This is a genomic window from Cyanobium sp. ATX 6E8 (assembly GCF_024346335.1).
Classification (GTDB): Bacteria; Cyanobacteriota; Cyanobacteriia; order PCC-6307; family Cyanobiaceae; genus Cyanobium_A.
The window spans coordinates 1-54,349 of the sequence record NZ_JAGQCT010000009.1 but is presented as its reverse complement, the minus strand read 5'-3'; the positions used below and the strand labels follow the sequence as shown (position 1 = coordinate 54,349).

Sequence of the window (54,349 nt, the reverse complement as noted above, 5' to 3'; positions counted from 1 at the left end):
AGTTCACCAGGCTGGCCTTCCAGCAGGGCGGTGTTGAGGGCGATGCGACCGCGGCCTGGATCGAGCTCGGTGATCAGGGCCTTGAGCCGATCGCCTTGGCCGAACACCTCGCGCAGCTCGCGCAGTTGACCGCCGGTGATGGCCGACTGGTGCAGCAGGCCGCTCACGCCCCCCAGGTCCACAAACAGGCCGTAGGGCTTGATCGAGACCACCTGCCCTTCCACCAATTGACCCACCTCCAGGTTCTGGAACAGGGCGGCGGTAGCGGCTCTCTTCTCCGACAGCACCAACTTGCGGGTTTCGGGGTTGACCTCCAGGAACGCCGCCCCGAGGGTTTTGCCCACCAGGGCTTCATGGTTTTCACCCTCCTGCAGCTGGGAGCGGGGAATGAAGCCGCGCAGGCCTTCGAGATCGCAGGTGACACCGCCGCGATTGAAGCCGTTCACCTTCACCTGCACCACCTTTCCCTCCTTTTCCAGGGCGCGCACCTTTTCCCAGCTCTGGCGCAGGGCGAGGGCCCGGGCGCTGATGGTCACCATCCCGTCAGCGTTCTGCTCGCGGGTAACCAGCACCTCCACTTCGAGTCCCTTGGGAAAGCGCTCCTTGAGGTTGGTGATCACACCAAGACCGCATTCCGTTTTCGGCATGAACCCCGGTGCTTTGCCACCGATGTCCACGTACACCCCATCACTCTCCAGGCCAATCACCGTGCCGCGCACCACTTCCCCTGTGGTGCCGTGGGGTTCGTGCTCGTCGAGGGCGGCCAGGAACGCCTCCTCGTCAAAATCGAAATCGTCGACGCTGCGGGCCGATGCGCTGCCAGCCTGATCGGCGCTGCCAGCCTGTTTGGCGCTCGAGGAGCGACGCGACTGCTGCTGCTGGCTGGAGTCTGGACCCAGCAGATCGGCCATGGTGAGGCCTTCCATGCCCCCCAGGTCGAAGAGGTCGTCGTCGTTGCGGGCTGGGGTCCGCACCGGGCTGGGGGCCGGAGCGGCGGCGGCCGGAGGTTCCGGAGTTCGGACGGATTCCGGCTCGGCCGACGCCACGACGGACTCGGGTGCTGCCACGGCGGGCTGATCCTTGCGGATCATCAACACCTGGGGCGGCTTGCGCAGCGGGGCCACGGGCTGCGGCCGGGCGGCTCCAGGGGGCACCGGGCGCGATGAACCCGGTGCTGGCGCTGGAGATGACGCAGACGAGGGCGGTTGGTTGCCGGTACCGGCCATCTCCACTGGGGGCTGAGAGCCTCACACTGTAGAGATCAGTTCTGAAGCAATGGAGTCTCGGCGCCACCTGCAACAACTGGCCTGGCCCCAGGTCGAGCAGCTTGCTGCCCGGTGGGGAAGCACGGTGGTGTGGCCCTGGGGTGCGGTGGAGCAACACGGGCCCCATCTCCCCTTGGGCACCGATGGCCTGTTTGCCGAACGGGTGCTGGATGCGGCGCTCGCTGCCCTGGATGCAGACCTGCCGATCCTGCGGCTGCCGCTGCAGTCCATCGGCTTTTCCCCAGAGCATCGGGGCTTCTGCGGCACCCTCAGCCTCCCGCCCGGTCTGGTGATCGACCATGTGGTGGCCGTTGGCCGTGAACTGGCTGCCACCGGGTTTCGGCGGTTGGTGCTGTTCAACGCCCATGGTGGCCAGATCGCCTTGTTGCAAACGGCCGCGCGCCAGCTCCGGGCGGAGTGCCCCGAGCTCGTGGTGTTGCCTTGCTTTCTGTGGAGTGGTCCAGAGGGAATCGCCGAGCTGATCCCGGAGCCGGAGCGCTCCGTCGGATTGCATGCCGGCCTGGTGGAAACCAGTCTGATGCTGCATCTGGCTCCTGAGCTGGTGGGCGAGGAGCGCCCCTGCGATGGCCGCAAGGCTGGCCCCAGCCCGGCGGGATGGAGCTTGGAGGGCGCTGCCCCGCTGGCCTGGCTCACCCAAGACCTGAGCGATTCCGGCGTGATCGGCGATGCGCGGGGTGCTTCGGCGGCGCTGGGGGGCCAGTTGTTTGAACGCCTGGTGGAGGGATGGCGGCAACGCTTCGACGTCCTGTTACGCAGCGCTTGGCCCACGACGGAGACCCCGCCCCCAAGCCCGACAGGTGCCCGGTAAAGCCGGACAGGTGCCCGGTAAGGGTGGCTACAGTTGCTGGATCAGTTCTAAGTGCACGGCCGCCATGGCAACCCTCGCCTCCCCTGCAGTTTCCGAGGCGACTTCCGCCCAGCAACTGCCCGATCAACTGCCCGACTTCAGCACCGACGCCTACAAAGACGCCTACAGCCGCATCAACGCCATCGTGATCGAGGGTGAGCAGGAAGCTCACGACAACTACATCGCCATCGGCACGTTGATCCCCGACCAGGCTGAGGAGCTTGCCCGGCTGGCCCGCATGGAGCTCAAGCACATGAAAGGGTTCACGGCCTGCGCCAACAACCTGGGCGTCACCGCCGACATGCCTTTTGCCAAGGAGTTCTTCGCACCGCTTCACGGCAATTTCCAGAAGGCCCTGGCTGAGGGCAAGGTGACCACCTGCCTGCTGATCCAGGCGATTTTGATTGAGGCCTTCGCCATTTCGGCCTACCACATCTATATCCCCGTTGCTGATCCCTTCGCCCGCAAGATCACCGAGGGGGTTGTCAAAGATGAGTACACCCACCTCAACTACGGACAGGAGTGGCTGAAGGCCAACCTCGAGACCTGCCGTGAGGAGCTTGAGCAGGCCAACCGCGACAACCTTCCTCTGGTGCGCAAGATGCTCGAGCAGGTGGCTGGTGATGCTTCCGTGCTGCACATGGACCAGGAAGATCTGATGGCGGATTTCCTCACGTCGTACCAGGAAGCGCTGATGGACGTGGGTCTCACCTCCCGTGAGATCGCCAAGATGGCAGCGGCGGCCTTGATCGGCTAACCCGCGTCGGCTATCCGTCTCGCCAGGCCGGTCCTGGCGGGATGTAGCGTCGGCGACATCCCTGGGGATTGCCCATGTTCGGCCTCATCGGTCACTCCACAAGCTTTGAGGAGGCCCGTGCCAAGGCCCGCAGCCTCGGCTTTGAGGAGTTTGCCGAGGGCGACTTGGATGTGTGGTGCAGCGCCCCTCCCCAATTGGTCGAGCGGCTCGAGGTGACGAGTGCCACCAGGAAAACGATTGAAGGGGCCTACATCGACTCCTGTTTCGTTCCCGAAATGTTGAGCCGGTTCAAAACGGCTCGGCGCAAGGTGCTCAGTGCCATGGAGCTGGCCCAGAAAAATGGCCTTGACATCACGGCTCTCGGCGGCTTCACCTCGATCATTTTCGAGAATTTCAATCTGCTCAAGGAGCAGCAGATCCGCTCCACAACCCTGGAGTGGGAACGCTTCACCACCGGCAACACCCACACCGCCTGGGTGATCTGCCGCCAGGTGGAAACCAATGCCCCGTTGCTGGGAATTGATCTACGCCAGGCCCGGGTGGCCGTGGTGGGCGCCACCGGTGACATTGGCAGCGCGGTGTGTCGCTGGCTCAGCCAGCGCACCGGTGTCAAGGAGCTGCTGCTGGTGGCCCGTCAGCCGCAACCTCTGCTTGATCTACAGCAGGAGCTGGGCGGCGGGCGGATTCTCAGCCTCGAGGAAGCCCTGTCGGAAGCGGATGTGGTGGTGTGGGTGGCCAGCCTGCCCCAGACCCTCAGCATCGATGCGGCCAACCTCAAGTCGCCCTGCCTGATGATCGACGGGGGCTATCCAAAAAATCTCGACACCAAGGCCAGCGGTGCTGGCATCCATGTGCTGAAAGGGGGCATCGTTGAATTTTTCAGCGACATCACCTGGCAGATGATGGAAATGGCCGAAATGGACAATCCCAAGCGTCAGATGTTTGCTTGTTTCGCTGAAGCGATTCTGTTGGAGTTTGAAGGGATTCACACCAATTTCAGTTGGGGGCGCAACAACATCACCCTCGACAAAATGGATCTGATTGGAGCCGCCTCCGAGCGCCACGGTTTTCAGGCCCTGGGTCTGGCCCTGCAGTCCGATCCCAGCCCAGCGCTAACCACGGCCTAGTTCGTTCCTCCTCCTCTTCCCTCCCAACATCCCCGCCATGGCTCGCCGCGCCCTGCTGGAGTTTGAAAAACCGCTGGTTGAGCTCGAGGAACAGATCGAGCAGATCCGCCAACTGGCCCGTGATTCGGAAGTGGATGTGAGCCAGCAGCTGCTGCAGCTCGAAACCCTCGCCACCCGCCGTCGCAAGGACATTTTTGATGCCCTGACGCCCTCTCAGAAAATCCAGGTGGCTCGCCACCCCCAGCGCCCCAGCACCCTGGACTACATCCAGGTGATTACCGATGAGTGGCTGGAGCTGCACGGCGATCGCCGTGGCAGCGACGACCAGGCGCTGGTGGGTGGCGTGGGCCGTATCGGTGATCAGGGCGTGGTGCTGCTGGGCCACCAGAAGGGGCGCGACACCAAGGAAAATGTGGCCCGTAACTTCGGGATGGCCTCACCCGGGGGCTACCGCAAGGCGATGCGGCTGATGGAGCATGCCGACCGCTTCCGTCTGCCGATCCTGAGCTTCATTGACACCCCAGGCGCCTATGCGGGGGTGCTGGCGGAGGAACAGGGTCAGGGCGAAGCCATTGCGGTGAACCTGCGCGAGATGTTCCGGCTGCGGGTGCCGATCCTGGCCACCGTGATCGGCGAGGGCGGTTCCGGTGGGGCCCTCGGCATCGGCGTGGCCGACCGGCTCCTGATGTTCGAGCACAGCGTTTACACCGTGGCCAGCCCGGAAGCCTGTGCCTCGATCCTCTGGCGGGATGCAGGCAAGGCCTCAACGGCAGCTGAAGCCTTGAAGATCACCGGTCCCGATCTGCTTCAACTGGGCATTGTGGATCTGGTGCTGCCGGAGCCCTCCGGCGGCAACCACTGGGCTCCCTTGCAGGCCGCCGAAACCCTCAAGACCGCCCTGCTGGAGCAACTCGCCGAGCTGCAAACCCTCAGCGAGACCCAATTGATTGAGCAGCGCTACGCCAAGTTCCGGCGCATGGGGCGCGTCCTGGAGAGCGAGACCCCAGATCCCTCCCGCAGCTCTTAAGGTTTCCTTCGGTTCCATCGACGCCCTGGCGTTTGCTCTTGTCTGATCCAACGCCTAAGGCGCCTGTGGCCCTGATCTCCGGAGCCTCCCGGGGAATCGGTGCCACGGCGGCACGGCTGTTCGCCGCAGCCGGCTACGACCTGCTGTTGCTGGCCCGCCCATCTCAGGAGTTCGATGCCCTGGCTGGCGAGCTGGGCCAGAGCGGTCGCCGCGTTGAGACCATCGGCCTCGATTTGGGCGATCCCGCAGCCGTGGGACCCGGTCTCGACGACCTCTGCGGCCGTGGCCTCATCCCTTCCGTGGTGATCAACAACGCCGGCATGGCCTACACGGGCCCCCTGGCGGAGATGCCCCTGGAGCAGTGGCAGCGGGTGATGCAGCTCAACCTCACGGCGGTCTTTCAGCTGTGTCAGGCGCTGGTGCCGCGCCTGCGGGCGGCTGGTGGTGGTCACATCATCAATGTGAGCAGCCATGCCGCCCACAACGCCTTTCCCGACTGGGGTGCCTACTGCATCAGCAAGGCCGCCTTGGTCTCCTTGAGCCGCTGCCTGGCTGCTGAAGAACGCTCCCACGGGATACGGGTCAGCACCCTCACCCTGGGTGCGGTGAATACGCCCCTCTGGGAGAGCGAAACCGTCCACAGCTCCTTCGATCGCCGTGCCATGCTTGATGTTGAGCGGGCGGCCGAAGCCCTGCTGTATCTGGCCCAACGGCCCGCCACTCTGGTGGTGGAAGACCTCACCCTCATGCCGGCCGCCGGCGCGTTTTGAGCCCCTCCATGACCTCGACCCTGCCCTCCAGTCTTTCCTCCCGCGCGAGTGCCCCGGAGGCGGGTCCGTTGCCGGTGAGCCTGCGGATCCGTGAGCGCTTGGATGCGGCAGGTGTGGCCTATCTCGCCAACGACAACATCGCCGAGCATCTCAAGGAGGGCGAGCTCGATCAGCTGGAAATTGAAGTGGCCGGCAAGGTGCGCGAGCTGCTGCGCAGCTTGGTGATCGATATCGACAAGGATCACAACACCGACGAGACGGCCGAGCGGGTTGCCCGGATGTACCTCCACGAAGTGTTCAAGGGCCGTTATCACCACCAGCCCAAGATCGCCAGCTTCCCCAACGTCAAGAAGCTCGACGAGATCTACACCGTAGGCCCCATTTCAGTGCGATCGGCCTGTTCTCACCACCTGGTGCCGATTCTCGGCAATTGCTGGATCGGCATCAAGCCTGGCGAGCGGGTGATCGGGCTGTCGAAATTCTCACGGGTGGCTGATTGGGTGTTTTCCCGCCCCCACATCCAGGAAGAGGCGGTAATGATCCTGGCCGATGAGATTGAACGCCTCTGTGAGCCCCAGGGCCTGGCGATCCTGGTGAAAGCCCAGCACTACTGCATGAAGTGGCGGGGCGTCAAAGAACCCCAAACCAGCATGGTTAATTCGGTGGTGCGGGGCGATTTTCGTTTGGATCCCAGCCTCAAGGCTGAATTCTTCGAGTTGGTCAAGCAGCAGGAAGCGGTGCTGTCCACCTGAGTCTCTGGGCTCTCGCCGTTAAGGAGTCGGCCGCACCGGGCCAAGAGCCGGTGAGGCCTGGCGGTTGGCGCCTCCCTCTGGTGTTGCCACCGTCACGACCACCATCACTTCTGCCGAGACATCCTGGGGTTGGAGCACATAAGTGGGGCCGCTGGCCAGGCTGATCAGTAGCCACTGGCTAGCCCCAGGAGTGCGGCGGTACCAGTGGAAGGCCTGCGGCGGCAAGGCGGCCAACACGTCGGCAACGGCGGTGGCCTGGAGCACCTGGCCCTGCACCGCCTCTCCCTGCAGCACCAGCTGCTGCAAGCCATCGATCTGCTGCTGCACCGCGCTTTCCTGGGCCAGGTCGGCGCTGATCTGCTGGCGCAGCGCGCTGATCTGGGCCTGGGGATCGGCGCTCACCCCCGGCACGCAGGAGAGCTGACCATCTACCAGCTGGCAACCCACCAGGTCCTGGGCCTGCAGGGGCAGCATCAGGGCGGGCGTCGCTGCACCGGCCAGAGCGAGCAGCAGGGGCAGGGGAGCGAAACCAGAGAGGCAACCCATCATCGCGGCGTGAACACAGCCTGATCTTGGCCGCAAAGGCCGACCTCAGCCAAGTTCGCCCCGTACGGCAGCCACCAGCGCCTGCACCAACGCCAGATCCTTGTCGCCAGGAGCCCGCTCCACACCGCTGGACGCATCCAGCCCCGTGGGCGTCAGCTGGGCCAGCAGCGGCGCCACCCGATCGGCCCGGATGCCCCCCGCCAGCCACCAGGGCAGGGGCGGAGTGAAACCCGCCAGCCACTCGCTGGGAATGCGGTGGCCCGTCCCCCCCAGCTGGTCGGGCACCCAGGCATCCAGGAGCAGGGCATCCACGGCGTGGGCGTAGTCCCACGCCTGTTTCAGGTCGTGGGGGCTGCGGATCCGCAGGGCCTTCCAAACCGTGCAGCCCAGGCTCGCCCGCAGCTGGTGGCAGCGCTCCGGCGTTTCCGAGCCGTGTAGCTGCACCACCCCATGGCCTTGGCCGCCGGCCAGCTCCGCCAGCTGCCGGTCGTCGGGATCGGCCACCACCAACACCCTCTGGCAGAGGGGGGCGGCCGCCTGAACGGCGGCAAACAGGGGTGGCCGTTGGCCTGGCTCCAGGTAGCGCGGCGATCCGGGCACGCCGATCACGCCGATCGCATCGACCCCCAGGCAGGCCACCGCCGCCGCCTGCTCGGGATCCCGCAGGCCGCAAATCTTCAGCAGGGGGGACGTCATGGCTTGGGCGCGTGCCGTTGGGCCTTTCTAGGATTCATGCTCTGACGCTTCGGGCCTGGCCTGGGCAGACACTCGGGTGGAGGGGCCGTGGGAGAGGGCTGGCAGCTGTTCAAGATCAGGGGAATTCCCCTGCGCATTCATCCCAGCTGGTTTGTGATCCTGGCGTTGGCCACTGCCGCCTTCCAGCAGCACTACAGCCTCAGCCTTAAGGATCCGGTTGGCGCGGCAGCGCTCTGGGGCCTGGGCCTGGCGACGGCGGTGCTGTTGTTTGTGTCCGTGCTGCTGCACGAGCTGGGCCATTCCCTGGTGGCCCTGGCCCAGGGGGTGCAGGTGCGCAGCATCACGCTCTTTTTGCTGGGCGGTGTCGCCAGCGTCGAGCGGGAATGCAGCACGGCCATGGGTGCCCTGCTGGTGGCCGCGGCAGGGCCCGCGGTGAGCTTGCTGCTGGGCGGGGCTCTGTTGGCTGGCACCCACACGGCGGACCACGTCTCGCCCTTGCTGGGGGCGATGGTGGCTCAGCTGGGCTCCCTCAACCTGGTGCTGGGCCTGTTCAACCTGCTGCCGGGTCTGCCCCTCGATGGCGGGCTGATCGTCAAGGCTCTGGTGTGGCAGGCCAGCGGCAGCCAGCGGCGGGGTGTGGAGGTTGCCAACAGCTGCGGTCGCCTGCTGTCGCTGCTTGCGATCGGTTTGGGCACGGTGGTGCTGTTGCGGGGCGGCGGCCTCAGTGGCGCCTGGTTGATGCTGCTGGGCTGGTTCGGTTTAGGGGCGTCCCGCAACCAGCGGCAGATGCTGGCCCTGCAGCAAACCCTCAATGCCTTGAAAGTGCGGGATGCGGCGGGGCGACGGTTTCGGGTGCTGGAGGCGGCTGGTCGGCTGCGGGAGCTCAGCCAGATTCGACTCTCCCAGGCCACCGAGGCCGACCAGGGCGACTGGCTGCTGGTGTGCGACCGCGGCCGTTGGCAGGGGGTCATCGACGACACGCCACTGCAGCAGCTGCCGGTGCAGCGCTGGGACAGCGACCGCATTGGTGATCACATGCAGCCCCTTTCCAGCCTGCCGGCCATCCGCGAGTCGGCGCCCCTGTGGCAGGCGGTGCAGCAGCTTGAAGACAGCGGTGCCAACCGATTGCTCGTGCTCAGCCCGGCCGGATTGCCCTGCGGCACGATCGAGCGCCCTGAGCTGGGAGAGGCCGTGCTCGCCAAACTGGGCCTGCGCCTTCCGGCACCGCTGCTGGCCACGGCTCGGCGCCACGGCACCTATCCCCTGGGCCTGGCTCTGCCTCAGGTGGTGCGCTCGATGCTGGCCTCCGGCGAGGCCAAGGGTGGCGTCGACCCGTTGACCCAATAGGGGGCGCGGCCCGCGGCGATGCGGGCCCACTCCGCGGCGCTCAGCGGCAGCGGCACAACCCCAGCGGTGGCCGTGGGCAGAGCTGCCGCTGCGCATTGCTGCAGCAGTGCCTCCAGCTCCCTGGGGTCCAGCGGCAGGTCGGGCAAGGCGGGCGGGTTGGCGCCGAACACCAGCTGCCAGAGCTCGGCGGGTGGCTCCACCAGGATCGAGCCATGCTGCAGCAGGCACCCCTGGCGCCACAGCTGGGCGCTGCCGATGCGCTTGGCTCCTCCGGCATGCACCAGATCGGCGGCGGTGCTGCTGGCGAAGCAGTTGCTGCGTTGCAGGCTGGCGGCCTGACGACCCGGCTCCAGGGGTAGCCCCAGGCTGGCAAAGGCGTCGAGGAGCCAGCCGCAGGCCAGGGCGTAGGCCCGCTGGCGTTGCCGGGGCGCATCGGGCCAGACCAGTGCATAGGTGATCTCCCCGGCATGAAGCACCGCCCGGCCCCCACTCGGTCGGCGCACCAGCTCGATCAGCCCGCCAGCCGCCAGCTCGCCCCAGTGGGGCTCGAGGTGGTGCTGGTGAAATCCAAGCGACAGCGTTGGCCGCTGCCAGCGGTAGAGGCGAAACGCGGGTGCCCGTTGCTCCAGCAGCCACCCATCGATGGCCATCTGCCAGTCGCCCGCCAGGCAGCTGCTGGGCAGGGTGCGCAGGTGGGGCATGGGGGATGCTGAGGGAACCTCCATCGCCCCAGATTGCCCGGATGCTGTGGAGTCTGTTGCCCTATCTGCCCTTGGGCCTGCTGGCGGGGCTGCTCTCGGGGTTGCTGGGCATCGGTGGCGGGTTGGTGTTTGCGCCCCTGTTGTTGCTGGCGGGACTCGATCCGCACCAGGCCCTCGCCACCAGCACCCTGGCGATCGTGCCCACCACCCTGGGCGGCACCTGGACCCACCTGCGCAGCCGCAGTCTCCCGGTCCGGGGCAGCCTGGCGATCGGGCTGGGGGCCTGCCTCGGAGCCGGCCTGTTCAGCCAGATGGGCCTCGGCCTGCAGGGCTGGCACCTGCTCGCCCTGCAGGCCCTGATGTACGGCGTGCTTACGTTCACGATCCGCCCCCAGTCCGCTCTGGCGGCCGTGGAGACGCCAAACCTCAATCAGCTCGGACTCACCACGGTGGGCTGGGTGGCGGGCTTGGCCACCGGTCTGCTGGGGCTGGGCGGTGGGCTGGTGATGGTGCCCCTGATGGTTCAGGTGCTGCGGGTGCCGATCCACCTGGCGATCCGCTTCAGCACCTTGGCGGTGCTGGTTTCGGCTGCGGTGGCCTCCAGCACGTTTCTGTTCGATGGCCGAGGGGTTCTACCGGTGGGCCTGGCCCTGGGTGCCACCGCCGCCATCGCAGCCCGCTGGTCGGCAGCGCGGCTCGATCGCGTCAGCGATGCCCAGCTGGTGTGGTTGCTGCGGGGTCTCACCCTGCTGCTGGCTGTGGATAGCGGCCGTCGCGCCCTGTTGCTGCTGTTGGGGTCGCCCAGCTGATGTCAGCTCGGGGGCAGCGGCGCCCAAAACTCGGCATCCAGCTCAAAGCCGAGCACGGCCGCCATTTGACCCAATCCCTGGCGGCACTGCAGCCCATGGCTGCGGGCCCAGGCATCCAGGCCGAACAGGCGGTGGGTAATCCACAGCTCCAGGGCTTCGGGGGCAAAGCGAATCCCCTCGGTGCGGCTGAAGTGATGGGGCACCAGCATCGCGACATGGCGGGTGAGTTGACCGCTGCTGCGCTCCAGCACCAGCGGCAGCCAGGGAAGTTCGGCATCGGCCCGCAGCGACCAGAGGCGCAGCTCGGGAATCTCCGAGAGCTCCCGGGGGTCATCGTCGGCCCGCGGCCAGTCGACGTTGAGCGTGAGGCTGCCGGCCTGCTGCACCAGGACGGCAGGGTTGAGTCGGGCCCAGGGCTGCAGGCCGCCCAGATCCAGATTGCGGATTTGCGACGCGGTGATCTCCACGGAATCCATCAAGACAGCAGCCATCAAGAGCTGTGACAGCAGGGCGGGTGAGGCTGGACCGTAGCCACCGCAGGGCAAAGAATGGGGCGCACCCTGTTGCGTTCACAGCCCGATGGTTTCTGCACTCAGCCAGGCCGAAATTCTGATTGCCCTGGTGGTGGCCGCCCATGCGGGCGTGCTGGCCGTTCGTCTGTGCTTCAGTCTTTACAAGGCTTGAGGCATCGCATCCATCCCCTTGGCAAGCGGGGGCTGGGCCGCTAGAAGCGTGCAAGACCTGCCGGGCCCTGCCCCATCGGTGCCAGCATGCCCTCTCCGCCCCCCTCTGCATTCAGGCCGGCTACATCCAGGCCGGCTGCGGTCAAGCACGCTGCAGACATGTCCGCTCGGGGAGCTGTTTCACGTGATTCCGCACGAGCAAGCTCCGTGCCACGTGTCTCCAAATCGACGGGATTGGATCGCTCGGCCCCCCCTTTCGCTTCGGGGGGCGAAACGGCTGCATTGCAAGCCCTCTCCACCGAGCGCCAGGAGCTGCTCTGCAGCTTGATTGGCCTTGCCGTGAAGGTGGGATTGGTGGTGGTGGCGGGCGTGAGCCTGGCCCGCCTGGCTTCGGCTTACCAGGAGCGCATGGAGCGGCAGGGTGAGCTCTCCGCCGTGCTCGATCTGGAGCAGGCCAAGTTGTCCAAGGCCCGTGACCGGTTTGATCATTTGTTCATGGTGGAGGGGGAGCAGCGTCTGATCCGCGAGCAAAACCAGTGGATCGCTCCCAACCGCCTGCGGGTGGTGTGGCAAACCCCTGAAGCCAGCCAGCCCACCCCGTAAGTTGGGGCCCGCTGTTTAGACGGGTTTGATGGCGGACGCTGCTGGCGCCGGAACGGTTCTGATCACCGGCACCACCTCAGGGGTTGGGCTGAATGCGGCCAAAGCCTTGGCGGATCGGGGCTGGTTTGTGGTGACGGCCAACCGTGATCCGGTGCGGGCCGCCGCCGCCGCCGAATCCCTAGGCATTCCTTCGTCGCAGCTCAGCCACCTGCGCATCGACCTCGGCGACCTCGACAGTGTGCGCGTGGGGGTGGAAACCCTGGTGGCGTCCCTGGGACGTCCGCTCGATGCCCTGGTGATCAATGCCGCTGTCTACAAGCCTCGGCTCAAGCAACCTGAGCGGTCTCCCCAGGGCTACGAGATTTCGATGGCCACCAACCACCTGGGTCATTTCCTGCTGATTCAGCTGCTGCTGCCGGATCTGCAGCGCTCCAGCCACCCCTCGCGGCGGCTGGTGGTGCTCGGCACCGTCACCGCCAACTCCAAGGAACTGGGCGGCAAGATCCCGATCCCTGCCCCGGCGGACCTCGGCGATCTGGCGGGCTTCAAGGCCGGCTTCAAGGCGCCGATCGCCATGGCCAATGGCAAGCCCTTCAAGCCCGGCAAGGCCTACAAGGACAGCAAGCTCTGCAACATGATCACCACCCAGGAGCTGCACCGCCGGCTGCATGCCTCCACCGGCCTTGTGTTCAGCTCCCTCTATCCGGGCTGCGTGGCCGACACGCCCCTGTTCCGCAATGCCCCCAAGGCCTTCCAGAAGATCTTCCCCTGGTTCCAGAAGAACATCACCGGCGGTTACGTGAGCCAGGCCCTGGCGGGTGAGCGGGTGGCCCAGGTGGTGGCCGACCCTGCCTTCGCCACGTCTGGGGTGCACTGGAGCTGGGGCAACCGCCAGAAGCAGGGCGGCAAGCAATTCAGCCAGGAGCTTTCGGACAAAGCCAGCAACCCCGACACCGCCCAGGGGGTGTGGGCCGAATCGATGAAGTTGGTGGGGCTGGCCTGATCCAGCCCCTGATCGGCGCGGCTTAGAAGCGGCGACGGAACGCGTCGTCGCTGCGGTTGTCCGTGTCGTCGAGCCGGCTCAGCTTCCACACATTGCGGCTCAGCCGGCGGGCCTTGAGGCCACCGCGCTCCACGGCCTCACTGGTGGGCCGCACCCCCAGCAACTGGCTCACGTCCGCCGTTGTCAGGGGGGCGCCGGTTTGCAGGGCCAGCTGGGTGAGCTCGAGGCGCTGCCGCAGGGCGGCCAGATCAGCTTGGCCGCCGTCTTCGGCCTCCGACCAGATCCAGGGCAAGTCCTGCCCCGAGCCGGCCATCTTCTGCATCAGCCCCAAACCAATGAACGCCAGGGCCTGTTCAGGCTTCACCCCCTGGGCGGCCGCCTGGGCCATCCACTCGGGGATCGCGGCGTCGCCAGTGGTGTCGGCGGGGGGCATGGGTTCGGCCTGGGCGGCTTTGGCCCGGCTGCTGGGGCTTGAGTCAGGGGAGTTGGAGGTGGTGCGTCTGGTGGCCATGAACCCGTCCCATCAACGTTGGCTGGACGGTACCGGCTCCATCCCGATGGGCAAGGGGCGGGGGCATCAGGGTTAAGATCCTGCCGCAGCTGAGCCGATGAACGGGCAGTTGCCTGAAGGACACTCCCTTGCCAGCCCGCCAGCCATCGCGTGAAGACCTGGCGACCCGTCGGAGACGGGAGAGTTTGTCGGGCCCTTCATCCGGCATGGGATCAGCGAGGCCGGCTGGTGGATCCCCGCGATCAGGATCCTTGATCACCGGCACCCAGGTCGACTTCGACAGCGATGGGGCCAGCTGCGTGATCACCACCGACAGCGAAGGCTCCCGTCTGGCACGCCAGACCAGCCAGGTGCAGTCGATTGAACTGCGCACCTACGTCTTTCTCGACTCCCTGCAGCCCCAGCTGGCGGCCTACATGGGCACGGTGAGCCAGGGCTTCCTGCCGATCCCTGGCGATGCCTGCCTGTGGCTGGAGGTGTCCCCAGGTATGGCCGTGCACCGGGTCACCGATATCGCCCTCAAGGCCAGCACGGTGCGGCTCGGCCAGATGATTGTGGAGCGGGCTTTCGGCTCGCTGGCGCTCTACCACCGCGACCAGAGCAATGTGCTCCACTCCGGCGATGTGGTGCTGGAAGCCATCGGCAACCGCAAGGAGGACCGCAGCCGCGCCGAGGTGAGCTGGACGGAGATCATCCGGGCGATCACCCCCGACCATGCCGTGCTGATCAACCGCCAGAACCGTCGCGGCTCGATGATTCAGGCGGGTATGAGCATGTTCATTCTCGAAACGGAGCCCGCCGGCTACGTGTTGATTGCTGCCAACGAGGCGGAAAAGGCCTCCAACATCACTGTGGTGGATGTCAAGGCCGTCGGAGCCTTCGGACGTCTCACTCTGGCTGGGAAGGAAGGGGATGTGGAGGAGGCCGCCGCTGCTGCGATGCGGGCTATCTCACACATCAACAGCAGCGCTCGCTGATCCTGCCCTCAGCCGGGAAGCTCCAGCCAGCGGCGCAACTGGGGGGCCAGCTGGCGGGCTGCTTTGCCGCGACTACCAAGCTTGGCCTTGAGGTGGGGCCCCATCTGGGCATAGGAGCTGCCCGCCTCCCGCACATAGAAGATGCTGTCGTAGCCAGGCCCATGCCCCTGGGCTGCGCGCAGGATCTGGCCTCGGCAGATGCCCTCAGCCTCGGCCCGGGTGATGCCGGAGGGGTCGGCCAGCACCATCGCCGAGCGGAAGCTGGCGCCCCGGTAGAGCGAATCGTCCAGTTCCTTCAGCAGCCGGTGGATGCGTTCATGGTCGGTGGGGGCGTAGCGGGCGGAGTAAATGCCAGGGGCGCCGCCCAGGGCATCCACCTCGATGCCGGAATCGTCGGCCAGGCCCCAATGGCCCGTGAGCTGGGCCACGGCTTCAGCTTTGAGCCGCGCATTTTCGAGGTAGGTCGACCCGGTTTCCTCGATCTCAAGCCCCGGTGGCTGGGGCAGCACCTCCAGCTCAACCAGCTCGAGCATGGCGCTGATTTCGGCCACCTTGTGGGGATTGCCGCTGGCGATCACCAAGGTCGGCATCCACAAGGGAGCAGGGACTCCCATTGTGCTGCAAGGGGCGGCGGCGGGCAGGACGCCTACGGTTGCTCCGGGCCTCTCGGAGCCCATCAACGCGCTTGAAGACGGGAGTGTCGGCGGATGGAGTCAAGCCTGATCCTTCAGAACCTGCTCACCCCTCCGGTGCTGTTCTTTTTTCTCGGGGTTGCAGCGGTGTTGGTGGGCTCCGACCTCGAAATCCCAGCACCACTGCCAAAGCTCTTTTCGCTCTATCTCCTGCTTTCGATCGGCTTCAAAGGCGGCTTGGAGCTGCAGCACAGCGGTCTGGGCGGCCAGGTGCTCCCCACGATTGGTGCCGCCGTGGCCATGTCGCTGCTGGTGCCGATCGTCAGCTTTCTGGTGCTGCAGCTGCAGTTTGATGCTTTTAATGCCGCGGCAATTGCCGCCACCTACGGTTCAATCAGTGCGGTCACGTTCATCACCGCCGAAAGCTTTCTGGAAACCCAGAATCAACCTTTTGATGGCTTCATGGTGGCGGCCTTGGCATTGATGGAGTCCCCGGCCATCATCGTTGGCCTGATTCTGGTGAAGCTGGCGGCTCCCCAGAATCGGCCTGGCGCCCAGCCGATGCGCTGGGGTTCGGTGTTGCGCGAAGCCTTCCTGAACAGCTCGGTGTTTCTGCTGGTGGGAAGCCTGGTGATCGGCCTGCTGGTGGCGGCGTATAGCCCAGCCGGCATTGGCAAGATGGAGCCCTTCAGCGACAAGCTCTTCTATGGAGCCCTGACCTTCTTTCTGCTCGACATGGGCATCGTGGCGGCTCAGCGGATCCGGGAACTCCGCGAGGCAGGGGCTTTCCTGATCGCCTTTTCGGTGCTGATGCCCCTGTTCAATGCCCTCCTAGGGGCCTTGATCGTTTGGGGCCTGCAGCTGAGCCCCGGCAATGGCCTGCTGTTTGTGGTGTTGTGTGCCAGCGCCTCTTATATCGCTGTGCCCGCGGCGATGCGGATGACGGTGCCTGAAGCGAATCCCAGTCTCTACATCTCGGCGGCGTTGGGGATCACCTTCCCCTTCAACATCATTTTGGGGATTCCGTTGTACATGCTGCTGGTTAACACCATTCTCTCCGCTTCTGGCTGAATCGATGAAACGTGTGGATCTGATTTTCAGTGAGCGGGAACTCGACGGGGTGCTCAAAGCCATCGACGCTGCCGGGGCGGCGGGCTATTCCGTGATCAAACACGTGAGCGGTCGGGGGCCCCATGGCGCCGTGTCCGATGGGTTGGAGTTCAGCGGACTGGGGGCCAACGCCCACGTGATCGTCTTCTGTGAGGACGCCCTTCTGCCCAAACTGCGCCAAGGCTTGCAACCGCTGCTCAATTACTACGGCGGAGTGGCCTACGTGACCGCCGCCGATCCTCTCTGAGGCGCGTCCCCCAAAACCCTTGCCAGCACTGCACTGGCAAGCATTGCCTAACGTTTTGTGATGCACTGATCAGGTTGCCTTATCTGAAGGCGAGGTAACGGTGATGGGCAGACGGGCCGAAATGGCTTGACGGGAGGTTTGGCTGGCGACCATGGTTGCGAGCGAACATTCCACCCCCCTCCTCCAGGAGCAGGTAATGGCAACTGAAACCATGGGCATCGCCCTCGGCATGATCGAAACCCGGGGTCTGGTCCCCGCGATCGAAGCGGCTGACGCCATGACCAAGGCCGCCGAAGTGCGCCTCATCGGTCGTGAATTCGTCGGCGGCGGTTACGTCACCGTCATGGTGCGTGGCGAAACCGGTGCTGTGAACGCAGCTGTGCGCGCCGGCGCTGATGCATGTGAGCGCGTGGGCGACGGCCTCGTGGCTGCCCACATCATTGCTCGCCCCCACCGCGAAGTTGAGCCTGCTCTGGGCAACGGCAACTACGCCGGTCAAAAGGACTGAGCCGATCGGCGTCTGACGCCCTGATCGATCTCACCCCCTTACCCGCCCCAACCGGAGAAACTCCATGAGCAAGAAGTACGACGCCGGGGTCAAGGAGTACCGCGACACCTATTGGACTCCTGATTACGTTCCCCTCGACACCGACCTGCTGGCCTGCTTCAAATGCACCGGCCAGGAAGGTGTTCCCAAAGAAGAAGTGGCCGCTGCTGTGGCTGCTGAATCCTCCACCGGCACCTGGTCCACCGTGTGGTCCGAGCTCCTCACCGATCTCGACTTCTACAAAGGCCGCTGCTACCGCATCGAAGACGTTCCTGGCGACAAGGACGCCTTCTACGCCTTCATCGCCTATCCCCTCGACCTGTTCGAGGAAGGCTCGATCACCAACGTGCTGACCTCCCTGGTCGGCAACGTGTTCGGCTTTAAGGCCCTGCGCAACCTGCGTCTGGAAGATATCCGCTTCCCGATGGCGTTCATCAAGACCTGCATGGGTCCCCCGAACGGCATCGTGGTCGAGCGCGACCGGATGAACAAGTACGGCCGTCCGCTGCTGGGTTGCACCATCAAGCCGAAGCTCGGCCTGAGCGGTAAGAACTACGGCCGGGTTGTGTACGAGTGCCTCCGCGGTGGTCTTGACTTCACCAAGGACGACGAGAACATCAACTCGCAGCCCTTCCAGCGCTGGCAGAACCGTTTCGAGTTCGTTGCTGAAGCCACCAACCTGGCCCAGCAGGAAACCGGCGAAAAGAAAGGGCACTACCTCAACTGCACCGCCGCAACTCCTGAGGAGATGTATGAGCGCGCTGAGTTCGCCAAGGAACTGGGCCAGCCCATCATCATGCACGACTACATCACCGGGGGCTTCACCGCGAATACCGGTCTGGCCAAGTGGTGCCGTAAGAACGGCATGCTGCTGCACATTCACCGCGCCATGCACGCGGTGATCGACCGTCACCCCAAGCACGGCATCCACTTCCGTGTGCTGGCCAAGTGCCTGCGCCTCTCGGGTGGTGACCAGCTGCACACCGGCACCGTGGTCGGCAAGCTCGAAGGCGACCGTCAGTCGACCCTCGGCTACATCGACCAGCTGCGTGAATCCTTCGTTCCCGAAGATCGCAGCCGCGGCAACTTCTTCGACCAAGACTGGGGTTCCATGGGCGGCGTGTTCGCCGTGGCCTCCGGTGGTATCCACGTCTGGCACATGCCTGCCCTCGTGGCCATCTTTGGCGACGACTCGGTGCTGCAGTTCGGTGGTGGTACCCACGGCCACCCCTGGGGCTCCGCTGCTGGTGCTGCTGCCAACCGTGTGGCTCTTGAGGCCTGCGTCAAGGCCCGTAACGCCGGTCGTGAGATCGAGCGCGAAGGTCGCGACATCCTTCTGGAAGCTGCGAAGCACAGTCCTGAGCTGGCCATCGCCCTGGAGACCTGGAAGGAAATCAAGTTCGAGTTCGACACCGTCGACAAGCTCGACGTCAACTGAAGTCCATCGGTGCAGAAAGGAGGCGTGGTGATTGCCACTCCCCCTTTCTCTCCCGGAACGCTTCAGTGAACGCGATCCGAGCCCTTGCCTTCAGGGTTCAACCATTCCATCCACAACAGGATCCCCATGCCTTTCAAGAGCACCGTGGGTGACTACCAAACAGTCGCCACCCTGGAGACCTTCGGCTTCCTCCCGCCGATGACCCAGGACGAGATCTACGACCAAATTGCTTACATCATTGCCCAGGGTTGGAGCCCGCTCGTTGAGCACGTCCATCCCAGCAACTCCATGGCGACCTACTGGTCGTTCTGGAAGCTGCCCTTCTTTGGTGAGAAGGATCTGGGTGTGATCGTGAGCGAGCTGGAGGCTTGCCACCGCGCCTATCCCGACCACCACGTGCGTCTGGTGGGTTACGACGCCTACACCCAAAGTCAGGGTGCTTGCTTCGTGGTGTTTGAAGGCCGCTGATCATCAGCCCTTCAGGGGTTCTCGCTGAAGGCGGAACCCCAACTCCTTTTCTTGGCTGATCTGTCCGCGTTGCGGGTGGATCAGCACTTTTTCAGATATTCCATTCGACGGGCGGACATGGCCAGCACATCCAGCCGGGAAGCAGCTCTGGAGCGCCGCAGGGCCCTCACCAACGGCGGCAAGAAGGCCGCCAGCCGGTTCACCTCCGGGCCGAGCCGTGTGCGCTCGCTCGAAGATGCCCGGCCCACCCGCACGGCAGCTGCTGCGGCGGAATCCGCGCCTGCGATCTCTTCTGCACCGGCAGCCGTGAACCGGGCTCCTGCCCCCACCCCAAGCCGAACCCTTTCGGCTCCTTCGGGCGCTGGCCATCGCAGCCAGGCCCGCCCGATCGCCAACCCCAGCCGCGATCTCGTGCTGGCCCGGCGCGAAGCTCTCTCGAAGCGTGGCAAGAGGGCCGACAATTCCAGCGATCGCACCCGCACCGATCTGGCCAAGGCCACACCCAAGGCTCAGGTTGCCGCCCCTGCCCAGTCCCCAGCGCCAAAGCCTGAGATCGTTGCCACTCCTGCTCCGGCTCTGTCGAGCCTCAGCAGCCGAGGCGCTCAGGGCGCCGAGCGGCGTTCCACCCCCAAGCGTTCTGCTCAACGCGATCCCAGCCGTGCTTTGGTGCTGGCCCGCCGCGAAGTGCTCTCCAAGCGCGGCAAGGCGGCCAATGCACCCAAGAGCACCACGGCGGCTTCAGTGTCCCGTCAGGGCAACCCCGATATGAGTGCGCGCGAGCTCTCTCAGAAAGTGCGTGAGCTGCGAGCCAAGGTTGGTAGTGCTGGCTCCAGCCGCAGCGGCGGCACTCGCCCCTCCGGCCCCAACCGCCACGGCGCCAAGCAGGCCGCTGCCACTGTTGATGCCCATTGGAAGGTGGGTGTGAGTGAAACCAGCACCGGCCAGGTGGTCACCGGCACCCAGGCCAACCGCTCCCCCAAGACCACCGGCAATGAAGCTGCCACCTGCCGCGCCATCACCGGCACCGAATATCTCGGTGCCGAAGTGTTCCAGACCTTCTGCCAGAGCGGCCCGGTGGCCACCCAGCCCGCCAAGGTGCGCGTGAGCGCCACCAGCCACGGCAACCGTGTCACCGGCAATGAGGTGGGGCGGTCTGAAAAGGTGACCGGCGATGAGCCCGGCACCTGCAAGAACGTCACCGGCACGGAATATGTGTCGGCTAACCAGTCCGCCGCCTATTGCGGTGGCAGCAAGCCCAGCCCCCGCAAGGTGGGCCGCAGTCAGACCCAGGGCGGCCAGCCCGTTTCCGGTGTGATGGTGGGTCGCTCTGACAAGGTGACCGGTGATGAGCCCGGTTCCGGCAAGCAGCTCACCGGCACCCAATACGTGGCCGACCAGAGCCAGGTGACCGGTCGAGCCCCCACCAAGGTGGCCAGCCTGCACACCCTGCGGGGCACCGGGATCACCGGCACCCATGTGGGCCGCAGTGAGCACGTCACCGGTGACGAACCCGGTAGCTGCCGCCTGGTGACCGGCGATGAATACGTTGGCTCCCAGCAATATGCTGATTTCTGCGGTAGCAAGCCCGCTCCTGAGGCTCCCAAGGTGGGCTTCAGCGTTACCAACAAGGCCCAAGTGGTGAGCGGTACCCGCACCGGCCGCTCCTCCAACGTGACCGGCGATGAGCCCGGCACTTGCAAGGTCGTGACCGGCACCCCCTACGCCGGGCTCGAGCAGGCCGGCGATTTCTGCACCGGTAAGGCCGTTGTCGACATCCGCCAGCGCACACCCATGCGCGGTGCCAACCGCATGAGCGGCATCCAGCCGGGTATTGGAGGTGTGATGACCGGGGCCGAGCGCGGCGCCTGTGAGGCCGTGACGGGCACCCCTTACATCGGCAACGACCAGCTGGTTGAAGCCTGCGGTTCTGCCGCAGGTCACGATCCTGATTTCCCCCAACCCCTGGCTGGTAGCCAGCCCTGGCAGCAGTTCAGCATCCAATCCCCGGCTCGCGTCGCCCAGGTGGGTCGGGAGCGTACGGGGGCCGTCACTGGCACCAGCTACGAACAAGGCAGCAGGATTACCGGCCCTTTTGACTTGGCCGGTGACAAAGTCACCGGCACCGAGCAATTCCGCTTTGACCGCCGCGGTACCCAGCTGTCTCGCGGTCCGATTGAGCGTGCTCCGATTCACCCCAGCCCGATCGCTGCTCCCGTGAGCGTCGATGAGGATGCACGTCCTACATCTCGGGTCACCGGTGAAGGCATCTCGGCCGGTTTGAAGATCACCGGCGACGACTGGGACCGCGGCGAACGTGTCACCGGCACGGAGGGCGTTTCGGCTCGCCGCCGCAATCCGACCCGTCCGGGTGCGATGGCTGCCATGCCCGTTTTCCAGTCCAAGCGCAACGAGGAGCGCCCCGAACCCGTGAGCCGTGTCACGGGCTCCAGTGGCAACACCACGGCCGGCTCCCTGATCACCGTTTCCGGCGGGGCCCGCGGCTGAATCCCTGATGCCCCGACGCCCGCTCGCTACTCCCTATCGCCCTCTGGCTCCGACGGCTCCTCGCCGCCGGCCCGGTGTGGCTACCTCGAGCGAGACTCCATTCACCCCGAACGCTGGCTCGGCGGGAGGTCGCAGATTCGCTGGCGGCTCTCGCTCCGCCGCATCGGTGGGCCTACACCCCCTCAGCGATCGCCAGGGCAATGCGGCGCTGCAGGCCTACGACGAGCAGGTGAAGGGCGCCTTTGATCGGATCGTGCCGGTGCTCAAGCGCCTGTCGGCCCTGCAACACGAGGCCGACTTTATCGAGCAGGCTCAACGCCTGGCCAAGGCTGAGCTCGGTTTTGAGCTGCCCTTGCCGATTCTGGAGACGGCATGGGTGAGCCAACTCGACATGCGCACCCTGTTTGCCTGGTGCGTGTTCGAGACCTACGAGCAGACCAGCGACGGCTTCTTTCAGCACGATCCGCTGGAGGGCCAACCCGGCAGTCGTTCCGCGGAAGCCTTCAACGATTTTGTGCTCTCCTGCGGCTTCCACCTGCTCGACATCACCCCCTGCGCCGACGGACGCTTGGCCCACGCGGTGGCCTATGCCTTGCGCGTGCCCTTCAGTTCGGTGCGGCGTCGCCCCCACGCCGGCGCCCTGTTTGATGTGGAAAACACGGTGAATCGCTGGGTCAAAACGGAGCACCGCCGCTACCGCGAAGGGCTGCCCAATCCCGCCCATGCCGACACGCGCTACCTCAAGGTGGTGCTGTATCACTTCAGTTCTCAGGATCCTCAGCACGAAGGCTGCGCGGCTCACGGCAGCGACGATGGCTTGGCTGCCAGCTGCGGCCTCTCGCGCCTCAAGGACTTTCAGCAGGCGGTGGAGAACAGCTTCTGCTGCGGGGCCTCGGTGGATTTGCTGTTGATGGGCATCGACACCGACACCGATGCCATCCGCGTGCATGTGCCTGGCCTCGATGGCAGCACCAACCTCGAACGTTGGTTGGATGCCCAGGCGGTTTATGACGCGACCCGTCACCTCAACCCCGAGGAGGGCCGCGCCCGCATCCAGGCGATGGTGGAGCAATCAGCTGCCAGCAGCCCTGATCCCGGCATGGTGCGCCTGGTGAGTCGCTTCTTAGAGCACAACTTGTCCCAGATCGACTACGTGCGTCAGGTGCACGGCGGCCACTATGCCGACGCTGGCCATGCGGAGCGGTTCATCGGTGTGGGCATCGGCTTCAAGGAGATCCACTTGCGCAACCTCACCTACTTCGCCTACATGGACACAGTGGAGGAGGGGGCTCCCGATCTCGACGTGGGTGTCAAGATCTTCAAGGGTCTGAATGTGTCGCGCGGTCTACCGGTGCCTGTGGTGGTCCGCTTCGACTACAACGGCCAGGTGCCCGGCGCGCGGGAACGGGCGATCCGCCACTGCCAGCGGGTCCAGGCCGCCATGGAAAACCGCTACCCCGACCTGTTCCAGCAGGGCCTGCTCCATGCTCTCCTGACCGTTCGGGACCAGGATCGGTACATCCCTGCCGAAGCGGTAGGTTCCACCATCACATTCGCGAGCGGAGGAGGCCACTGACATGTTGATCTGCAAAGTGGTCAAGCCACTGGTCTCCACCAACCGAATCCCTGACTTCGAGCACAAGCACCTGCAGGTGGTGCTCGATGGCAGCACCCAGAAAGTGGCGGTCGATGCCGTCGGCTGCATCCCCGGTGACTGGGTGATCTGCGTCGGCAGCTCGGCAGCTCGCGAAGCCGCTGGCAGCAAGTCCTATCCGAGCGACCTGACCATCGTCGGCATCATTGACCACTGGGATCCTGATGCCGGCAAAGCCCCAGCCCCAGCGGGAGGGCCCAAGTAATGGAGATCATGCAGGTCACGGGCTCTTTGGTGTGCACCCAGCGTGTGCCTGGTCTCGACCACTCCAACCTGCGCGTGTTGCGTACGACCAAGGGCAAGCTCAGCGTGGCTGTTGATCCGGTGGGTGCCTCCCCGGGCAATTGGGTGTTCACCGCTAGCGGTTCAGCAGCCCGTTTCGCCTGCGGTAACCCTGAGGTGCAGACCGATCTGACGATCGGCGGAATCATCGACTTCTGGGAGCCCGACGGTTAGGGCGGCTCGGATTGTTCGCGATCCACCCGTTCTGTCCTCTCACCAGCTCCTACACCCCTGAGCCATGGCCACCCCCACTCCCCGACCCACCCCCAGCACAGCGTCCGCTGCCAAACCCGCCCCTCCGGCGGCAACGGCAGTCAGCGCCCCGCCGGCGACGGGAGCGGCGGCCGGCTCAGCCGTACCAGCAGTTGCCCCCAAGGCGCTGCCGGCGGCAGCGGCCAAGCCCGTCGCGGCGAAAGCCGTGGCCAAGCCGGCCGCCAAGGCGACGCCCCGTGCCTCCAGCACCACCCGCCGCTCCACTGCCACCTCCGCTAGCTCCCGTTCTGGAAGCGGCGGCCGCGGTGCCGGCACCAAACCCCCCACCACCCCTTCGCGCAGCAACGCCATGGCTCCTTCCATTCAGGGCATCGCCCTCGGCATGATCGAAACCCGTGGCCTGGTGCCGGCGATTGAAGCCGCCGACGCCATGACCAAGGCAGCTGAGGTGACCCTGATCGCCCGCGAATTCGTTGGTGGTGGCTACGTCACCGTGATGGTGCGCGGTGAAACCGGTGCTGTGAACGCGGCCGTGCGCGCTGGTGCCGATGCCTGTGAGCGCGTGGGTGATGGCCTGGTTGCCGCCCACATCATTGCCCGCCCCCACAGCGAAGTGGAGCCTGCCCTGATCGCCACCGCCACCACCCGCCGTCTCTGATCGCCATGGGCGCCGTTCATCCGCGCGTCCTGGGATACCTCGGTCGCGCACTGAGCCTTGAGTTTTCTGCTGTCCAGCAGTACATGACCCATGCCTCCCTTGCGGAGCTCTGGGGGCTGGAGGAAGCCGCCACCCGTTTCCGCCGCGAAACCGTGGAGGAGATGCAGCACGCTGAGCGAATTGTTCAGCGCATGCTGGCCCTGGGGGTGGCACCGGCCGCCTCCCAGCTTCGTCCCGTCGGCCATGCCCCCGATCTTGTGGGGCTGCTCCGGCTCAACCTCAGCCTCGAGGCCGACCTGATCAATCTCTACGCCGAAGCGGTTCGTTTCTGCGTGCTGGTGGGTGACGGCGACAGCCAGGCCTTCTTCCAGGACCTCTGGACAGACGAACAACATCACGGAGACGAACTGGGCGACTGGTTGCGCAGCCTTGGCCCCAACCACGATCCGTCGATGGAGCGGGCCACCTTCTAGTTCCAGGATTCCGCGGCTGATGCCTAGAGTCCGGCGGCCGATCTGTTCATCTCGAACACTGCCGATCGACACCCTCTCCCCTTGTTCGCCCCCTCCTTGCCACTCCCGATCCAGCTGGCCTGGATGCTCCCCTTGTATGGGTTCAGCGGCATGGTCTTGTCTTTGCCGTGGGCAGCGGGCTGGTTCAAGCGCAACGGTCCGCGGCCGGCGGCCTACCTCAATCTGCTGGTCACCCTGCTGGCCGTGGGGCACAGCTCAGTCATCCTGAAGCAAGTTTGGACCCTCGGTCCCCAGCACTTCGAGTTTCCCTGGTTCCAGGCGGCCGATCTCAACCTCCGCATCGGTTTCGATCTCTCCCTGACCAACCTGGCGGCGTTGGAGCTGGTGACCACCATGAGCCTGGTCTGCCAGGTGTTCGCCCTGGGCTACATGGACAAGGAGTGGTCTCTCGCCCGTTTCTATGCCCTGGTTGGTTTCTTCGAAGGGGCGATGAGCGGGGTTGTGCTGAGCAGCAACCTGTTCATGAGCTATTTCCTGCTGGAGATGCTCACCCTCTCCACCTATCTGCTGGTGGGGTTCTGGTATGCCCAGCCCCTGGTGGTCACCGCTGCCCGCGATGCCTTTCTCACCAAACGGGTGGGGGATGTGCTGCTGCTGATGGGGGTGGTGGCGCTGTCGGCCTGGGCGGGCTCGATGGAATTCAACGACCTCTATGCCTGGGCCGGCAACGCCCGTGAGCAGCACCTGATCACCCCCCTGGCCGGCACCCTGCTGGGGCTGGGGCTGATCGCAGGGCCGATGGGCAAGTGCGCTCAGTTCCCCATGCACCTCTGGCTGGATGAGGCGATGGAGGGTCCGAACCCCGCCTCGATTCTGCGCAACTCAGTGGTGGTGACCTGCGGTGCCATCGTGCTGATGAAGCTGATGCCGATCGTGGCCCTTTCTCCCCTGGCCACGGATGTGTTGCTGGCGGTTGGCACGATCAGCGCCGTGGGTGGTGCCCTGGTGGCGCTGGCCCAAGTGGACATCAAGCGCGCGTTCAGTTACTCCACCACCTCCTCTCTGGGCCTGGTGTTCATCGCCATCGCCCTGCAACTCCCCGGCATCGCCCTGCTGCTGCTGTTTGCCCATGGTCTGGCCAGGGCACTGCAGTTCATGGGCGTGGGCAGCATCATCGCCACCAGCAACTGCCAGGACCTGACCGAGCTGGGAGGGCTGGGCACCCGCATGCCCGCCACCACCATGGCCTTCCTGCTGGGCAGTGCCGGCCTGTTGGGGCTGGTGCCCCTGGGCAGCTTCTGGTGCATGGGGCTGATGGTGGAAAATCTGCGCTCCGATGAGCCGCTGTTTGCCCTGGTTTTCCTGCTCACCAATCTGCTGGCTACCGCCAATGTCACCCGGGTGTTCCGCTCGGTGTTTCTTGGACCCGTGCTGCCCAAAACCAAGCGGGCACCTGAGGCCAACTGGTTGATGGCCCTGCCCATGGTGAGCCTTTCGGTGCTGGTGGTGCTGCTGCCCTGGATCATGCAGCGCATCGATACGGTGCCCGGCATTGCCGCCTTCCCGCTGCCCGTGGGTCTGGCGGTGGCTGGCAGCGGCCTGGTGGGCCTGCTGATCGGCTCTGTGGTGCACCTTGATGAGTTCTGGTCGCGCTCCACCAAGTCCAGCCTGCGCGTGCTGCAGGACCTGCTCGCCTACGACTTCTATACCCCTGAGATCTACCAGCGCACCGTTGTCTTGTTGGTGGCTTCCCTGGCCCGCCTCACCCGCTGGTTTGACGTCACCGTGATCAAGGGGTTGGCGGATGGGGTCGGCCGGTTGTCGCTGACCACGGCGGAAGGGCTCAAGCTCAGCATCAGTGGTCAACTGCAGAGCTACGTGCTCACGGTGATCGTGGCGATCGTGCTGCTGCTGGGTTCGCTCCAGCTGTTGCCAGGAGCGGGCTGATCATGCTGCTCACCAGCCTTCTGCTGATTCCCTTCGCCGGGACCCTGGCTTTGTTGCTCTGGCCGGGCGGCCCCAGCCCCTCGCGGCTCCGGCTGATCACCATCGCCATCCTGGTGCTGCAACTGGGGATGAGCGTGGCGGTGGCCCTGGCCTTTGATACGGCCCAGGCCGGCATGCAGCTGCAGGAGCGGCACGCCTGGCTGCCGGGGATCGGCCTCGACTATGCCCTGGGCGTGGATGGGCTGTCGCTGCCGTTGGTGCTGATCAACGGCGCCCTCACCCTGGTGTCAGCGGTGATCACCCGCGACATCGAGAAGCGACCGCGCATCTACTTCGCCATGCTGCTGCTGATCAGCGGCGCGGTGAACGGGGCCTTTCTGTCGGAAAACCTGCTGCTGTTCTTCCTCTTCTACGAGCTGGAGCTGATTCCGCTCTGGTTGCTGGTTTCGGTGTGGGGTGGGGTGAACCGGGCCTATGCGGCCACCAAATTTCTGATCTTCACCGCTGCCTCGGGCATGTTGATCCTGGGGGCCTTCCTGGGGCTGGCCCTGCTCACCGGCAGTGTGGATTTCAGCCTCACGCCGGTGCTCAGCGACCGACTGGCCATGGGCGGCCAGCTGTGGCTGCTGGGGGCCTTGCTGATCGGGTTCGGCATCAAGATTCCGCTGGTGCCGCTGCACAACTGGTTGCCCGACACCCACACCCAGGCCTCCACGCCGGTGTCGGTGCTGCTGGCGGGCGTCTTGCTCAAGCTGGGCACCTACGGCATGTTGCGCTTCGGCCTGCAACTGTTCCCCGAGGCCTGGGCGAAGCTGGCGCCGGTGCTGGCGATCTGGGCCGCGATTTCGGTGCTGTACGGCTCCCTGGCCGCCATCGCCCAGACCGACATGAAACGAATGGTGGCCTACAGCTCCGTGGGCCACATGGGCTATGTGCTGCTGGCAGCTGCATCTGACACGCCCGTGAGCCTGCTGGGCGCGGTGTTCCAGATGGTGAGCCACGGCCTGATCTCGGCTCTGCTGTTCCTGCTGGTGGGGATTGTGTATCGCAAGACGGGCACCCGTGATCTGGCGGTGTTGCGCGGCCTGCTCAATCTTGAGAGGGGTCTGCCGTTCACCGGCTCGCTGATGATCGTGGCGGTGATGGCCAGTGCCGGTTTGCCTGGCATGGCCGGCTTCATTTCGGAATTTCTGGTGTTCCGCGGCAGCATTGCCGAATACCCGGTAGCCACCTTGCTGTCGATGGTGGGCTCCGGTCTGACGGCGGTCTATTTCCTGCTGCTGGTGAACCGCGCCTTCTTCGGTCGCTTGGCGATCACCCCCCCCAGTACGGATGCGGTGGCTGATGCTCGCCTGGATGTGCAGCTAGCGCCGGTGGCGCCACGGGAAACCGTCCCCGCCGTGGCCCTGGCGGCCGCGGTGGTGGTGCTGGGCCTGGTGCCCAGCAGCCTCGGCCGGCTGAGCGAGGTGGCCACCACCGCTCTGGCCAGCATCACGGCGATACCGGGAGGGCTGGGCTGAGATGCCGATCGTTCCCGCCGAGCTGGTGCATGCCAACCTCTCGATCGACCGAGAGGAGGTGCAGCGCCGCCTGCTGTCCGGTGAAACCCTTCTGGGTGAGAGCGCCGATCACCTGGTGGAGGTGGTGGATGTGCTCAAGAGCTATGGCGAGGTGCTGGATGCCTACAGCATCAACCTGATCTACCAGGCCGAGCATCAATTTCTCAACCCTTTTCCGATCTTCAAATACCTCGATGGGGATCTGAACCCTGCCAAGATCTGGCGCCATCTCAACCACGACCGCATCAACTTCGAATATGCGGAGTATTGCCAGAAGGCAATGTTCTGGCATGCCACCGGTGGCATGGATGCCTACTTTGATTCCGAGGCTTTTGCAACCAATTGCCGCCGCATCATTGCGGCCAAGAGCCGGCGTGATCCGCTGCTGGCCGTCCTCAACCCGCTGTTCCCCGGCTTCCTGCCCGAATTGATCCGTTCGGCCGCCACCACCCATGCCCTGGGCCAGTTCTGGCAGGTGATGAGCGATCTGTTCCTGGATCTGGCCGCAGCTGAAGCCGACGGACGGGTGTGCACCATTGCCGATGTCGTGGAGTTCATCAAGAACGGCCTGGTGGCCGCAGCCGCCAACCCGATTCACTACGGAGTGGAGGTCGGCGGCCAGAGCTACTGGGTGCTGCCGCCGGAAGCGGAACTCACCTTCCTGGTGGATGTGGCGGTGCCCTATGTGGAAGCGGTGTTTCTGCGAGGCATGCCCTTCCTGGGCACGGTGAGCTTCAACGCCCAGGCTCAGCAGATCTCGCCCGACCAGGCTCAGTTCACCTATGGGGCGCTCTACGCCGATCCGCTGCCGAGCATGGGCTCCGGCATTCCGCCCAGCCTGCTAATGCAGGACATGTACCGCCACCTGCCGGAGCGGTTGCACCAGTGGTACCTGGAGCGCACGCGCGGCGAAGGCGACGTGCGCGTGAAGATCTGCATGAGCTTTCAGAAATCGATGTTCTGTGTCACCAACGCGGCCATCAATGGCACCATGCCCCATCCGCTCGACAGCAGCGATCCAGAGGCCCGGGCGGCCAATCAGGCCTATGCAGGCGCCTGGGCCCAGCGCCTGGGTATTGCCCGCACGGATTGCTTGGAGGCGTAGCGTCGAAGGCATGGATCAAGCCTGGATTGCACGTCCCAAGTCCGAGCAGCCTGAGCGGCTGGAGCGGCGCCTGGAATTCGAGGATTACGCCAGCACCAGGGATTTTCTGGAGCGGCTCAATGCCCTCTGCGAGGCGCAGCAACGCTTCCCGGATATCAGCTTCGGGCGCACCTACGTCAATCTCACAGTGCGGGCGGAGGCCGAAGGCAGCCTGATCGGAGCGCCCGAGTGGTCCTTCAGCGCCGCCATCGATGCCCTGATCGCCTGAACCCCTTATGGGATCTGATCCCGACAGCCCGATTGCTGCTCCGACAGTCTCGGACGACACCGCCATCGACCTGCAGTTGGCCTACGAGAGTGCCGGGATTCAGGAGATGCTCGATCAGCTCGATCGGGAATTGATCGGTCTGCGGCCCGTCAAGGCCCGCATCCGCGAGATCGCCGCCCTGCTGGTGGTGGATCGGGCCCGCCACCAGGTGGGGCTGGAGACCACCCCGCCCAGCCTGCACATGTCGTTCACGGGACGGGCGGGCACGGGCAAAACCACCGTGGCCGCGCGGATGAGCAAGATCCTGCATGGGCTGGGCTACGTGCGCAAAGGCCACGTGGTGACCGCCACCCGCGACGACCTGGTGGGTCAGTACATCGGCCACACCGCTCCCAAGACTCGTGAGATGCTCAAAAAGGCGATGGGTGGGGTGCTGTTCATTGATGAGGCTTACTATCTCTATCGCCCTGAAAATGAGCGTGACTATGGCGCCGAGGCGATCGAAATCCTGCTGCAGGTGATGGAGAGCAATCGCGACGATCTGGTCGTGATCTTTGCAGGCTACAAGGAGCGGATGGATGTGTTCTACCAATCCAATCCTGGCCTTTCCTCGCGGGTGGCCAACCACATCGATTTTCCCGACTACAGCGCCGCTGAACTGTTGGCCATCGCCCAGTTGATTCTTGCCGCTGAAAATTATCGGTTCAGTGAGGAGGCGGCAGCTGCCTTTGCTGACTACATCCAGCGGCGCATGCAGTTGCCGTTTTTTGCCAACGCCCGCTCCATTCGTAATGCCATCGACCGGGCTCGGATGCGCCAGGCCAATCGGCTGTTCAGCCGCATGGGCACGCCGCTCACCAAGCTCGATCTGATGACGATTGAGGCCGAAGACATCACCGCCAGCCGCGTGTTTGCCGGTGAAGTGGAAGGGCTTGATCCTGCCCGGCCGCTCACCTAAGGCCCGACTAACGCCGCTTGCGGGAATCAATTTGCAGCAGGTCGCGCACCTGCTGCACTTGGCGGGAAAGGGCTGGGTCGCTGTTGAGTTTGCGGTCGATCTGCTCCACGGCGTACATCACTGTGGAGTGATCCTTGCCGCCGAAGGCTTCGCCGATGCGCGGCAAGCTGAGGTTGGTGCTCTGACGCATCAGGTACATCCCCACCTGACGGGCCTGGCTCACGGCCCGCTTGCGGCTGGCACTGCGCATCTCCTCGACGCCCACGCCAAACACCTCGGCCACCTTCTCCATCACCTGGCTCGGTTTTACTTCCACATCGCCGCCGGCAGGATCGAGCATCGGCGCCACCGATTCCACCGTCATTGGCAGACCGGTGATCGAGGCGAAGGCCACGGCGCGGGTGAGAGCGCCTTCGAGTTCGCGGATGTTGGAGGTGAAGCGGCCGGCGATGAACTGGATCAGGTCGCGGGGCAGAACCATCTGCTCCTGCTCGGCCTTCTTGTGCAGGATCGCCATGCGGGTTTCCAGGTCCGGGGCCTGGATGTCGGCGATCAGCCCCATCGAGAAGCGGGAGATTAGCCGCTCCTGCAGCCGGGGGATCTGGGACGGGGGCCGGTCGGAGGCGATCACGATCTGGCGCCCCGCCTCGTGCAGGGCGTTGAAGGTGTGGAAGAACTCCTCCTGGGTGTATTCCTTGCCTTCGATGAACTGGATGTCGTCGACCAGGATCAGATCGGCGGCCCGGTAGCGGTCGCGGAAGGCCTGCATGCCGTCCTTGCGGATCGCCTGGATCAGATCGTTGGTGAAGGTTTCGGTGCTCACGTAGAACACTCGCGCCTCGGGATTGATCTCCAGGCGGTAGTGGCCGATCGCCTGCATCAGGTGGGTCTTGCCCAGCCCTACCCCACCGCAAAGAAACAGGGGGTTGAACTCCCGGCCGGGGGCCTCGGCTACCGCCAGGGCGGCGGCGTGGGCCATGCGGCTGTTGGGTCCCACCACGAAGCGGTTGAACACATAGCGAGGGTTGAGGCCTGGTGCCAGCTTGCGGGGCGTTTCGCCGGTGGCGCGGGGCGTGGCGGATGGCCCGGCGGGGATCACGGGGGCGGTGGACCCATGGGTTCCATTGCCGCCAGCGGCGATGACGTCATCGCCGCTGGCGGCGCTGACCAGCACCTGCACCGGCCGGCCGGCGATTTCACTGGCGACGGCCTCGATCGTGCCGAGATAGTTCTTGCGCAGCCAGCCGCAGGCAAAGCTGTTGGGCGCTTCTAGCTGGAGCTGGTTGGCACTGAAGCCCTCGCAGCGGGCCGGGCGGATCCAGGTCTCGAAGGTGGGTTTGCTGAGGTTGGCCTGGAGCGCCTGCTGAACCTGGTGCCACAGCTCGTCTCCCTGCTGCACCGACCGCGCCGTTTCGTGGGTGCTGAATCTACGCGTGGTGTGGCGGCCGAGCCGTCTTTAATGAAACGGCTTCCGACCTGGCCCCACGCCGCCCCCATGCCGCGCCTTTCCCCCCCGTGCCGAGCTGCGCTGATTGCTCCCGTTGCGCTGCTGCTGGTGGGTTGCAGCCAGGGTCTGCCTGGTCTGCCGGGCCGCCCTGGTGCCCAGACGCCGATCAGTGATGCGGCTCCCACGCCGCCGCTGCAGCAGGGCAACTCCTTGATCGTGGATGCGGTGGCCAAGGTGGGGCCGGCGGTGGTGCGGATCGACACCGTCAAGCGCCTGGTGAACCCCCTGGGTGGGCTGTTCGGCCGCGGGCCCACCATCCAGCAGCAGCAGGGTCAGGGCTCGGGCTTCATCACCCGCTCCGACGGGGTGCTGCTCACCAATGCCCACGTGGTGGAGGGGGCCAGTGAGGTGACGGTGACCCTGCCCGATGGCCGCAGCTTCAATGGCAAGGTGCTGGGCACTGATCCCCTCACCGATGTGGCCGTGGTGAAGGTGGTGGCCTCCAAGCTGCCGGTGGCTCCCCTGGGCGATTCCGCCAAGGTGCGGCCTGGCGAGTGGGCCATCGCCATCGGCAACCCCCTCGGCCTAGACAACACCGTGACCGCTGGGATCATCAGTGCCATCCAGCGCACCAATGCGGTGGGTGAAGGACAGCGGGTGCCCTACATCCAGACCGACGCGGCCGTGAACCCCGGCAACAGCGGCGGACCCCTGATCAACGACCGTGGTCAGGTGATCGGCATCAACACGGCGATTCGCCAGGCACCTGGGGCGGGCCTGAGCTTCGCGATCCCGATCAATGTGGCGCGCCAGATTGCGGCACAGATCCTGGAGAAGGGCTCCGCCAGCCACCCCTACATCGGCGTGCGGCTGCAGGCCCTGACGCCCCAGCTCGCCCGGGAGATCAACGCCAGCACCGATGAGTGCCGCCTGCCGGAGGTGAATGGCGTGGTGGTGGTGGAGGTGATTCCCGGCAGCCCGGCGGCCAAAGGCGGACTCAAGCCCTGCGACCTGATCGATCAGGTGGGCGGCAAGGCAGTGAAGAACCCCTCCGAGGTGCAGCTGGCGGTGGATCAGGGCCGGGTGGGCCAGCCTTTAGCTGTGTCGCTGCGCCGTGGCGATGAGCGGCTGACCCTGCAGCTCAAGCCGGCGGAGCTGCCGCGCCAGGGGTGAGGGCGGGGATGGGCCAACCCGCTGGCAGTCAATTGATCGTGATGGCCCGTTGGCCAGCCCCGGGGCGCTGCAAGCGCCGACTGGCGGGTTCCCTCGGCGCAGCGGCGGCGGCCCGGATCCAGTCTCGGCTCACCAGCCACACCCTGGCGGTGGCCCGCGGCGGGCGCCGCCGGCTGGGCTTTGAGCTGGTGCTCGCGGTGGATGGGTTGGCGGGGCGGGCCGCTCGCCGCTGGGGTGTGGCGCTGGGAGCCGATCGCGTGCAGCTGCAGGGCCCCGGCGGGCTGGGTTTGCGGATGCAGCGCCAGGTTCAGCGGGCGTTCCGCGCCGGGGCCCGGCAGGTGGTGGTGATCGGTAGTGATCTGCCCCAGTTGGATGGCGATGACCTGGTGGCGGCGTTTGCGGCCCTGGAGAGCCGCGCGGCGGTGCTCGGCCCGGCTCATGATGGGGGCTACTGGTTGCTCGGGCTGCGCCAGCCGCAGCCCGCCTTGATGGCGGGCATCGCCTGGGGCACTCCCAGGGTGCTCACGCAGACGCTGGCGGCGATCGACCGTCTGGGGCTGGAACCGGCACTGCTGGCGCCACGGGGCGACCTCGATTGGGCGATGGATCTGCGGCCGTGGCGCTGAGCGGTTCGCCGATTGCGGTGGTGATCGCCGCGCGCAACGAGGCGCCACGGTTGCCGCTGTTGCTGGCCGACCTGGCCGCTGCTCCCCAGCTGGTGGGGGAGATCCTGGTGGTGGACGGCGCCAGCGACGACGCCACCGCCCGGGTCGCCGCGCTTGCGGGGGCGGCGGTGCAAGCCAGCTCCCCTGGCCGGGGCCGGCAGTTGGCCCTGGGTGTGGCGAGCACCGAATCCCCCTGGCTGTTGTTGCTGCATGCCGATGCCCGGCTTGAGCCGGGCTGGGATCGGGCGGTGAGGGTGGCCCTGGGCCTGCCAGACGCCGCCTGGTATTTCGATCTGGCCATCGCCGCTGCCCAGCCCGCCCTGCGACTGGTGGAGCTGGCCGTGGCCCTGCGCAGCCGCTGGCGCCAACTGCCCTATGGCGATCAGGGTCTGCTGGTGCCGCGTCGCCTGCTGGCGCGGGCCGGGGGGGTGGCGCCGATCCCGTTGATGGAGGATCTGGAGCTGGTGCTGCGCCTGCGGCACTTCAGCCAGCTGCGGCCGCTGGGGGCCCGGCTGCAGGTGGATGGGCGCCGCTGGCAGGCGCTCGGGGTGTGGCAAACGGCGCTGGCCAATGCCCAGCTGCGGCGCTCCTGGCGGCGGGGCATTCCGCCCGAAGCCTTGGCGGCCCGCTACTACGGCAGCGCAGTGCGGGAGCGGCGGCGGGGTTAGCGGGCGTACCAGAAGGCGCAGCGCCGTTGCAGCGGTTCGAGCTCCCAGCCCTGGGCGGCGTAGAAGTCCACCACGTCGGGGTCGGCGAACAGGCTGACCCGATCCACCTCCATCGTTTGCAGCTGGTCGAGCACGTAGACCATCAGCTGCTTGCCCAGCCCGGCCCCCTGGTAGAGGGGGTGCACTGCCACATCCCAGACCGTGGCTTCCACCACGCCATCGCCGGTGCAGCGGGCGAAGCCCACCAGCTTGGGAAGGCGTGGGTCGTGACGCCACAGGCCCACCCGCAGCAGGCTGTGTTGCAGCGCCTTGCGCACCCGCCGCATGGGGCGGCGGCTCCAGCCCACCGCGTCACAGAGCTGCTCCAGCTCGATCAGGTCGATCTCGCGATCGCAGCTGAGCACCAGGCTGAGCTGGGGATTGGGCGTGGGGCAGAGCCGGTGCTGCTCCCCGTAGAGGCTGGTGAGGAGCTCGGCCGAGGCCACGACGGGCGGGTGCAACGCAATGGAACGATCCTGCCCGATGGCCGCCCAGGGGGCGCTCGCCGGGCCAGCCTGGTGCCCCCGATCGTCGATCTTCTGGAGCACGTCGATTTTCTGGAGCACGATGTCTCACGTCCGTTGCTGGTGGCCCTGCATGGCTGGTTGCTGGCCGGGCGGCTCTGGCGGCCGCTGGCCGCCGAGCTGGCGCCGAGCTGGGAGCTCTGGGCCCCCGATCTGCCCGGCTTTGGCCAACGGCCTCGGCCGCTGAGGCTGCACGCCAATCTGGCCAGCTACGGCCGCTGGCTGGCCCAGGCGGCCCGGGAGCAGGCCGGCGAGCGCCCGATCGTGTTGCTGGGCCATTCCCTGGGGGGCAGCGTCGCCTTGCATGCCGCGCCCCATCTGGGGCCGCAGCTGGTGGGCCTGGTTCAGATCGCCGCCGGGGGTGGCGTCTACCAACCGCGGGCTTTTGCCCAGGTGCGACGCGGCGGTGCCCTGTTTCTGCGCTGGCGCCCCGGCTGGCTGGCCGAGCTGCCCGGCACTGACCCCCTGCGCAGCCCGCTGCTGGCCGAGCGTCGTGCCGCCCAGGGGCTGCTGGCCTGCAGCACAAACCGCGGCGCCGTGCGTCAGATCCCCCAGCTCACCGCCCAACTGCAGGTGCCCAGCCTCTGGATTGCCGGAAGCCGCGATCAGGTGATGGCGCCGCGTTACGTGCGCCATCTGGCCGGCTATGCCAACCAGTACCAGTTTGTGGAGCTGGCCGGAGCGGGGCATCTGCCGATGCTCCAGATGCCCGAGCAGCTCGCAGGCACGATCGGCGACTGGCTGCAGGATTGGCTTGGTTGAGTTAGAGGGCCGCCAGCCCTCGCTCCTGCAGGTCGGCCAGCTGGGCATAGAGACCTCCCGCCCGCTGCAGTTCGGCGTGGGTGCCCTGCTCGATCAGGTGGCCCTTGCGCAGCACCAGGATGCGGTCGGAGGTTTCCACCGTGGCCAGGCGGTGGGCGATGACAATGGCGGTGCGCTGCTGGAGCAGTCGCGCCAGATCGCGCTGCAGGGTCGCCTCGGTGGAGGGATCCATGAAGGCGGTGGCCTCGTCCATCACCAGCACGGATGGATCCCGGATCGCCACCCTCGCCACGGAGAGCAGCTGGCGCTCGCCCGAGGAGAGGTTGCCGCCCCGTTCGCGCAACGCCGTGGCCAGGCCGTCGGGCAGGCGCCGCAGCAGGGGCTGGAGGCCCAGCTCGCCGCAGATCCGTTGCAGTTCGTCGCTGCTGATCTGGGCATCAAGGCGCAGATTGTCGGCCACGTTGCCGCTGAACAGGAAGGTGTCTTGCAACACCACACCGAGGCGCTGGCGCAGGGTGGGGATGGGCAGCTGCCGGATATCGATGCCATCGAGCAGAATGCGCCCGCGCTGGGGCTCATAAAGCCGGCAGAGCAGACGGATCACGGTGGTTTTGCCGGAGCCGGTGGGGCCCACCAGGGCCACGTGCTCCCCAGGGGCAATGCGGAACGAAAGGTCGGTGAGGATCGGGTCGTCGTCGCGGTAGGAGAACGACACGTTCTCGAAGATCACCTCGCCGGCACTGGCACGCTGGCTGCCGCTGGCAATCGCCGCCGCCGTGCGTTGAGCCGAGGGAAGCTCGGCAATCTCGATCGGCTGCTCGAGCAATTCGCCGATGCGTTCCACAGCGGTGAGCCCGCCTTGGATCTGGGTGAAGCGCTCGGCCAGCTGGCGCAGAGGGTCGAACAGGCGCTGGGAATAGAGGATGAAGGTGGTGAGCGTGCCCAGGCCCATGGCGCTGCCCAGCACCATCCAGCCGCCCAGGGCCAGCACCACCGCGACGGCGCTGAGGGCCACCCATTCGATGAAGGCCGAGATGGCGCTGTCGAAGAGGATCGTGCCGCCGACTGCTTCGCGGTAGGCGGCCGTGACCTGGGCAAAGCGGGCGCTGTTGGTGGCCTCCCGCCGGAACATCTGCACCACCTCGAGGCCCTGGAGGTTTTCCTGCAGATCGGCGTTGAGCTGGCTGAGCTCCTCGCGCACGCGGTAGTTGGCCTTGCGGTAGCGCCCCTGCAGCCAGAGGATGCCCAGCACCACCGGCACCTGGCTCATGAGCAGCAACAGGCCCAGGCGCCACTCGATCAAGATCATCGTGACGGCGATCACCAGCAGGGTCACCAGGTCGGCGAGCACGCCCACGGCGCCGCTGCCGAACACCTCGGCCAGGGCATCGACGTCGCTGGTGAGCCGGGTGAGCAACTTGCCCACAGGGGTGCGGTCGTGGAACCGCAACGACAGCGCCATGGCGTGGGCGAACAGGTCGTTGCGGATCCGGGCGGTGAGCCGCTGGCCGACGGCCTGAACGTTGAAGGTCTGGATGCCCTGCAGGCCCAGGCGCAGCAGCACCGCCAGCAGCAGCAGCAGCACCAGCAGCCTCATGGCCTCGGGCACCGGCAGGCCGTCGAGCCAGCCGAGGGTGGGCTCGCGCCGCAGCACGGCGATCGCCTGGCCCACCAGCAGGGGCTGCACGGCGGCGGCGAAGGCCACCGGAATCAGCAGCAGCAGGGTGAGGCCCAGGCGTCGGCGGTCCCGGCTCAGGTAGGGCAGCAGGCGCAGCAGGCGCTGGCGGTCGAGGCGCGCCATCAGCGGCCCTGGGGTGCTGCGGCCACCAGTCCGAGCCGATCGATGATCCCCTGGAGTGGGCCGTCGTCGAGCCGGAGGGCCAGGGGGTGACCCACCAGCCGGGCGGTGCTGTGGAACAGATCTTCAATCGCCACCAGGCCGTTTTCCTCCAAGGTGCGGCCGGTGGCCACCAGGTCGACGATCGCCTCACTCATGCCAGTGATCGGGCCGAGCTCCACCGATCCGGCCAGGTGGATCAGCTCCACTGGCAGATCGAGGGCATCGAAGAAGGCCTGGGCGCAGCCGGTGAACTTGCTGGCGACGCGGCAATGGGCGGGCAGATCGGCGGCGCGGCGATAGCCGCTGCTGGCCTTCACCGCCACACTCATGCGGCAGCCGCCGAAGCCCAGATCCAGCAGCTGGGCAACCGGCAGCTGGTGCTCACGGATCACGTCGTAGCCCACCACGCCCAGCTGGGCCTGGCCGTAGGCCACATACACGGGCACATCGGCATTGCGCACCAGCAGCGCCCGGGCCTGCCCGCAGGCACTGGGCACCATCAGTTGGCGGTTGCCAGGCTCGAGCAGGGCCGAGAAATCCAAGCCGGCGGCGGCAAAGCGGGCCACCGAATCCTTCAGCAGGGCGCCTTTGGCCAGGGCAACGGTGATCATGCCTGGGCTGCAGCGGTGATCATGGGGGAACGCCACAGGCTGGACTTTAACGATGCCCCAACTCCGCGTCGGCCTGATCCCGGTGCTGCACGACAACTACGTGTTTGTGTTGCAGCGCCAGGGCCAGGCCGCCGTGGTGGATCCCGCCGTGGCTGAGCCTGTGTTGGCCGCCTTGGAGCAGCAGGGGCTGGAGTTGGTGGCGATCCTGCACACCCACCACCACAGCGATCACATTGGCGGCACGCCGGGGCTGCTGGCCCGCTGGCCCGGTGCGGCGGTGCTGGCCAGCCGCGACGACCAGGCTCGCATCCCGCTCCAGACCCAGGGGTTGGTGGATGGCGACCGGTTTGACCTGTTGGGTGAGACGGTGGAGGTGCTGGCCGTGCCGGGGCACACCCGCGCCCATATCGCCTACTACTTGCCCATTTCGGGGCATCTGTTCTGTGGCGACACTCTGTTTGCCGCAGGCTGCGGGCGGTTGTTCGAAGGCAGCCCGGCCCAGATGCAGGCCTCGCTGCAGCGCCTCGGCCAGCTGCCCGAGGCCACCCGGGTGTGGTGCGCCCACGAGTACACCACCTCCAACCTGCGTTGGGCCGCCGCCACCGTGGCGCCCGGCGATCCCTGCGCTGCGGCGATCCAGCAGCGGCTTGCGGAGGTGTTGACAGCCCGGGCTCAGGGGGAGCCCACCATCCCCAGCACGGTGGGGCTGGAGCGCGCCACCAACCTGTTTCTGCGTGCCGGCAGCGCTGAGCAGTTGGCTGCCCTGCGCAGCAGCAAGGACCACTGGGCGGCCTAGGGGCGGGTCAGGGCTGGGGGGCGGCCAGCACCTGCAGCGGCACGCGGGTCGGGAAGAGCACCCCTGGGGCCCCGGGCCGTAAGGACAGCTGGCAGCGCACCCCGCGGTTGTATTCGGCGTCGAGGGGCAGCCGCAGCCGCAGCCTCAGGTGATCGAGCTGTACTTGATAGAGCCATTCCCGGCCCAGAAACTCACGCCCCTGCACCCAGGCCTGGCCGTCGGGGTCGGGGCGGAGCTGGATGGCCTCGGGGCTGATCAGCACCTCCAGCGGCTCCTGGGCTTGCTGTGTCGCGCCCGTCGCCAGGCTCGCTTCGCCTGGGCTGGCGATCAGGCAGCCGAGGACTGTGTGGAGGCGATCGCCCTGGCGCTCGGCTGGCAGCAGGTTGCCTTGGAGCACGAACCGTCCCACGAAGGCCGTGGCGGGCTGCTGCACCAGCTGCCGTGGACTGGCGCACTGGTGCAGTACCCCATCGCGCAGCACCGCCACCCGATCGCAGATCGCCAGCGCCTCTTCTGGGTCGTGGGTGACGATCAGACCGCTGGCGCCACAGCGGGAGAGCACGGCGGGTAGTTCGCTGCGCAGGCGCAGCCGCACCTCCACATCGAGGTTGGAGAAGGGTTCATCGAGCAGCACCACCGACGGCCCTGGAGCCAGGGCGCGGGCCAGGGCGAGGCGCTGGCGTTGGCCGCCGGAGAGTTCGTGGGGATAGCGGCTTTCAAGCCCCTTGAGCCCGAGCAACTCCAGCAACCAGCTGGCCCGGCTGCTGTCCTGGCCGCGCCGCAGCCCGAAGCAGGCATTGCGCCAGGCATCGAGGTGGGGGAACAGGGCGTAGTCCTGAAACACCATGCCAACGCCGCGGCGCTCGGGTGGCAGCCAGCGGCCAGCTCCGGCGACGGTGCGGCCATCGATCGACACCGAGCCGCGCTCGGGCCGCTCAAAGCCGGCGATCAGCCGCAGCAGGGTGGTCTTGCCACAGCCCGACGGGCCTAGCAGGCCCACCAGCTCCCCCTGGCCCAGGGCCAGATCGATTCCCTGGAGGGTCCACTCGTCGGGGGCGGTGTTGGCGTAGCGGTGCCAGATGTCTTTGAGTTGCACGTGCTCACGCAGCGGCAACTCAGCAGGGATCAGCTCGGTGAGGGGGCTGGCGATCGGCGCAGGGCCAGCAAGGGCCATAAGCTCTCCCTTCATCCTGACCTGGCATGAGCCCATCGATGCAGCTGGAAGCCGTGATCACCGCCGAAGCCCCGGCGCCCGTGGGCCCTTACAACCAAGCCGTGAAAGCCAGCGGTGTGCTGTATTGCTCCGGCCAGATCGCCCTGGATCCAGCCACTGGGGGCATGGTGGGCGGTGGTGACGTGGAGGCTGAAACCCGCCAGGTGCTCACCAACCTCAAGGCCGTGCTGGAAGCCGGCGGCAGCAGCCCCCAGCAGGTGCTGCGCACCACGGTGTTTCTGGCCGATCTGGGCGATTTCGCACGGGTGAATGCGATTTATGCGGAGATGTTCGGCGAGGGGGTGTCCCCGGCCAGGGCGTGCGTCGAGGTGGCAGCGTTGCCGAAGGGCGCCCGGGTGGAGATCGACGCCATCGCCCTCAGCGCCTGATTCCAGAAAGGCGGATGCTGCTCAACCCGGCAGATCGAGGGGACAGTCCATCAGGTTGGCGGCCTGGTCGTCGACAGCCCTGAGGCGCTCGAGGATCGATTGCAGGTCGAGCGCTGAAAGTTCCCCATCTCGCCCCCACTTCATGACGGATCGGCCGATGTCCGTGGAGTCGCCGGCCCGAGTGGAGAAACCATTGCCGGAGTCCATCGCCATGGTTGAAACCTCCGTGTGTCGGTTTCAACACTAGCCAGGGAGTGGAGGGTTGTCTGCCCCTCGGAGCGGGGGCAGCTGATCAAACAGGTTCCCCTGGATCAGCGTTGCCCAGGCGGCGGGAGCCTTGATTGGCGCTAAGGCCTTTGCGACCCGGCGCCGCGAGGCAGCGGGCTTGGGCGGCAGATCGGGCTCCGTGCGCAGCCATGGATTAGCTCTGAACACGGCGTAGGGAGAGGAGATGGTCATGGCGCCTGCAATCGGTACACCTGTACTAGCAGCTTTGGCTATCACCGTCAAGCACCGTTGGCTTGTCCGGGATGATGGAGAGGAATGGCTCAGGTTTTGGTGTGAAGCTGCTCGAGGGCTGGCGTGTGTGGTTGCTGGTGCTGGTTCTCAATGTCCTGGCTGGTGGCCTGTGGTTTCTTGATCGGGACGTGGCGCGCCCTGCCCCTGGGGGCAGCCTCTGGGATGCGTTCCGTTCTTTGGGCGGTGGTTGAGCCCTGCCGCATCGGCTCCACCGCTGTCGCCTGGCGCACGCCGCCCCCCTAAGCTCCCAGCAACGGGGCGTGGCGCAGCTTGGTAGCGCGGGTGCTTTGGGAGCACTAGGTCGCAGGTTCGAATCCTGTCGCCCCGACTGACTTTTCACCGATTGACCAAGGGCCATGTGAGCAAACAGGTGAGCAAATCACCGGTTTGCACGCCTCCCGTTCAATGAAAATCCTTTCCTGGTCTGGCCGGCCATGGTTCCAGCCCTTGGCTTCGCTCTGCTTGTGAGCATGGCCGCGGCAGTGGCCAACTCGACCAGTCGTTGAGCCTCGCGCCAGCCAATGGTGGTGTTGTGCATATCCGGTGCCAGGCCTTTCGTGGCAGGGCTTCTCGCCCAGTGCTCCGGAGCGTTTGCACGAGGAATTCGGAGAAGCAGCCTCTGGCGGCAGTGGGAGCAGCAGCTCCAGATCCGGCTGACCATGGCCACGGCAAAGGCCGATACGAGCGGTTGGGTTCTGCCCACGTGGTTGTCCTGCAACAGGGCACAGCCCTCTGGCTCCAAGAGCAACGCCAACTAGCCAGGTCCTTCAGTCGTGAGGTCGCTCAACGCAGAGCGCTGAATCGAAATTCATCTGGGATTTGCTCACCCATGTGAGCAGCGCCCTCCCCTATTGGGGCAGATTCCGCCGGCTCCAGCCGGTGATGGTTGACTCCACGTTCTCCAGATGCCACTGCAACGGGCCTCGGCCTTGAGTGCATCCCCAGCGGCGGTAGTGCTTGCCAGGAACCAGAACCCCCCGCAGCCTCAGCTTGCGGAGGGTTTCACGGCTCATGCCCAGGGATGCACACGCTTCTAGGGTGCTCATCCAGACCCGCTGACGGGCCGGTGTTGCGGTGCTGTCCATCAGCTCCCCGCCAGCTGTGCTTTGAATCCCTTCAGCGTGTCGAGGAGCCAGGAACGGCGGTAGCTCTTCACCTGACGGGGAGCGCCATCGACGAACTGCTGGCGGCATGGCGGCTCCTTGCCGAACTCCTGGCGGTAGGCCTGGGCTACGAGCTTGCCTGCTGAGCAGAACTTTGTGCGCGGCAGCACCTGCTGGAACACCTCCAGCCAGGCATCGCCCAGGGTCAGCTCATCGTCTGCATTGATGGCGGGCACACCCCCTGAACTCGCGGTGAGAACGCTGCTGCGCACGATGTCCTTGAACAGGAGCTCGTCCCGCTGATCGAGGCCGCCGAGCTTCTCGAACAGGGCGACGCTCTGCTCCACCAAGGCGATCACCTCGGCTTCCCTGAGCCTGGGTGGGGGCGTCATCACCGGCGCCGGCTGAGCCTGCTGGAGGCTCTCCAGAAACCAGCCGTCCATCCACACCGCAAACGGTGCGCTGATCCAGCGGGCCAGGTCGACCGCGACCTGGGGATGGACCCAGGTGCCGCCGCCACCGGCACCGCCGGAGCGGGACTCAACAAGGGCGTGGACGGAAATTCCGGCCACGCTCTCCAGGGCGTCCAGATACAGCTGGCACCGGTCTGACTCGCGGTAGTCCTTCCAGCGCTTGCCATTGGCCTTGCACATGGCCGTGGCGTTGACGTAGCCATCGGTGCTGCGCCGTGCGATCGGGGTGCCGTTCCAGGAACGGGACACCAGGGTGTGCGTCTTCATGGGAATGAAAGCTTCGGTGAACTGGGCCAGGCGTGGTGGGGTGAGGCCCCAGCTGCCTGTGGTGACGGCAACGTCATGGCAACTCCTCCCGCAGCAGCGCCATCACCGCGGGATCCCAGAGGATTTGCTGGCCGCGTTGGCCCCGTGCGCAGGTGGGCAGGGGCTGGCCCCAGTCGCGTCCGACTTCGGTGAGCTGCCAGTCATCCAGGTCATTGCGCACCTGCAGGCCGCAGGCCGCCAGTCCGCGGTTGGTATCCCTGATCGTGCAGCCCAGCCGCTCGGCCTGCTGTTCCGCATTCAGCCGTACCTCGAGTGGCTGGGCTCCCAGCTGGCGGTGCCGATGGTCTGAGGCAGCAGGGTCGCAATCGTGCAGGACCTGCAGCAGCGGAGCCAGGCGCAGACCGGAGCTGGTTTCGATGTCGGCGAGAGCGGCAGCGAGGGCATCGGACTGCCGGACGCCGGTGAGCTCGATGATGTCTTCGGCGATGCGTAGCACCGCCTTCGCGGCCTGGGTCTTCATGCCATCCGGAGCTGGCGGTGGCGGTTTGAGGGAGGCTGGGGGGCTTCGTCACAGAGGCCAGCCCCATGCCTTGCCTGAACGCAGGACAGAGAGTCAGGCCGGCATGAGCTACCGCATCCGCCTGCTTGCAACCGAGGAAGGCTGGGCCGTGAGCCGTCTCGACCTGACTGGCTGTAACTCCCAAGGCAACACCCTGGAAGAAGCTCTCCTATACATCCGAGAAGCCATCAGCCTCTAGCTTGAAGTGGAAGCTGAAGAGGGTGGCGTTTGCAGCGTGAAGACTCTGGAACTTGCATTTTAAATGCAGTTTCTACCGAGTATCAGACAGAAGGAAGCCTTGAGGGTTTTTCTCAAGCTGGCACTCTGAACATGCGAATTTAGGTGTTGAAACGCCTGCTTGAGGCCCTTCAGTCCATCGAGGCGATTGAGCGCTTCATTGAGAACTACACCCTTGATCACTACCTTGACGATGAATTAATGCAATCAGAAGTCGAACGTAAGTTCGAAATCATCGAAGAGGCCCTCAATCGGGCCCTGGATGCCGATCCCAGCGTTCTTGAGCTGCCTGGATGTTGCTGAATGCGGCGCCAGCCCCGGCGTGGAGCAGTTAGAGGGACTGGCATCCAAGCAGCGCGATGGTGAAACGGCGATTAACGTTGGGGCCTCAGCCCTTGCGGTTGGCGAGAGCCGCTGCCGTCATGACCCCAGCCGACCAAGCCACTCAAGAGCCTGGGACTCCCTTCTCCATTCGCCGCCGGCAGCGCGGTGGCAGACGGGTCATGGCTGTGAGCAGCTCTGTGAGCGCCATGGAGGCCCTGCGGGCCCGCATCCGGGCCCAGAGCAAAACGGTGGCCGAGCACATTGCCGCTGACCCTGAAGCCAAAGCCTTCATTGACGACTGGGCCACTCCTGAGCCCATCTCCCGCTGAAGACCAGCGTGGAACTCAAGGCCGGGCAGATCGTTACCGTTGACTGGCGCAAGGATCCAGACGATCCAGCCCAGGATCCCCAGCCCCCTGAGCCGAACAAGCTCCGCCCGGCAGTGGTGGTGCAGGACACCGAGCTGTTTGACCCCGCTTACCCCACTGTGCTGGTGGTGCCGATGACAGGCGACCCTGCCCTGGCGATCCCCGATCTGACGGTGGTGCTGCAGCCCAGTCCCAGCAACGGCTGCAAGAAGGTGAGTTACCTGCTCCCGCAGAACCTGACCTGCGTGGCGAAGACGCGCATCACCGCAGCCACCAAGTCAACAATCACACCAGCCGAACTGCAGCTGCTGCGCCAGTTGGTGGTTCTGACCATCGGCGGCCTGAGTTAAAGCCCATCGAGGCCAGCAGGTGAATGCCAGTGGCTGGGCCTTTGCTACCAGCCTCAACAGAGGCAAGCCGCAGCCGATTCCGGTGCCTCCGGGCAGATGAGATCAGCAGCCCGGCGGGCATCGCCGAGCACCTGCAGCAGCACCCGCGGCGATTCCTTGAGCAGCTCCACCCAGTGGCCTAGATAATCAGCGTGATTGGCCATGGCGCTGCCGATCTCGAGGCGATCGCCCAGCAGCACCGCCCCCAGCTCGGCCACCAGCTCTTCGCGGGCATAGGCCCGGCCGCCATTGCCATCGGCCCCCATGCCGCCGGAGAGATCCCGGGCCAGGCGGGAGCTGTGGCCTGAGGAATGAATCGCCTCATGGGCCCAGGTGGAATACAGGGCCCCTGCTGAATGGAAAGCGGCACGCTCCGGCAACTGGATGCGATCGGGCCCCGGCAGATAACAGGCTCGATCGCCGCCAAACCGCACCTCCACGGGCCAGCGGCTCAGCACTGCTTCTGCTGCCGCCAGCCGCTCCGGCTCGGGCCTCACGGCAACCCCTTCTGCCGCCCGCCGCTTCTGGATCAGCCCCTCCAGTGCCTCACCCTCCAGATCCCCGGCATTGAAGAGCGCCACCGGCCGGTAGCTCACCCAACTCCTCCCAGCATCTGCCGACGACCTGAATTCATCACCGCCACCGGAAGCAGCCCCATGAGCAGAGCCTGGCTCTGACAGCCGGCCTTCTCCCAACTGATGCACCTGGGGCCGCAGCACATGCACCGCCTTGCTGCCCTTGCGGGGAAAGATCCCCAAGGCCTTGGCCTCGGCAAAGCCGCACCAGTAGGGCAGGGCTGATCCCCGCAGGTGCATCCCCAGGGTGAGCAGCACCGGATTGCTCCCGCGGTAGCGGCGCCCTGAAAGCAGATTCACGTGATGCCCGCCGGCGGCGGCATCCCACTCCCGCCGCCAGGGAGTGGTGCCCGCTTCCAGCAGGGCGATCAGGGAGGCGACCAGCTTTTCTTCTGGCGAGACCTTGGAGGCAGCAGCAGCCCTGGGAGACCGGGCAGAGCGTGATCGGGAAGCAACAGCCACGTGTAGGCAAGCGCAGGACCGCAAGCGCCAGCGCGGCCAGCGTCAAGGGCCGGCCGCAGCACTTACTGAATCCAGTGCCCATGGCGTCCCATTTCTGGTGGCGGGCCGGCTTGCGCAGCCCTTGCGCGGTCGCGCACGCTGAGGACTCCTGCGCGACGACTTATTAGGTCTTCAGCCGGAACGCGCCCCCCCAGGCCTGTGCTCGTCGGGTTTGTCGGCCATAGGCTGCTTGGCACAGCAGGCGAGTGCCCCGGCGCCATGGAGCTGAAGTTCCGCGTCATCCAGTCGAATGACCGCGGGCTAATCACGAAGCAGGGTGATCGCACGTATGCCCGACGCGGACCTGCGAGAGGAGAAGATTTCCTTGACCTTCCGACCCTGTTCATCTGGGTCAGTGGCAAAGACCGCTACCTCGCCCGCTGCTGGACACAGTGGACAGGCGAACGGCTTGGGGATGACTTCATTTATGTCGTCAGCCGATTTCGCGATGTGATCGATCTCCATGGAGATACCCGGTATCACCAGTGGTGCTCCAAGCAGCTCCGCTCAGAACTCTGGACACTGGAGCGAGCAGCCCTGAACCTGGCTGGGGTGAGCTGTCCGCCACCAGAGGCTGTCTACGAAGGGGATAGACACAGAACCGCGATTTATCTGCATAGAAGAAAACAACGTCTGCGCGAGCAAACGCCGGAGCTGAGCCATGAAGAAAAGGAGCGGATCCAGCAGATTTACGACCATCGGGACAGGCTCAATCAAGCGACAGGATTCATTCAGTACCATGTGGATCACATCATTCCTCTCGCAAAGGGTGGCCAGCATCACCCAGACAATCTCCAGGTGATCAGCGCCAACGACAATGCCCGCAAAGGAGCCAAGGTGCTGGCCCCGATCGAGTAGGCAGGTGGCAGGCAGGCATGACAAGCAAACCCTGCCTCAGGCTCCTTAGAGACTTTCCATCAAGCCCTTCATCTGACCCTGCTTATTAGAGTATCTTTCGTGGTCGTCAAGGATCATCTGCCAGCTTGGGTAGGGATATTTCTGGAGCCTCCTCCAAGACTTCTTGACCAAAGTGCATTCATTCGGAATGTCCGTCTTGATGACTTCCCAGAAGGCGAGAACCATCCATCCCCACGATGCCGATTTCCAGGGAACCAGAGCCTGTTCTGCCTCCCAGAACTCGGGCGGGTGATTGATCAGCTTGCCATCGATCTCCCTGGGTCGGATCTTCAGGTGTAGAAGCTCGTGGCGTAAAACGTGCTCGATGACTGGCTCAGGCACGTCAGGGCGGTTGAACAGCGAGTGGAAGAAGATATCGCCACCTGGTTTCCCCTCTTCCCAGCGGATGCAAGCCAGGGTCTCCATTGCTTGGAGGCTGAAGGTGACAGGACCGACTGAATCCAGCTCCATCTCATGCTGGATCCTGGCCAGCAAGGCCAGAACGTCAAATGAAAGGAAGCTGATCTCGGGGTACCCAACGGGCTTCTTGCGTGAGAGAGCCATGAGGTACCCGTTGACTGAAGATCAATAGGGTTGGGGAGTTATCCAGCTTCAATGCTGTTGCTTTTGGTGATGCCCGCGAAACCCATCACCACCGGTGGCTGCATCGGCCGGAGTTGCTGGGCGGCGGCCTCCAGAAAGGCCACCAGGATGGTGATCAGCAGGATGTAGTCGCGCAGGAAGCGAGCTGGAGCCTTGCTCTCTCCAGCGCTGCCGTTGGGCTGAAGCTGCTCATTGAGGATGCGCTCCAGTGGTCCCCAGAGGGGATTTTCGCGGGCATGCCGGTAGCAGTCGCCAAGGGGCTGTTGATAACTGGCCTCGGCGAGGGAGGCCACGGTGGTTGTGTGCGCGAAGGCATTGCGCACTTTGCGAAGCGTATGCAGCGCCCGCTCCACCTGGTGGTTGATCAGGCCCAGCCGTTGGGCCAGAGCGATGCGGGCCCCGAAGGATCCCAGTGGGCGATCGGTAAAAAAGAGGGTCTCGCTGCCTGAGGGCGGAGCGAGGACCGCTTTGAGCAGGACTTCCAACGCAGCATCCACGCGGGCAACACCCACCAGCACGGCACCTCGGCCTCGTTCCTCAAGCATCTGCAAGGCGATGCTGCGGGCGGATTCGGCGACCCGCAGAGCCTCTGGCGTTGGTTGGTTCACCCGAGCAAGTCCTCCACGAATTCCGAGCAGGTGTCACCGCTGGTGATCAATAAGTGGTCACGGGAGCGGGTGCAGGCCACGTAAAGCAGATGACGTTCGGTGGCCACCACCTCTTCCAGGTCGCTGTCGTCGGTGAGGGCTTTGATGCGTTCGGCGTTGGGGATGATGTCTTCGTCGCAGGCCATCACCACCACGGCACGGAACTCCAAGCCCTTGGCCAGGTGCATGGTGGAGAGGGTGGCTTTGCTGCCCAGGCGCATGGCTGTGGGCTGCAGCTGCTCGTAAGGCAGGTCGGCCAGCTCCAAAGCGGCCTGGGCGCGCGCGAGCTCCTGGGGGCTGCGCACGAACACACCGAACTCCCTTGCGGTGAGGCCTTCCGCCAGACGCTCCTGGATCCAGCTGGCCACCGCTTCGATCTCGCTGTCGTGGTCATCGCATTCGCGGATGTCTGGATCAGGCCCGCTGATCACCGACACAGCCCCGCGACGGTCCTGCATGTTGCCGTCTACATCGCGGGATTCGGGATCGAGCAACTGATCGGCCTGCTGGCGGATCTGCTGGGAGGTGCGGTAGTTGATGCGCAGGGTGCGGGAGCGGCCGCGGATGTCGATGCCGTATTGGCTCCAGGAGAACGGCTGCTGGAAGATCCGCTGCCCCAAATCACCTGCGAAGAACAACGCATCTGGCCCGGTGCCGGCGATGGCCGCGAGCAGACGCAGCTGGGCGGCAGTGATGTCCTGGCATTCATCCACCACGATGTGTTGATAGGGGCGGGCGCCGGTGCGCCGCAGCTGCTCGGCAGTGCGGTGGAACAGTTGGTGTTCCGTGATCAGGTTCTGGGCATCCAGCTCCTGCATCACTTGCAAAAAGCCCTCCCAGAGCAGGCGGCGCTTGGCCTCGTTGAGGCGGCTCTTGCGCCCGAGGCGGCGCACGTCGCGGTAGCTCTCCCACTCCTGCAGGTGAAAGGCGTCGACGATGTCGCGGAACTCCTCCACGCTGAATGCATCGCCGTAGATCCGGCTGATCTCGGCCGGTGCGTGGCGGCGGATCAGAGCGTCGAGATCCTCTGCAGGGATGCGGTTGGGTTTGCCCAGGTGGGCGGCGTGCATGCGCTCACCCAGCTCCTGCATGGCCAGCACATCCAGCCGTTCCACCAGGGCTGGTTCGCCGTCAACGAGGCGATGCAGCTTCTCCTGGAGCAGGGCTGCCAGAGGGGCCGAAAAGGTTGTGAGCAGCACCCGAGCCTCGGGGTTGGCGCGGGCCAGATGGACGGCACGGTGCAGCGCCACCACGGTTTTGCCGGTGCCAGCGGAGCCCTGCACCCGGGTGGGGCCATTGAAGGAACGCAGCACCCAGTCGCGCTGGGAGGGATGGAGGAAGACGATCCACTTCTCCCAGGGGTATTCGAGCGCGCGGGCTAGCTCTTCTGCGCCGGTGACAACTCGGAAGCGGCGTTGGGCGTCGGGGTGCTCGTAGGGGTTGCCCTTTTCGGGATGCACCACCTCTGGCTTGGGAGGCGTGGTGCCAGTGGCCAGGTCGATGATCGCCTCTGCTGCCTCACCGGGAAGGTGGGAGGCGATCACCAGCAGCATGTCGTCGTCTGCTGTGCGCACGTCGGGGATCCACTCGGCTGGTACGCCGTAGCTGAGTAGCTCGTCCTCTGAGAGATTGGAGAGAGGCCGCTTGGTCTCTGGAGCAGGGGCTGGTTCGCTGGGGACGTAGAGGGGGATCTGGATCTCGCGAACGGTTTCGCGGATCTCGACGATCTGGGCAGCGCCGGTGACGGGGTGGGTTTCGATCTTGCGACGTGTGGCCCAGTCGTAGGCGGCGTCGTGGTGGTCGACGTAGCAGAGCATCACACTGCTCTCGACGCGGTGGAAGATCAGGCGGATGTCACGGCTGGCTCGAGCTGACCAGAAATTCTTGTCCTTGATGTTCTCCAGCCGGTGGCACTGCAGCCCCGGTGTCGCTGGGTTCATCTGCAACTCGAATGCCGCGACTTTCGCAGCCCGTTGCTCCTCTCCATTCAGGCGATCAAGGCTGCCCTGAAAGGTGTCGGCCAGCAGAAACTGCATCAGGCCACCCGATAGACCTTCATGACCTCATCGCCTAGGTGATTGATCACCTTAACCGCGATACGACCAGTTGATGGCTTGGCAAAGGGAATAGAGGTGTCGCTGTTCAGGGACTCCCAGGCATCTGCATCAATTTCAGCCTTGAGGGATGTTTTGAGGCTCTTGTAGGGATCGTTCTGGCCAAGGAAGTAGGCCTGCCTCACAAAGAAGCTCTCGCCGTTGTAGTCGCTGTCAATGAACCAGCAGGCGATGGTGGCAGGTTCGTCGCTGCGCACCTCTCCTGTTGATGGATCAAAGACGTCGACGCCATTGATCTTCACCAGGATCTGGGTGTCTGAGACATCCAGAATGTCGATATCCGGCTCGCCGAAGATCACGAACAAATTGCCCTTTCCAGTGTTCTTGAGATCAGGCTGCATGTGCAGATCTGCGTTCATGCGGGCCTTGAGCACCGGAAGAGGACCAAGCTTGTCGAACTCAGTGGACTGGGCTTCGTAGTTGAAAGCGCAGCTGATCAGAACATCAAGGCCAGCATCGGCGCACTCGCGAGCGGCTTCCACAAGGTCGACACGGGAGACCGTGCCAAATTCGGGACCGATGAAGATGCCGGCTGTAATGAGGACGCCATCAGCATCACGGTAGGAACCCTTGCCAGCGATGTAGCTGCCAGGCCAACCATTCAGTGATTCAAAACTGATGCGGTCTTCCTTATGTGCTTGCTGTACCCCCGCCACACGGAGCGTACCGAGGACCATCTGAGCAAAGTCAGTAGCTCCTTCTGCAGTCGCTCCTTGCTTGTGAGGATCAATCAATGAGTCGTCGTCATTGACGATCATGGTGCGATGAGGACTCAGGCTCTCGACAGTGAAAGGACCAGCGACGCGAACCTTCTTTTTGTCCTCGTAAGGCTTGTCATAGAGGTATTCAGACTCTGCCTTAGCAGCTATGGACTCGTCGATCTCGCGCTGCCTGCTGATACGTGCCCTCCACCAGTCAGCGTGAAGTGCTTTCGTCGCATCGGACCAATGGTCCAGACTCTCTCTCGGTATCTCCCACTCCTGCCAATCCTCAAGGAGTGAGGCGTTTAGCTTCTCGCGTATTTGTTCTAGATCCACTAGCCACTTGCTCCAGATTACATCAATTTCTGCGTTGTTGGCGATTGAGCCAGACGTAATGTATGCACAGCGGCGGTAGACGAAGCCATGTCTGATTTTGCCTTGGACTGGCTGAGCTATCGGCACGGTGCGCGTTACCTCAGCTTCTTTGTCCTTGCCTTCACAAGAATCAGATAGCAGATAAAATGGATAACGCGCACCCATCATTCGTGTACGGGCGAGCGCCAAGGCCACACGCGATGTATCAATTGTGATCCAGCGGCGGCCCCATTGCTCGGCTACAGTCGCTGTAGTTCCAGAACCACAGGTCGGGTCGAGAACGAGGTCTCCTGGGTCAGTGACCATAAGAATGCATCGCTCGATAATTCGCTCATTCGTCTGCACGACATAAACCTGATCAGGTGCTCCTCCAAGTCCATCCCACCAGTTTGAAATGCCCTTGTATGGGAAGTCCTGCAGATACCGCTTGAAGTCAAGGCTTGTTCGGGAACGGACCAATCTGCCAGCTGCCAGATTGCGCATCATTCCGCTCAAGCCGGATGCCGGCTGTTTGGACGTATGACTCCAGCATCGGCCCTTCGGAGGATGAGTCACCACACCCTTAAAGTTGACACCATCCATTTGAGACGACCTTTCTCCACCATTGGTAATAGGCCATGCTCTAAAGAGCCGTCCCCCTGGAAATTGCTGTTCAATTCGTCTTGGATAAGCGCGGAAGTCAAGCTTTTCGCCGTTCGCATCGGTAAAGTTTTTCAAATTGATTATGTCGCCATTCGGGAGCTCGATCCGTGAGAACTCATCCACGGTTTCACTGTCGAGCATACGCTCCTCGTAAAGAGTCCTGAACTTGGTTTTCTTGTCAGCGCGCTTAGATTTAGAATACCAAAGAATAAAGTCGTTAACGGGGTCCATAAGCGAAGATTTTTGGCTTCCTTTCTTCTTTACGACGATCTCCGTAATTGCGTTTCCATCTCCGAAAACTTCATCCATGACTGCACGGATGCGGTGAACATTATCATCGCCAATCTGCACAAAGATGGAGCCTGAATCAGTGAGGAGATCGCGAGCAATTACTAGACGATCACGAAAGTATGAGAGGTAGCTGTGAATCCCGTCTCGCCAAGTATCTCGAAAAGCTTTTACCTGTTCGGGTTCTCGTGTGATGTTATCGCTCCTGCCATCCTTAACATCTCGACTCGTTGTCGACCACTGAAAGTTGCTATTGAACTTGATCCCATACGGTGGATCAAAGTAAATGCACTGTACCTTCCCGCGTAGCCCCTCCCTCTCGGCCAGGCTCGCCATCACCTGTAGGGAGTCTCCAAGAATCATTCGGTTCGACCAGTTCTGATCATGCTGATAGAACTCAGTCTTGGCCTCCTCTGACGGTAGACCATTGAACGCCGAGAACAGATCAATCTGTTCAGCATCGCCAGAGCCACCTTGCTTGCTTCGCCGCTTCAGGTTATCAATGAGCACCTTCGGGTGAATCTTCTCCTGGATATAAAGGGGTGGTGCATTCACCACCAGCGGTGAGTCATCCAGCAAATCCTTACCGCGCCAGATCAGCTGCGGGTCCAGATCAGGATTCCGTCGCTCATAGGCCACCTGTAGCGGAGTTTTTTCTTGATTGCGCACCATCGTCTGGTACTCAGCCGGTGGGATGTTCCGGCGCGAGGCATCGTCGTGCACGAAGCTCTCGATCTGCTTTTCGCTAGCGGGCTTCTTCGGCATCTCAGGCCACCTCCACGGTGAGTACAGAATCCAGGACCTGGTTCACTTCCTCCTCTGCGGCGCTCGACAGCTGATCCTCCATGACCATCGGGTCTCGGAATTCAGCAAAGGCCCAGCGTCCAAACTTGCCTGTGTTGTTGATGCCAGGCACCCAGTAGGTCTCCATGGTGTTCTTCTTCTCTTTGGCGTCTTCGCCCCGATAGCCCTTCACTTCACACACGAGTTGCAGGAGATCATCCTCTCCTCGGCCGTCGTCCACCACCACGATGAAGTCTGGGATGTATCGCCGAGGAACACCGGCCATCTGATAGGGAACCTCAAAGCCCATGGATTGGTTCTTGACCCAGCGGCGCACCTTGGCATGGGCATCGAGCACCCGGCAGAACTCTTGCTCCCAGGTGCTGTCACAGATGGCCCAGTTCACCTGACAGCGGCGTGAATCGGTCTCCCAGCGCAATGTCTTGGCGGTATTGAAGTTCACGTCCATGGTGCTGCCAGTGGGGTTGTAGGGGTCGAGGATCGCTAATCGTTTCCGGCTTTTATCGGCGCTCACCACAATCGCTGAGAGCATGCGCTCACAAGCTCTGTCTGCAATCTTGCGATAGACCAGCTGGCCGTGGTTGGTACCTCCCTTGCAGACGAGGCACTGATCCAGCCACTCACGAACCACCTTCTTCAACTTGAGAATCAGGTGCGTCTTGGGGACTCCATCGCCATCGGCTGGCAGCTTGGTAAGCACCAAATGTTTGGCCAGATGGAGGATCACCGTTGATTTGCGGAAGTCCTTGATCCGCTCCGGCGTCAGCTCGATGCCTTCTCCGATGATCCCCTGGTTGCTGGTAATTGTTGGCCCCACCAGTTCAGGCTTGAGCTCCAGGATGTGGTCTTCCGTGAAGGTCGCCTTCACGTCCTCATCAGGAAGTTCCACGCGATAGCCGATCACGTTGGGGAAGGTGATCTCCTGGCGATCGCGGTCTGGGGTGATGGCCTTCACCTGGATCGTTTTCGGTGGTGGCTTCACCGGAGCTCGCACCGCCTGGGCTGTGAAATCGAATGGGATGCCCAGGATGTCGGCATATTCCACATCGAAGCGACCGGTGTCGGGATTGAGTTGGTAGTTCTGGCGCCGCAGGGCACGGCCTACCACTTGCTCACACAGCAGCTGCGTGCTGAACGCCCTCACCCCGAGCACATGGGTCACCGTGTTGGTGTCCCAGCCCTCAGTGAGCATCGCCACCGATACTGACGTGGACCCCGGCAATCGGTCCAGGGTGAATGAGAGTCCTCAGCCGGCCAGACTGGGCCGGGGACTTCACCATGAAACGCACCAGGCACACCGCGGAGCAGATCATCCGCAAGCTGAAAACGG

General features: G+C 64.8%; 60 protein-coding genes and 1 tRNA gene (1 of these 61 cut by a window edge). 40 read left to right on the top strand and 21 right to left on the bottom strand.

Translation table 11 applies throughout. The features are described 5' to 3' along the window. Positions 1-1,124 carry the 5' portion of a S1 RNA-binding domain-containing protein gene (locus KBY70_RS08920; protein ID WP_409996042.1) on the bottom strand. It extends 94 nt beyond the left edge of the window, so 1,124 of the gene's 1,218 nt are visible here — the first part of the coding sequence; the start codon lies at positions 1,122-1,124; its stop codon lies off the left edge, out of view. A gap of 151 nt (positions 1,125-1,275) precedes the next feature. On the opposite strand from KBY70_RS08920, the gene KBY70_RS08915 reads away from it, so the two are divergent. From KBY70_RS08915 to folE, 6 genes are all read left to right on the top strand, one after another. Beyond that, positions 1,276-2,094 (top strand): creatininase family protein, encoded by an 819-nt coding sequence (locus tag KBY70_RS08915; protein WP_254988216.1) that lies wholly within the window; start codon positions 1,276-1,278, stop codon positions 2,092-2,094. 64 nt (positions 2,095-2,158) lie between these two features. Then, positions 2,159-2,890, top strand: a complete 732-nt coding sequence (locus tag KBY70_RS08910) for an aldehyde oxygenase (deformylating) (protein WP_094559886.1) — start codon at positions 2,159-2,161, stop codon at positions 2,888-2,890. Between the two features lie 74 nt (positions 2,891-2,964). Then, positions 2,965-4,017 (top strand): long-chain acyl-[acyl-carrier-protein] reductase, encoded by a 1,053-nt coding sequence (locus KBY70_RS08905; RefSeq protein ID WP_254988215.1) that lies wholly within the window; start codon positions 2,965-2,967, stop codon positions 4,015-4,017. A 37-nt stretch (positions 4,018-4,054) separates the two neighbouring features. Further along, a complete protein-coding gene (locus KBY70_RS08900; protein WP_094559884.1) occupies positions 4,055-5,044 on the top strand; it encodes an acetyl-CoA carboxylase carboxyltransferase subunit alpha in 990 nt (329 codons plus the stop codon). A gap of 71 nt (positions 5,045-5,115) precedes the next feature. Continuing rightward, positions 5,116-5,814, top strand: a complete 699-nt coding sequence (locus tag KBY70_RS08895; RefSeq protein WP_254988261.1) for an SDR family oxidoreductase — start codon at positions 5,116-5,118, stop codon at positions 5,812-5,814. A gap of 8 nt (positions 5,815-5,822) precedes the next feature. Next, positions 5,823-6,566: a GTP cyclohydrolase I gene (folE, locus tag KBY70_RS08890; RefSeq protein WP_254988214.1), complete on the top strand. Its 744-nt coding sequence runs from the start codon at positions 5,823-5,825 to the stop codon at positions 6,564-6,566. Between the two features lie 18 nt (positions 6,567-6,584). Here folE and KBY70_RS08885 read toward each other — a convergent pair whose 3' ends face one another. Beyond that, the gene (locus KBY70_RS08885; RefSeq protein ID WP_254988213.1) at positions 6,585-7,112 is read right to left on the bottom strand and encodes a hypothetical protein; all 528 of its coding nucleotides are present in this window, start codon (positions 7,110-7,112) and stop codon (positions 6,585-6,587) included. Between the two features lie 45 nt (positions 7,113-7,157). Further along, positions 7,158-7,808 (bottom strand): phosphoribosylanthranilate isomerase, encoded by a 651-nt coding sequence (locus KBY70_RS08880; protein ID WP_094559881.1) that lies wholly within the window; start codon positions 7,806-7,808, stop codon positions 7,158-7,160. An 87-nt stretch (positions 7,809-7,895) separates the two neighbouring features. Here KBY70_RS08880 and KBY70_RS08875 point away from each other — a divergent pair, with 87 nt between their 5' ends. Beyond that, the gene (locus KBY70_RS08875) at positions 7,896-9,155 is read left to right on the top strand and encodes a site-2 protease family protein (protein WP_254988212.1); all 1,260 of its coding nucleotides are present in this window, start codon (positions 7,896-7,898) and stop codon (positions 9,153-9,155) included. Here the strand turns inward: KBY70_RS08875 and KBY70_RS08870 are convergent. Next, a complete protein-coding gene (locus KBY70_RS08870) occupies positions 9,089-9,856 on the bottom strand; it encodes a lipoyl protein ligase domain-containing protein (RefSeq protein ID WP_254988211.1) in 768 nt (255 codons plus the stop codon). The two genes, KBY70_RS08875 and KBY70_RS08870, sit on opposite strands and share 67 nt — an antisense overlap. Positions 9,857-9,897: 41 nt before the next feature. Between KBY70_RS08870 and KBY70_RS08865 the strand changes: the two genes are divergently transcribed. Further along, complete coding sequence (locus KBY70_RS08865) at positions 9,898-10,665, top strand: sulfite exporter TauE/SafE family protein (RefSeq protein ID WP_254988210.1); 768 nt, start codon at positions 9,898-9,900, stop codon at positions 10,663-10,665. A 2-nt stretch (positions 10,666-10,667) separates the two neighbouring features. On the opposite strand, the gene KBY70_RS08860 is transcribed toward KBY70_RS08865, so the two are convergent. Further along, positions 10,668-11,156, bottom strand: a complete 489-nt coding sequence (locus KBY70_RS08860; protein ID WP_254988209.1) for a CRR6 family NdhI maturation factor — start codon at positions 11,154-11,156, stop codon at positions 10,668-10,670. An 88-nt stretch (positions 11,157-11,244) separates the two neighbouring features. Between KBY70_RS08860 and psaM the strand changes: the two genes are divergently transcribed. From psaM to KBY70_RS08845, 3 genes are all read left to right on the top strand, one after another. After that, entirely contained in the window at positions 11,245-11,349 is a 105-nt protein-coding gene (gene psaM, locus KBY70_RS08855; RefSeq protein ID WP_094559878.1) for a photosystem I reaction center subunit XII, read from the top strand. 281 nt (positions 11,350-11,630) lie between these two features. After that, the gene (locus KBY70_RS08850; protein ID WP_198953852.1) at positions 11,631-11,951 is read left to right on the top strand and encodes a hypothetical protein; all 321 of its coding nucleotides are present in this window, start codon (positions 11,631-11,633) and stop codon (positions 11,949-11,951) included. A gap of 28 nt (positions 11,952-11,979) precedes the next feature. After that, the gene (locus KBY70_RS08845; RefSeq protein ID WP_254988208.1) at positions 11,980-12,954 is read left to right on the top strand and encodes a protochlorophyllide reductase; all 975 of its coding nucleotides are present in this window, start codon (positions 11,980-11,982) and stop codon (positions 12,952-12,954) included. A 22-nt stretch (positions 12,955-12,976) separates the two neighbouring features. On the opposite strand, the gene KBY70_RS08840 is transcribed toward KBY70_RS08845, so the two are convergent. Beyond that, positions 12,977-13,342, bottom strand: a complete 366-nt coding sequence (locus KBY70_RS08840; RefSeq protein WP_094559968.1) for a hypothetical protein — start codon at positions 13,340-13,342, stop codon at positions 12,977-12,979. A gap of 329 nt (positions 13,343-13,671) precedes the next feature. Here KBY70_RS08840 and KBY70_RS08835 point away from each other — a divergent pair, with 329 nt between their 5' ends. Then, complete coding sequence (locus KBY70_RS08835; RefSeq protein WP_094559875.1) at positions 13,672-14,442, top strand: BMC domain-containing protein; 771 nt, start codon at positions 13,672-13,674, stop codon at positions 14,440-14,442. Between the two features lie 8 nt (positions 14,443-14,450). Here the strand turns inward: KBY70_RS08835 and rdgB are convergent, their stop codons facing one another. After that, a complete protein-coding gene (gene rdgB, locus KBY70_RS08830; protein WP_254988260.1) occupies positions 14,451-15,032 on the bottom strand; it encodes an RdgB/HAM1 family non-canonical purine NTP pyrophosphatase in 582 nt (193 codons plus the stop codon). Positions 15,033-15,149: 117 nt separating this feature from the next. Here rdgB and KBY70_RS08825 point away from each other — a divergent pair, with 117 nt between their 5' ends. The 16 genes from KBY70_RS08825 to cbbX all read left to right on the top strand — a co-directional run bounded on the left by KBY70_RS08825 (position 15,150) and on the right by cbbX (position 30,506). Beyond that, entirely contained in the window at positions 15,150-16,145 is a 996-nt protein-coding gene (locus tag KBY70_RS08825; RefSeq protein WP_254988207.1) for a sodium-dependent bicarbonate transport family permease, read from the top strand. Positions 16,146-16,149: 4 nt separating this feature from the next. Then, positions 16,150-16,431, top strand: a complete 282-nt coding sequence (locus KBY70_RS08820) for a P-II family nitrogen regulator (protein ID WP_094559872.1) — start codon at positions 16,150-16,152, stop codon at positions 16,429-16,431. 196 nt (positions 16,432-16,627) lie between these two features. Continuing rightward, positions 16,628-16,939 carry a BMC domain-containing protein gene (locus KBY70_RS08815; protein WP_094559871.1) on the top strand — a complete coding sequence of 104 codons (312 nt, stop codon included), beginning with the start codon at positions 16,628-16,630 and terminating at the stop codon, positions 16,937-16,939. A 64-nt stretch (positions 16,940-17,003) separates the two neighbouring features. Next, the gene (locus tag KBY70_RS08810; RefSeq protein WP_094559870.1) at positions 17,004-18,416 is read left to right on the top strand and encodes a form I ribulose bisphosphate carboxylase large subunit; all 1,413 of its coding nucleotides are present in this window, start codon (positions 17,004-17,006) and stop codon (positions 18,414-18,416) included. 126 nt (positions 18,417-18,542) lie between these two features. After that, positions 18,543-18,884 carry a ribulose bisphosphate carboxylase small subunit gene (locus KBY70_RS08805; protein ID WP_094559869.1) on the top strand — a complete coding sequence of 114 codons (342 nt, stop codon included), beginning with the start codon at positions 18,543-18,545 and terminating at the stop codon, positions 18,882-18,884. Positions 18,885-19,001: 117 nt separating this feature from the next. After that, positions 19,002-21,389 carry a CsoS2 family carboxysome shell protein gene (locus tag KBY70_RS08800; RefSeq protein WP_254988206.1) on the top strand — a complete coding sequence of 796 codons (2,388 nt, stop codon included), beginning with the start codon at positions 19,002-19,004 and terminating at the stop codon, positions 21,387-21,389. Positions 21,390-21,396: 7 nt separating this feature from the next. Continuing rightward, entirely contained in the window at positions 21,397-22,965 is a 1,569-nt protein-coding gene (locus tag KBY70_RS08795; RefSeq protein WP_094559867.1) for a carboxysome shell carbonic anhydrase, read from the top strand. Position 22,966: 1 nt separating this feature from the next. Beyond that, positions 22,967-23,248 (top strand): carboxysome peptide A, encoded by a 282-nt coding sequence (locus KBY70_RS08790; protein ID WP_094559866.1) that lies wholly within the window; start codon positions 22,967-22,969, stop codon positions 23,246-23,248. Beyond that, the gene (locus tag KBY70_RS08785) at positions 23,248-23,499 is read left to right on the top strand and encodes a carboxysome peptide B (protein WP_094559865.1); all 252 of its coding nucleotides are present in this window, start codon (positions 23,248-23,250) and stop codon (positions 23,497-23,499) included. The genes KBY70_RS08790 and KBY70_RS08785 overlap by 1 nt, the downstream gene beginning before the upstream one ends. A 64-nt stretch (positions 23,500-23,563) precedes the next feature. After that, positions 23,564-24,196 (top strand): BMC domain-containing protein, encoded by a 633-nt coding sequence (locus KBY70_RS14480; protein ID WP_094559864.1) that lies wholly within the window; start codon positions 23,564-23,566, stop codon positions 24,194-24,196. 5 nt (positions 24,197-24,201) lie between these two features. Continuing rightward, positions 24,202-24,669 (top strand): ferritin-like domain-containing protein, encoded by a 468-nt coding sequence (locus tag KBY70_RS08770; protein WP_254988205.1) that lies wholly within the window; start codon positions 24,202-24,204, stop codon positions 24,667-24,669. Positions 24,670-24,750: 81 nt separating this feature from the next. Continuing rightward, positions 24,751-26,616, top strand: a complete 1,866-nt coding sequence (locus KBY70_RS08765; RefSeq protein WP_254988204.1) for an NAD(P)H-quinone oxidoreductase subunit F — start codon at positions 24,751-24,753, stop codon at positions 26,614-26,616. Positions 26,617-26,618: 2 nt separating this feature from the next. Beyond that, the gene (locus KBY70_RS08760) at positions 26,619-28,136 is read left to right on the top strand and encodes an NADH-quinone oxidoreductase subunit M (protein WP_254988203.1); all 1,518 of its coding nucleotides are present in this window, start codon (positions 26,619-26,621) and stop codon (positions 28,134-28,136) included. Between the two features lies 1 nt (position 28,137). Continuing rightward, positions 28,138-29,280 carry a CO2 hydration protein gene (locus KBY70_RS08755; RefSeq protein WP_254988202.1) on the top strand — a complete coding sequence of 381 codons (1,143 nt, stop codon included), beginning with the start codon at positions 28,138-28,140 and terminating at the stop codon, positions 29,278-29,280. A 10-nt stretch (positions 29,281-29,290) separates the two neighbouring features. Beyond that, positions 29,291-29,548: a 4a-hydroxytetrahydrobiopterin dehydratase gene (locus KBY70_RS08750; RefSeq protein WP_094559860.1), complete on the top strand. Its 258-nt coding sequence runs from the start codon at positions 29,291-29,293 to the stop codon at positions 29,546-29,548. A gap of 7 nt (positions 29,549-29,555) precedes the next feature. Further along, a complete protein-coding gene (gene cbbX / locus KBY70_RS08745) occupies positions 29,556-30,506 on the top strand; it encodes a CbbX protein (protein WP_254988201.1) in 951 nt (316 codons plus the stop codon). A 7-nt stretch (positions 30,507-30,513) separates the two neighbouring features. Here the strand turns inward: cbbX and dnaA are convergent, their stop codons facing one another. Continuing rightward, positions 30,514-31,905, bottom strand: a complete 1,392-nt coding sequence (dnaA, locus tag KBY70_RS08740) for a chromosomal replication initiator protein DnaA (RefSeq protein ID WP_254988200.1) — start codon at positions 31,903-31,905, stop codon at positions 30,514-30,516. A 96-nt stretch (positions 31,906-32,001) separates the two neighbouring features. Here dnaA and KBY70_RS08735 point away from each other — a divergent pair, with 96 nt between their 5' ends. The 3 genes from KBY70_RS08735 to KBY70_RS08725 are packed head-to-tail and all read left to right on the top strand — an operon-like array spanning position 32,002 to position 34,459. Further along, positions 32,002-33,126: a trypsin-like peptidase domain-containing protein gene (locus tag KBY70_RS08735; RefSeq protein ID WP_254988199.1), complete on the top strand. Its 1,125-nt coding sequence runs from the start codon at positions 32,002-32,004 to the stop codon at positions 33,124-33,126. Between the two features lie 8 nt (positions 33,127-33,134). Continuing rightward, on the top strand, positions 33,135-33,752 hold the full coding sequence (locus KBY70_RS08730; protein WP_254988198.1) for a TIGR04282 family arsenosugar biosynthesis glycosyltransferase: 618 nt from the start codon (positions 33,135-33,137) through the stop codon (positions 33,750-33,752). Then, positions 33,743-34,459 carry a TIGR04283 family arsenosugar biosynthesis glycosyltransferase gene (locus KBY70_RS08725; RefSeq protein ID WP_315859715.1) on the top strand — a complete coding sequence of 239 codons (717 nt, stop codon included), beginning with the start codon at positions 33,743-33,745 and terminating at the stop codon, positions 34,457-34,459. The genes KBY70_RS08730 and KBY70_RS08725 overlap by 10 nt, the downstream gene beginning before the upstream one ends. Here the strand turns inward: KBY70_RS08725 and KBY70_RS08720 are convergent. Next, positions 34,456-34,944 carry a GNAT family N-acetyltransferase gene (locus tag KBY70_RS08720; RefSeq protein ID WP_254988197.1) on the bottom strand — a complete coding sequence of 163 codons (489 nt, stop codon included), beginning with the start codon at positions 34,942-34,944 and terminating at the stop codon, positions 34,456-34,458. The genes KBY70_RS08725 and KBY70_RS08720 overlap by 4 nt on opposite strands. A 93-nt stretch (positions 34,945-35,037) precedes the next feature. On the opposite strand from KBY70_RS08720, the gene KBY70_RS08715 reads away from it, so the two are divergent. Continuing rightward, positions 35,038-35,784, top strand: coding sequence for an alpha/beta fold hydrolase (locus tag KBY70_RS08715; RefSeq protein WP_409996045.1), 747 nt, complete (start codon positions 35,038-35,040; stop codon positions 35,782-35,784). Between the two features lies 1 nt (position 35,785). Here KBY70_RS08715 and KBY70_RS08710 read toward each other — a convergent pair whose 3' ends face one another. Continuing rightward, positions 35,786-37,585, bottom strand: coding sequence for an ABC transporter ATP-binding protein (locus KBY70_RS08710; RefSeq protein WP_254988196.1), 1,800 nt, complete (start codon positions 37,583-37,585; stop codon positions 35,786-35,788). Beyond that, a complete protein-coding gene (hisG, locus tag KBY70_RS08705) occupies positions 37,585-38,235 on the bottom strand; it encodes an ATP phosphoribosyltransferase (protein WP_094559854.1) in 651 nt (216 codons plus the stop codon). The genes KBY70_RS08710 and hisG overlap by 1 nt, the downstream gene beginning before the upstream one ends. Before the next feature lie 52 nt (positions 38,236-38,287). On the opposite strand from hisG, the gene gloB reads away from it, so the two are divergent. Next, positions 38,288-39,031 carry a hydroxyacylglutathione hydrolase gene (gloB, locus tag KBY70_RS08700; protein WP_254988194.1) on the top strand — a complete coding sequence of 248 codons (744 nt, stop codon included), beginning with the start codon at positions 38,288-38,290 and terminating at the stop codon, positions 39,029-39,031. Between the two features lie 7 nt (positions 39,032-39,038). Here the strand turns inward: gloB and KBY70_RS08695 are convergent, their stop codons facing one another. Continuing rightward, on the bottom strand, positions 39,039-40,220 hold the full coding sequence (locus KBY70_RS08695) for an ABC transporter ATP-binding protein (protein WP_254988193.1): 1,182 nt from the start codon (positions 40,218-40,220) through the stop codon (positions 39,039-39,041). 11 nt (positions 40,221-40,231) lie between these two features. On the opposite strand from KBY70_RS08695, the gene KBY70_RS08690 reads away from it, so the two are divergent. Further along, positions 40,232-40,633, top strand: a complete 402-nt coding sequence (locus KBY70_RS08690) for a Rid family detoxifying hydrolase (RefSeq protein ID WP_315859713.1) — start codon at positions 40,232-40,234, stop codon at positions 40,631-40,633. 21 nt (positions 40,634-40,654) lie between these two features. Here KBY70_RS08690 and KBY70_RS08685 read toward each other — a convergent pair whose 3' ends face one another. After that, positions 40,655-40,846 (bottom strand): hypothetical protein, encoded by a 192-nt coding sequence (locus tag KBY70_RS08685; RefSeq protein WP_254988191.1) that lies wholly within the window; start codon positions 40,844-40,846, stop codon positions 40,655-40,657. Between the two features lie 560 nt (positions 40,847-41,406). Here KBY70_RS08685 and KBY70_RS08680 point away from each other — a divergent pair. Beyond that, positions 41,407-41,480 (top strand) — tRNA-Pro (locus KBY70_RS08680). Between the two features lie 756 nt (positions 41,481-42,236). Here KBY70_RS08680 and KBY70_RS08675 read toward each other — a convergent pair. Continuing rightward, positions 42,237-42,995, bottom strand: coding sequence for a KilA-N domain-containing protein (locus KBY70_RS08675; RefSeq protein WP_094559848.1), 759 nt, complete (start codon positions 42,993-42,995; stop codon positions 42,237-42,239). A gap of 73 nt (positions 42,996-43,068) precedes the next feature. After that, positions 43,069-43,515 (bottom strand): hypothetical protein, encoded by a 447-nt coding sequence (locus tag KBY70_RS08670; RefSeq protein WP_254988190.1) that lies wholly within the window; start codon positions 43,513-43,515, stop codon positions 43,069-43,071. Between the two features lie 103 nt (positions 43,516-43,618). Between KBY70_RS08670 and KBY70_RS08665 the strand changes: the two genes are divergently transcribed. From KBY70_RS08665 to KBY70_RS08650, 4 genes are all read left to right on the top strand, one after another. Beyond that, positions 43,619-43,753 (top strand): type II toxin-antitoxin system HicB family antitoxin, encoded by a 135-nt coding sequence (locus KBY70_RS08665; protein ID WP_254988188.1) that lies wholly within the window; start codon positions 43,619-43,621, stop codon positions 43,751-43,753. Between the two features lie 146 nt (positions 43,754-43,899). After that, positions 43,900-44,094, top strand: coding sequence for a HepT-like ribonuclease domain-containing protein (locus KBY70_RS08660; RefSeq protein WP_094561740.1), 195 nt, complete (start codon positions 43,900-43,902; stop codon positions 44,092-44,094). A gap of 206 nt (positions 44,095-44,300) precedes the next feature. Beyond that, positions 44,301-44,444, top strand: coding sequence for a hypothetical protein (locus KBY70_RS08655; RefSeq protein ID WP_254988184.1), 144 nt, complete (start codon positions 44,301-44,303; stop codon positions 44,442-44,444). A gap of 8 nt (positions 44,445-44,452) precedes the next feature. Further along, on the top strand, positions 44,453-44,833 hold the full coding sequence (locus KBY70_RS08650) for a type II toxin-antitoxin system PemK/MazF family toxin (RefSeq protein ID WP_198953915.1): 381 nt from the start codon (positions 44,453-44,455) through the stop codon (positions 44,831-44,833). 53 nt (positions 44,834-44,886) lie between these two features. On the opposite strand, the gene KBY70_RS08645 is transcribed toward KBY70_RS08650, so the two are convergent. Continuing rightward, positions 44,887-45,909: an ArdC family protein gene (locus tag KBY70_RS08645; protein ID WP_254988181.1), complete on the bottom strand. Its 1,023-nt coding sequence runs from the start codon at positions 45,907-45,909 to the stop codon at positions 44,887-44,889. A gap of 258 nt (positions 45,910-46,167) precedes the next feature. Here KBY70_RS08645 and KBY70_RS08640 point away from each other — a divergent pair, with 258 nt between their 5' ends. After that, positions 46,168-46,806 carry an HNH endonuclease signature motif containing protein gene (locus tag KBY70_RS08640; RefSeq protein ID WP_254988180.1) on the top strand — a complete coding sequence of 213 codons (639 nt, stop codon included), beginning with the start codon at positions 46,168-46,170 and terminating at the stop codon, positions 46,804-46,806. Positions 46,807-46,851: 45 nt separating this feature from the next. Here KBY70_RS08640 and KBY70_RS08635 read toward each other — a convergent pair whose 3' ends face one another. Genes KBY70_RS08635 through KBY70_RS08615 form a run of 5 tightly spaced genes read right to left on the bottom strand, consistent with a single transcriptional unit; the run spans position 46,852 to position 54,217 of the window. After that, the gene (locus KBY70_RS08635; RefSeq protein WP_254988179.1) at positions 46,852-47,409 is read right to left on the bottom strand and encodes a hypothetical protein; all 558 of its coding nucleotides are present in this window, start codon (positions 47,407-47,409) and stop codon (positions 46,852-46,854) included. Positions 47,410-47,447: 38 nt separating this feature from the next. Continuing rightward, positions 47,448-48,056 (bottom strand): hypothetical protein, encoded by a 609-nt coding sequence (locus KBY70_RS08630; protein ID WP_254988178.1) that lies wholly within the window; start codon positions 48,054-48,056, stop codon positions 47,448-47,450. Continuing rightward, positions 48,053-50,131, bottom strand: coding sequence for a 3'-5' exonuclease (locus KBY70_RS08625; protein ID WP_254988177.1), 2,079 nt, complete (start codon positions 50,129-50,131; stop codon positions 48,053-48,055). Before KBY70_RS08625 ends, KBY70_RS08630 begins: the two co-directional genes overlap by 4 nt. Beyond that, positions 50,131-52,980 carry a site-specific DNA-methyltransferase gene (locus KBY70_RS08620; RefSeq protein WP_254988175.1) on the bottom strand — a complete coding sequence of 950 codons (2,850 nt, stop codon included), beginning with the start codon at positions 52,978-52,980 and terminating at the stop codon, positions 50,131-50,133. The genes KBY70_RS08625 and KBY70_RS08620 overlap by 1 nt, the downstream gene beginning before the upstream one ends. Position 52,981: 1 nt before the next feature. Beyond that, a complete protein-coding gene (locus KBY70_RS08615; protein ID WP_409996041.1) occupies positions 52,982-54,217 on the bottom strand; it encodes a hypothetical protein in 1,236 nt (411 codons plus the stop codon). Between the last annotated feature and the right edge of the window lie 132 nt (positions 54,218-54,349).

Coding starts and splice junctions, on each gene's coding strand:
- KBY70_RS08910 (WP_094559886.1), top strand. CDS start 2,159: ATGGCAACCCTCGCCTCCCCTGCAGTTTCCGAGGCGACTTCCGCCCAG.
- KBY70_RS08860 (WP_254988209.1), bottom strand. CDS start 11,156: ATGGCTGCTGTCTTGATGGATTCCGTGGAGATCACCGCGTCGCAAATC.
- KBY70_RS08670 (WP_254988190.1), bottom strand. CDS start 43,515: ATGAAGACCCAGGCCGCGAAGGCGGTGCTACGCATCGCCGAAGACATC.
- KBY70_RS08750 (WP_094559860.1), top strand. CDS start 29,291: ATGGATCAAGCCTGGATTGCACGTCCCAAGTCCGAGCAGCCTGAGCGG.
- KBY70_RS08730 (WP_254988198.1), top strand. CDS start 33,135: ATGGGCCAACCCGCTGGCAGTCAATTGATCGTGATGGCCCGTTGGCCA.
- KBY70_RS08810 (WP_094559870.1), top strand. CDS start 17,004: ATGAGCAAGAAGTACGACGCCGGGGTCAAGGAGTACCGCGACACCTAT.
- KBY70_RS08865 (WP_254988210.1), top strand. CDS start 9,898: ATGCTGTGGAGTCTGTTGCCCTATCTGCCCTTGGGCCTGCTGGCGGGG.
- cbbX (WP_254988201.1), top strand. CDS start 29,556: ATGGGATCTGATCCCGACAGCCCGATTGCTGCTCCGACAGTCTCGGAC.
- KBY70_RS08760 (WP_254988203.1), top strand. CDS start 26,619: ATGCTGCTCACCAGCCTTCTGCTGATTCCCTTCGCCGGGACCCTGGCT.
- KBY70_RS08800 (WP_254988206.1), top strand. CDS start 19,002: ATGGCCAGCACATCCAGCCGGGAAGCAGCTCTGGAGCGCCGCAGGGCC.
- KBY70_RS08835 (WP_094559875.1), top strand. CDS start 13,672: ATGGGATCAGCGAGGCCGGCTGGTGGATCCCCGCGATCAGGATCCTTG.
- KBY70_RS08915 (WP_254988216.1), top strand. CDS start 1,276: ATGGAGTCTCGGCGCCACCTGCAACAACTGGCCTGGCCCCAGGTCGAG.
- KBY70_RS14480 (WP_094559864.1), top strand. CDS start 23,564: ATGGCCACCCCCACTCCCCGACCCACCCCCAGCACAGCGTCCGCTGCC.
- KBY70_RS08790 (WP_094559866.1), top strand. CDS start 22,967: ATGTTGATCTGCAAAGTGGTCAAGCCACTGGTCTCCACCAACCGAATC.
- KBY70_RS08815 (WP_094559871.1), top strand. CDS start 16,628: ATGGCAACTGAAACCATGGGCATCGCCCTCGGCATGATCGAAACCCGG.
- KBY70_RS08805 (WP_094559869.1), top strand. CDS start 18,543: ATGCCTTTCAAGAGCACCGTGGGTGACTACCAAACAGTCGCCACCCTG.
- KBY70_RS08690 (WP_315859713.1), top strand. CDS start 40,232: ATGAGCCCATCGATGCAGCTGGAAGCCGTGATCACCGCCGAAGCCCCG.
- KBY70_RS08885 (WP_254988213.1), bottom strand. CDS start 7,112: ATGGGTTGCCTCTCTGGTTTCGCTCCCCTGCCCCTGCTGCTCGCTCTG.
- KBY70_RS08710 (WP_254988196.1), bottom strand. CDS start 37,585: ATGGCGCGCCTCGACCGCCAGCGCCTGCTGCGCCTGCTGCCCTACCTG.
- KBY70_RS08665 (WP_254988188.1), top strand. CDS start 43,619: ATGAGCTACCGCATCCGCCTGCTTGCAACCGAGGAAGGCTGGGCCGTG.
- KBY70_RS08625 (WP_254988177.1), bottom strand. CDS start 50,131: ATGCAGTTTCTGCTGGCCGACACCTTTCAGGGCAGCCTTGATCGCCTG.
- KBY70_RS08675 (WP_094559848.1), bottom strand. CDS start 42,995: ATGAAGACGCACACCCTGGTGTCCCGTTCCTGGAACGGCACCCCGATC.
- KBY70_RS08840 (WP_094559968.1), bottom strand. CDS start 13,342: ATGGCCCAGGCGGCCGCCCAGGGGGTGAAGCCTGAACAGGCCCTGGCG.
- psaM (WP_094559878.1), top strand. CDS start 11,245: ATGGTTTCTGCACTCAGCCAGGCCGAAATTCTGATTGCCCTGGTGGTG.
- KBY70_RS08795 (WP_094559867.1), top strand. CDS start 21,397: ATGCCCCGACGCCCGCTCGCTACTCCCTATCGCCCTCTGGCTCCGACG.
- KBY70_RS08735 (WP_254988199.1), top strand. CDS start 32,002: ATGCCGCGCCTTTCCCCCCCGTGCCGAGCTGCGCTGATTGCTCCCGTT.
- KBY70_RS08620 (WP_254988175.1), bottom strand. CDS start 52,980: ATGCCGAAGAAGCCCGCTAGCGAAAAGCAGATCGAGAGCTTCGTGCAC.
- folE (WP_254988214.1), top strand. CDS start 5,823: ATGACCTCGACCCTGCCCTCCAGTCTTTCCTCCCGCGCGAGTGCCCCG.
- KBY70_RS08785 (WP_094559865.1), top strand. CDS start 23,248: ATGGAGATCATGCAGGTCACGGGCTCTTTGGTGTGCACCCAGCGTGTG.
- KBY70_RS08825 (WP_254988207.1), top strand. CDS start 15,150: ATGGAGTCAAGCCTGATCCTTCAGAACCTGCTCACCCCTCCGGTGCTG.
- KBY70_RS08755 (WP_254988202.1), top strand. CDS start 28,138: ATGCCGATCGTTCCCGCCGAGCTGGTGCATGCCAACCTCTCGATCGAC.
- KBY70_RS08685 (WP_254988191.1), bottom strand. CDS start 40,846: ATGGCGATGGACTCCGGCAATGGTTTCTCCACTCGGGCCGGCGACTCC.
- rdgB (WP_254988260.1), bottom strand. CDS start 15,032: ATGCCGACCTTGGTGATCGCCAGCGGCAATCCCCACAAGGTGGCCGAA.
- KBY70_RS08770 (WP_254988205.1), top strand. CDS start 24,202: ATGGGCGCCGTTCATCCGCGCGTCCTGGGATACCTCGGTCGCGCACTG.
- KBY70_RS08870 (WP_254988211.1), bottom strand. CDS start 9,856: ATGCCCCACCTGCGCACCCTGCCCAGCAGCTGCCTGGCGGGCGACTGG.
- KBY70_RS08845 (WP_254988208.1), top strand. CDS start 11,980: ATGGCGGACGCTGCTGGCGCCGGAACGGTTCTGATCACCGGCACCACC.
- KBY70_RS08695 (WP_254988193.1), bottom strand. CDS start 40,220: ATGAAGGGAGAGCTTATGGCCCTTGCTGGCCCTGCGCCGATCGCCAGC.
- KBY70_RS08905 (WP_254988215.1), top strand. CDS start 2,965: ATGTTCGGCCTCATCGGTCACTCCACAAGCTTTGAGGAGGCCCGTGCC.
- KBY70_RS08635 (WP_254988179.1), bottom strand. CDS start 47,409: ATGGCTCTCTCACGCAAGAAGCCCGTTGGGTACCCCGAGATCAGCTTC.
- KBY70_RS08640 (WP_254988180.1), top strand. CDS start 46,168: ATGGAGCTGAAGTTCCGCGTCATCCAGTCGAATGACCGCGGGCTAATC.
- KBY70_RS08880 (WP_094559881.1), bottom strand. CDS start 7,808: ATGACGTCCCCCCTGCTGAAGATTTGCGGCCTGCGGGATCCCGAGCAG.
- KBY70_RS08820 (WP_094559872.1), top strand. CDS start 16,150: ATGAAACGTGTGGATCTGATTTTCAGTGAGCGGGAACTCGACGGGGTG.
- KBY70_RS08900 (WP_094559884.1), top strand. CDS start 4,055: ATGGCTCGCCGCGCCCTGCTGGAGTTTGAAAAACCGCTGGTTGAGCTC.
- gloB (WP_254988194.1), top strand. CDS start 38,288: ATGCCCCAACTCCGCGTCGGCCTGATCCCGGTGCTGCACGACAACTAC.
- hisG (WP_094559854.1), bottom strand. CDS start 38,235: ATGATCACCGTTGCCCTGGCCAAAGGCGCCCTGCTGAAGGATTCGGTG.